General features: G+C 50.3%; 55 protein-coding genes, 1 tRNA gene and 1 pseudogene (1 of these 57 only partly in view). 33 read left to right on the top strand and 24 right to left on the bottom strand.

What is annotated here, in order from left to right; all coding sequences use genetic code 11:
- Nucleotides 1-92: 92 nt before the first annotated feature.
- The 3 genes from rraB (at nt 93) to OGV93_RS15780 (ending at nt 2,324) form a co-directional block, all read left to right on the top strand.
- Nucleotides 93-518 carry a ribonuclease E inhibitor RraB gene (gene rraB / locus OGV93_RS15790; protein WP_016151501.1) on the top strand — a complete coding sequence of 142 codons (426 nt, stop codon included), beginning with the start codon at nt 93-95 and terminating at the stop codon, nt 516-518.
- A gap of 51 nt (nt 519-569) precedes the next feature.
- The gene (miaE, locus tag OGV93_RS15785) at nt 570-1,328 is read left to right on the top strand and encodes a tRNA isopentenyl-2-thiomethyl-A-37 hydroxylase MiaE (RefSeq protein WP_019078254.1); all 759 of its coding nucleotides are present in this window, start codon (nt 570-572) and stop codon (nt 1,326-1,328) included.
- Nucleotides 1,329-1,493: 165 nt separating this feature from the next.
- Nucleotides 1,494-2,324, top strand: a complete 831-nt coding sequence (locus OGV93_RS15780) for a hypothetical protein (RefSeq protein WP_049268898.1) — start codon at nt 1,494-1,496, stop codon at nt 2,322-2,324.
- A 26-nt stretch (nt 2,325-2,350) separates the two neighbouring features.
- Here OGV93_RS15780 and OGV93_RS15775 read toward each other — a convergent pair whose 3' ends face one another.
- Nucleotides 2,351-2,854, bottom strand: coding sequence for a GNAT family N-acetyltransferase (locus OGV93_RS15775; protein ID WP_287109745.1), 504 nt, complete (start codon nt 2,852-2,854; stop codon nt 2,351-2,353).
- A 195-nt stretch (nt 2,855-3,049) separates the two neighbouring features.
- Between OGV93_RS15775 and OGV93_RS15770 the strand changes: the two genes are divergently transcribed.
- Entirely contained in the window at nt 3,050-4,240 is a 1,191-nt protein-coding gene (locus OGV93_RS15770) for a YjgN family protein (RefSeq protein ID WP_065554565.1), read from the top strand.
- A gap of 56 nt (nt 4,241-4,296) precedes the next feature.
- Here OGV93_RS15770 and OGV93_RS15765 read toward each other — a convergent pair whose 3' ends face one another.
- From OGV93_RS15765 to pepA, 3 genes are all read right to left on the bottom strand, one after another.
- Nucleotides 4,297-7,152 (bottom strand): valine--tRNA ligase, encoded by a 2,856-nt coding sequence (locus OGV93_RS15765; protein ID WP_016151504.1) that lies wholly within the window; start codon nt 7,150-7,152, stop codon nt 4,297-4,299.
- On the bottom strand, nt 7,152-7,595 hold the full coding sequence (holC, locus tag OGV93_RS15760) for a DNA polymerase III subunit chi (RefSeq protein WP_016151505.1): 444 nt from the start codon (nt 7,593-7,595) through the stop codon (nt 7,152-7,154). The genes OGV93_RS15765 and holC overlap by 1 nt, the downstream gene beginning before the upstream one ends.
- 110 nt (nt 7,596-7,705) lie before the next feature.
- A complete protein-coding gene (gene pepA, locus OGV93_RS15755; RefSeq protein ID WP_003025870.1) occupies nt 7,706-9,217 on the bottom strand; it encodes a leucyl aminopeptidase in 1,512 nt (503 codons plus the stop codon).
- A gap of 153 nt (nt 9,218-9,370) precedes the next feature.
- Here pepA and OGV93_RS15750 point away from each other — a divergent pair, with 153 nt between their 5' ends.
- The 3 genes from OGV93_RS15750 to lptG all read left to right on the top strand — a co-directional run bounded on the left by OGV93_RS15750 (nt 9,371) and on the right by lptG (nt 11,666).
- Entirely contained in the window at nt 9,371-9,421 is a 51-nt protein-coding gene (locus tag OGV93_RS15750; protein WP_212723231.1) for a hypothetical protein, read from the top strand.
- 62 nt (nt 9,422-9,483) lie between these two features.
- A complete protein-coding gene (gene lptF / locus OGV93_RS15745) occupies nt 9,484-10,584 on the top strand; it encodes an LPS export ABC transporter permease LptF (protein WP_016151506.1) in 1,101 nt (366 codons plus the stop codon).
- Complete coding sequence (lptG, locus tag OGV93_RS15740) at nt 10,584-11,666, top strand: LPS export ABC transporter permease LptG (RefSeq protein WP_008786067.1); 1,083 nt, start codon at nt 10,584-10,586, stop codon at nt 11,664-11,666. The genes lptF and lptG overlap by 1 nt, the downstream gene beginning before the upstream one ends.
- A 39-nt stretch (nt 11,667-11,705) precedes the next feature.
- On the opposite strand, the gene OGV93_RS15735 is transcribed toward lptG, so the two are convergent.
- The 5 genes from OGV93_RS15735 to idnD form a co-directional block, all read right to left on the bottom strand.
- Nucleotides 11,706-13,208, bottom strand: a complete 1,503-nt coding sequence (locus tag OGV93_RS15735; RefSeq protein WP_016151507.1) for a helicase HerA-like C-terminal domain-containing protein — start codon at nt 13,206-13,208, stop codon at nt 11,706-11,708.
- Nucleotides 13,209-13,287: 79 nt separating this feature from the next.
- Nucleotides 13,288-14,286 (bottom strand): DNA-binding transcriptional regulator IdnR, encoded by a 999-nt coding sequence (gene idnR, locus OGV93_RS15730; RefSeq protein ID WP_287109742.1) that lies wholly within the window; start codon nt 14,284-14,286, stop codon nt 13,288-13,290.
- A 52-nt stretch (nt 14,287-14,338) separates the two neighbouring features.
- The gene (gene idnT / locus OGV93_RS15725) at nt 14,339-15,658 is read right to left on the bottom strand and encodes a gnt-II system L-idonate transporter (protein ID WP_016155581.1); all 1,320 of its coding nucleotides are present in this window, start codon (nt 15,656-15,658) and stop codon (nt 14,339-14,341) included.
- 187 nt (nt 15,659-15,845) lie between these two features.
- A complete protein-coding gene (idnO, locus tag OGV93_RS15720; RefSeq protein WP_016151510.1) occupies nt 15,846-16,610 on the bottom strand; it encodes a gluconate 5-dehydrogenase in 765 nt (254 codons plus the stop codon).
- Between the two features lie 11 nt (nt 16,611-16,621).
- The gene (gene idnD, locus OGV93_RS15715; RefSeq protein WP_137380172.1) at nt 16,622-17,665 is read right to left on the bottom strand and encodes an L-idonate 5-dehydrogenase; all 1,044 of its coding nucleotides are present in this window, start codon (nt 17,663-17,665) and stop codon (nt 16,622-16,624) included.
- A 217-nt stretch (nt 17,666-17,882) separates the two neighbouring features.
- On the opposite strand from idnD, the gene idnK reads away from it, so the two are divergent.
- Complete coding sequence (idnK, locus tag OGV93_RS15710) at nt 17,883-18,404, top strand: gluconokinase (protein ID WP_047358547.1); 522 nt, start codon at nt 17,883-17,885, stop codon at nt 18,402-18,404.
- A 30-nt stretch (nt 18,405-18,434) separates the two neighbouring features.
- On the opposite strand, the gene ahr is transcribed toward idnK, so the two are convergent.
- Complete coding sequence (gene ahr, locus OGV93_RS15705) at nt 18,435-19,454, bottom strand: NADPH-dependent aldehyde reductase Ahr (protein WP_016155584.1); 1,020 nt, start codon at nt 19,452-19,454, stop codon at nt 18,435-18,437.
- A gap of 220 nt (nt 19,455-19,674) precedes the next feature.
- Between ahr and OGV93_RS15700 the strand changes: the two genes are divergently transcribed.
- Both OGV93_RS15700 and OGV93_RS15695 read left to right on the top strand, forming a co-directional pair.
- Nucleotides 19,675-19,759, top strand: a tRNA-Leu gene (locus OGV93_RS15700).
- Between the two features lie 198 nt (nt 19,760-19,957).
- Nucleotides 19,958-21,217 (top strand): tyrosine-type recombinase/integrase, encoded by a 1,260-nt coding sequence (locus OGV93_RS15695; protein WP_287109740.1) that lies wholly within the window; start codon nt 19,958-19,960, stop codon nt 21,215-21,217.
- A 318-nt stretch (nt 21,218-21,535) separates the two neighbouring features.
- On the opposite strand, the gene OGV93_RS15690 is transcribed toward OGV93_RS15695, so the two are convergent.
- The 4 genes from OGV93_RS15690 to OGV93_RS15675 all read right to left on the bottom strand — a co-directional run bounded on the left by OGV93_RS15690 (nt 21,536) and on the right by OGV93_RS15675 (nt 29,086).
- Nucleotides 21,536-22,783, bottom strand: coding sequence for a restriction endonuclease subunit S (locus tag OGV93_RS15690; RefSeq protein ID WP_287109738.1), 1,248 nt, complete (start codon nt 22,781-22,783; stop codon nt 21,536-21,538).
- Complete coding sequence (locus OGV93_RS15685) at nt 22,776-24,410, bottom strand: HsdM family class I SAM-dependent methyltransferase (protein ID WP_045259593.1); 1,635 nt, start codon at nt 24,408-24,410, stop codon at nt 22,776-22,778. Before OGV93_RS15685 ends, OGV93_RS15690 begins: the two co-directional genes overlap by 8 nt.
- Nucleotides 24,404-27,502, bottom strand: coding sequence for a type I restriction endonuclease subunit R (locus OGV93_RS15680; protein ID WP_287109736.1), 3,099 nt, complete (start codon nt 27,500-27,502; stop codon nt 24,404-24,406). The genes OGV93_RS15685 and OGV93_RS15680 overlap by 7 nt, the downstream gene beginning before the upstream one ends.
- Before the next feature lie 666 nt (nt 27,503-28,168).
- Nucleotides 28,169-29,086: a WYL domain-containing protein gene (locus tag OGV93_RS15675; protein WP_045259591.1), complete on the bottom strand. Its 918-nt coding sequence runs from the start codon at nt 29,084-29,086 to the stop codon at nt 28,169-28,171.
- Between the two features lie 341 nt (nt 29,087-29,427).
- On the opposite strand from OGV93_RS15675, the gene OGV93_RS15670 reads away from it, so the two are divergent.
- The 3 genes from OGV93_RS15670 (at nt 29,428) to OGV93_RS15660 (ending at nt 31,335) form a co-directional block, all read left to right on the top strand.
- Nucleotides 29,428-29,943 (top strand): hypothetical protein, encoded by a 516-nt coding sequence (locus OGV93_RS15670; RefSeq protein ID WP_045259590.1) that lies wholly within the window; start codon nt 29,428-29,430, stop codon nt 29,941-29,943.
- A gap of 80 nt (nt 29,944-30,023) precedes the next feature.
- On the top strand, nt 30,024-30,995 hold the full coding sequence (locus tag OGV93_RS15665) for a toll/interleukin-1 receptor domain-containing protein (protein WP_287109731.1): 972 nt from the start codon (nt 30,024-30,026) through the stop codon (nt 30,993-30,995).
- A gap of 16 nt (nt 30,996-31,011) precedes the next feature.
- A complete protein-coding gene (locus OGV93_RS15660) occupies nt 31,012-31,335 on the top strand; it encodes a hypothetical protein (protein WP_287109730.1) in 324 nt (107 codons plus the stop codon).
- 244 nt (nt 31,336-31,579) lie between these two features.
- Here OGV93_RS15660 and OGV93_RS15655 read toward each other — a convergent pair whose 3' ends face one another.
- The 4 genes from OGV93_RS15655 to OGV93_RS15640 all read right to left on the bottom strand — a co-directional run bounded on the left by OGV93_RS15655 (nt 31,580) and on the right by OGV93_RS15640 (nt 33,503).
- The gene (locus OGV93_RS15655; protein ID WP_249418067.1) at nt 31,580-31,954 is read right to left on the bottom strand and encodes a putative zinc ribbon protein; all 375 of its coding nucleotides are present in this window, start codon (nt 31,952-31,954) and stop codon (nt 31,580-31,582) included.
- Between the two features lie 35 nt (nt 31,955-31,989).
- A complete protein-coding gene (locus tag OGV93_RS15650; protein WP_287109728.1) occupies nt 31,990-32,415 on the bottom strand; it encodes a putative zinc ribbon protein in 426 nt (141 codons plus the stop codon).
- 192 nt (nt 32,416-32,607) lie between these two features.
- Entirely contained in the window at nt 32,608-32,817 is a 210-nt protein-coding gene (locus tag OGV93_RS15645; protein WP_080958348.1) for a helix-turn-helix transcriptional regulator, read from the bottom strand.
- A 107-nt stretch (nt 32,818-32,924) separates the two neighbouring features.
- Entirely contained in the window at nt 32,925-33,503 is a 579-nt protein-coding gene (locus tag OGV93_RS15640) for a YagK/YfjJ domain-containing protein (RefSeq protein ID WP_287109726.1), read from the bottom strand.
- A 387-nt stretch (nt 33,504-33,890) separates the two neighbouring features.
- On the opposite strand from OGV93_RS15640, the gene OGV93_RS15635 reads away from it, so the two are divergent.
- Nucleotides 33,891-34,688 (top strand): YagM family protein, encoded by a 798-nt coding sequence (locus OGV93_RS15635; RefSeq protein ID WP_287109725.1) that lies wholly within the window; start codon nt 33,891-33,893, stop codon nt 34,686-34,688.
- A 341-nt stretch (nt 34,689-35,029) separates the two neighbouring features.
- Here OGV93_RS15635 and OGV93_RS23855 read toward each other — a convergent pair.
- From OGV93_RS23855 to OGV93_RS15620, 4 genes and pseudogenes are all read right to left on the bottom strand, one after another.
- A pseudogene (locus tag OGV93_RS23855) lies at nt 35,030-35,257 on the bottom strand (TRL domain-containing protein); the annotation flags it as partial.
- A 177-nt stretch (nt 35,258-35,434) separates the two neighbouring features.
- Entirely contained in the window at nt 35,435-35,851 is a 417-nt protein-coding gene (locus OGV93_RS15630; RefSeq protein WP_207389020.1) for an ester cyclase, read from the bottom strand.
- 15 nt (nt 35,852-35,866) lie between these two features.
- Nucleotides 35,867-36,586: an SDR family oxidoreductase gene (locus OGV93_RS15625; RefSeq protein WP_287109722.1), complete on the bottom strand. Its 720-nt coding sequence runs from the start codon at nt 36,584-36,586 to the stop codon at nt 35,867-35,869.
- Nucleotides 36,587-36,589: 3 nt separating this feature from the next.
- Nucleotides 36,590-37,696: an alkene reductase gene (locus OGV93_RS15620; RefSeq protein ID WP_287109721.1), complete on the bottom strand. Its 1,107-nt coding sequence runs from the start codon at nt 37,694-37,696 to the stop codon at nt 36,590-36,592.
- 102 nt (nt 37,697-37,798) lie between these two features.
- Between OGV93_RS15620 and OGV93_RS15615 the strand changes: the two genes are divergently transcribed.
- The 4 genes from OGV93_RS15615 (at nt 37,799) to OGV93_RS15600 (ending at nt 41,702) form a co-directional block, all read left to right on the top strand.
- A complete protein-coding gene (locus tag OGV93_RS15615) occupies nt 37,799-38,710 on the top strand; it encodes a LysR family transcriptional regulator (RefSeq protein WP_287109720.1) in 912 nt (303 codons plus the stop codon).
- A 117-nt stretch (nt 38,711-38,827) separates the two neighbouring features.
- Nucleotides 38,828-40,003, top strand: coding sequence for an MFS transporter (locus OGV93_RS15610; protein WP_287109719.1), 1,176 nt, complete (start codon nt 38,828-38,830; stop codon nt 40,001-40,003).
- Nucleotides 40,004-40,041: 38 nt separating this feature from the next.
- Entirely contained in the window at nt 40,042-40,404 is a 363-nt protein-coding gene (locus OGV93_RS15605; protein ID WP_287109717.1) for a VOC family protein, read from the top strand.
- A 518-nt stretch (nt 40,405-40,922) separates the two neighbouring features.
- Complete coding sequence (locus OGV93_RS15600) at nt 40,923-41,702, top strand: glycine betaine ABC transporter substrate-binding protein (protein WP_287109716.1); 780 nt, start codon at nt 40,923-40,925, stop codon at nt 41,700-41,702.
- Nucleotides 41,703-41,762: 60 nt separating this feature from the next.
- Here OGV93_RS15600 and OGV93_RS15595 read toward each other — a convergent pair whose 3' ends face one another.
- A complete protein-coding gene (locus OGV93_RS15595; protein WP_131346773.1) occupies nt 41,763-42,575 on the bottom strand; it encodes a DoxX family protein in 813 nt (270 codons plus the stop codon).
- Nucleotides 42,576-42,606: 31 nt separating this feature from the next.
- Nucleotides 42,607-43,155 (bottom strand): YbhB/YbcL family Raf kinase inhibitor-like protein, encoded by a 549-nt coding sequence (locus OGV93_RS15590; RefSeq protein ID WP_287109715.1) that lies wholly within the window; start codon nt 43,153-43,155, stop codon nt 42,607-42,609.
- 557 nt (nt 43,156-43,712) lie between these two features.
- On the opposite strand from OGV93_RS15590, the gene OGV93_RS15585 reads away from it, so the two are divergent.
- From OGV93_RS15585 to OGV93_RS15515, 15 genes are all read left to right on the top strand, one after another.
- Nucleotides 43,713-44,576, top strand: coding sequence for a GTPase family protein (locus OGV93_RS15585; protein ID WP_287109713.1), 864 nt, complete (start codon nt 43,713-43,715; stop codon nt 44,574-44,576).
- A 94-nt stretch (nt 44,577-44,670) separates the two neighbouring features.
- Nucleotides 44,671-45,492, top strand: coding sequence for a DUF932 domain-containing protein (locus OGV93_RS15580; protein ID WP_287109711.1), 822 nt, complete (start codon nt 44,671-44,673; stop codon nt 45,490-45,492).
- A gap of 218 nt (nt 45,493-45,710) precedes the next feature.
- Nucleotides 45,711-46,412, top strand: a complete 702-nt coding sequence (locus tag OGV93_RS15575) for a DeoR family transcriptional regulator (RefSeq protein WP_287109709.1) — start codon at nt 45,711-45,713, stop codon at nt 46,410-46,412.
- 40 nt (nt 46,413-46,452) lie between these two features.
- Nucleotides 46,453-46,692 (top strand): protein YpjK, encoded by a 240-nt coding sequence (gene ypjK, locus OGV93_RS15570; RefSeq protein WP_287109707.1) that lies wholly within the window; start codon nt 46,453-46,455, stop codon nt 46,690-46,692.
- Nucleotides 46,689-47,132: a YfjS/YafY family lipoprotein gene (locus tag OGV93_RS15565; protein WP_287109706.1), complete on the top strand. Its 444-nt coding sequence runs from the start codon at nt 46,689-46,691 to the stop codon at nt 47,130-47,132. The genes ypjK and OGV93_RS15565 overlap by 4 nt, the downstream gene beginning before the upstream one ends.
- A 23-nt stretch (nt 47,133-47,155) precedes the next feature.
- Nucleotides 47,156-47,623 carry a YfjT/YkfB family phage-associated protein gene (locus OGV93_RS15560; RefSeq protein WP_287109705.1) on the top strand — a complete coding sequence of 156 codons (468 nt, stop codon included), beginning with the start codon at nt 47,156-47,158 and terminating at the stop codon, nt 47,621-47,623.
- A 76-nt stretch (nt 47,624-47,699) separates the two neighbouring features.
- Nucleotides 47,700-47,939, top strand: coding sequence for a DUF905 domain-containing protein (locus OGV93_RS15555; RefSeq protein ID WP_287109704.1), 240 nt, complete (start codon nt 47,700-47,702; stop codon nt 47,937-47,939).
- Nucleotides 47,940-48,485: 546 nt separating this feature from the next.
- Nucleotides 48,486-51,089: a sigma 54-interacting transcriptional regulator gene (locus OGV93_RS15550; protein WP_287109703.1), complete on the top strand. Its 2,604-nt coding sequence runs from the start codon at nt 48,486-48,488 to the stop codon at nt 51,087-51,089.
- Between the two features lie 180 nt (nt 51,090-51,269).
- Complete coding sequence (locus tag OGV93_RS15545) at nt 51,270-51,752, top strand: PTS sugar transporter subunit IIA (RefSeq protein WP_287109702.1); 483 nt, start codon at nt 51,270-51,272, stop codon at nt 51,750-51,752.
- Nucleotides 51,749-52,927: a glycoside hydrolase family 88 protein gene (locus OGV93_RS15540; protein ID WP_287109701.1), complete on the top strand. Its 1,179-nt coding sequence runs from the start codon at nt 51,749-51,751 to the stop codon at nt 52,925-52,927. Before OGV93_RS15545 ends, OGV93_RS15540 begins: the two co-directional genes overlap by 4 nt.
- 12 nt (nt 52,928-52,939) lie before the next feature.
- Nucleotides 52,940-53,437, top strand: a complete 498-nt coding sequence (locus OGV93_RS15535; RefSeq protein WP_287109699.1) for a PTS sugar transporter subunit IIB — start codon at nt 52,940-52,942, stop codon at nt 53,435-53,437.
- A 10-nt stretch (nt 53,438-53,447) separates the two neighbouring features.
- Nucleotides 53,448-54,254: a PTS mannose/fructose/sorbose/N-acetylgalactosamine transporter subunit IIC gene (locus OGV93_RS15530; RefSeq protein ID WP_287109697.1), complete on the top strand. Its 807-nt coding sequence runs from the start codon at nt 53,448-53,450 to the stop codon at nt 54,252-54,254.
- A complete protein-coding gene (locus tag OGV93_RS15525; RefSeq protein ID WP_287109695.1) occupies nt 54,247-55,089 on the top strand; it encodes a PTS system mannose/fructose/sorbose family transporter subunit IID in 843 nt (280 codons plus the stop codon). The genes OGV93_RS15530 and OGV93_RS15525 overlap by 8 nt, the downstream gene beginning before the upstream one ends.
- A 40-nt stretch (nt 55,090-55,129) precedes the next feature.
- Nucleotides 55,130-56,203, top strand: coding sequence for a serine hydrolase domain-containing protein (locus OGV93_RS15520; protein ID WP_287109693.1), 1,074 nt, complete (start codon nt 55,130-55,132; stop codon nt 56,201-56,203).
- Between the two features lie 71 nt (nt 56,204-56,274).
- Nucleotides 56,275-56,780, top strand: partial view of a hydroxyacid dehydrogenase gene (locus OGV93_RS15515; RefSeq protein ID WP_287109692.1) — the 5' portion only. It continues 460 nt past the right edge of the window; the window shows 506 of its 966 coding nt (coding positions 1-506); its start codon is at nt 56,275-56,277; its stop codon lies off the right edge, out of view.

The raw sequence follows: 56,780 nt of genomic DNA, 5'->3' as shown, positions 1-56,780 counted from the left end.
CCTTGTTTAACAAATCTTTCCTGGAAAGGTGGAGGCAATGACAGCGGTATGTGACAATAAGAGTATCGGCAGGACATTATGAGGAATGAGCCATGGCAAACCCGGAACTACTGGAAGAACAGCGTGAAGAAACGCGCTTGATTATTGAAGAGTTACTCGAAGATGGCAGCGATCCAGACGCGCTGTACACCATCGAGCATCACCTTTCCGCGGACGACTTTGAGACCCTGGAAAAAGCGGCAGTAGAAGCCTTCAAGCTGGGTTATGAAGTGACCGAGCCGGAAGAGCTGGAGGTGGAAGAGGGCGACACGGTTATTTGCTGTGACATCCTGAGCGAATGTGCTCTGAATGCCGAGTTGATCGACGCTCAGGTTGAGCAACTGATGAACCTGGCTGAAAAATTTGATGTGGAATACGACGGTTGGGGCACCTATTTTGAAGACCCGAACGGCGAAGAAGGTGAAGACGGCGATGATGAAGACCTCGTCGACGAAGATGATGACGGCGTGCGTCACTAAGTCATCTGCTGACCTACGGTAGCGTCTGCTGCCGTAGGCCAAGGATAACGTATGGATTACCTGCAAATACTCTCCCCGATCCACAACTTCCTGCACTGTAAAACGCCCCAGGCCTGGCTTGATAAAGCGCGAGCCCCGGCGAATCTCCCTCTGTTACTGACGGATCATCTCGTCTGCGAGCTGAAAGCGGCGCAAACGGCCATGCTGCTGGTGCGTAAGTATGTTGCAGATAAACAGGGATCGCAGGCGCTACTGGACTGGCTGAAACCCTATGAAGCGTATGCTTTCAGAGAAGGGGATGAACCGGATTTTATCGCGCTGAATAAACAGATAAGCAAAAGCGTAATGCCGCAAACTGACGACCCGTGGGGGCGCAAGCTGATCGACAGCATGGTTTTGCTGATCAAAGAAGAGCTGCACCACTTCTGGCAGGTGCGTGAGGCGATGATGAGCCGCAACATTCCCTACGTCAAAATTACCGCCAGCCGTTATGCCAAAGGCATGCTCAAAGAGGTGCGAACCCACGAGCCATTAACGCTAATCGACAAACTGATTTGCGGGGCTTACATTGAGGCGCGTTCTTGTGAACGGTTCGCCGCGCTGGCGCCGTATTTGGATGACGATTTACAGGCATTTTATCTTTCGCTGCTGCGATCCGAGGCGCGGCACTATCAGGACTATCTGGCGCTGGCACAGCAGGTTTCTGCCGACGATATCAGTAGTCGGGTGCGGTTCTTTGGCGAAGTAGAAGCCGCATTGATTACTTCTCCCGACGATGAATTCCGCTTCCACAGCGGCGTGCCAGCCTGACTCTCTTCTCTGACGCGCGGCGCTAATCGTCGCGCGGTTTTACCTTTCCTGTTTCCATTAGCAAAATCTGGTGGCTGGAAATCGCTCGCTGCTGCCGTAATAATCAAAACACACGAAGGGGAAATATATCCCCGCAACAGAGACTGTTTTGCATAAGGATGGTTAATGAACTGGGCACACGTATTGTTGGCGGGTTATATCGGGGCGGTGATTGCTATCGTCGTTGGCATGTTTCGCAAAAAAGGCTGGCTGGGCAAGATCTCCGGCGCGGTGGTTTTTGTGGTGGCGATTGTCGCGTGGAATCTGTTTGATGTGCACTACCTGATCCCGCGCGAAAGCCCTGATTATGGGCTGACGGACGCGCAGAAATTTGAAAATGCGATGCTGGCAATGCCTGTTTATCAGGTACTTAAAGAGCAGGAACCCGCGTTATGGCAGAACATCCTCAACCAGGCAACGCAACTGAAAGAAGCTGGGAAAAGCGAACAACAGATTATCGACGCTATTCAGCCGCAAATCCTGCAGGTACAGATGGCGCGTTTGCAGCAGGCACCCGATGCCAATGTGATTGAGTATATGAAAATTAACCTCGAGCAGATTGCTGCGGTGGCAAAAGTGGGCGATGAGGAGTGTTTTCGCTTTCTGTTCCCGGCGGTGAAAGGCGGGATTAACCCGGTGCGTATTATTCCGCGGGAGCTGATGAATCGTCGTATGGCCAGCGACATGAGTATGATGCACGCGGCTTATGGCCCGAACAAACATACGGTTACGGCGCAAGAGAAACAGCTGGCGCTTCAGGATCTGCAATCCATCAGCCCGGGATTGGTACAGCGCTTTGGACCGGATATCCAGATTATGGCTGATCCGAGTAAAGGTGTGGGCAAAGAGAAAGTCGCCTGTGAAATGGTGCAGGATTTATGGTCACAGGTGCTGACGCTGCCAACCGCTCGCGCGGCTGGCGTCATTCGGCTGATGCTCTCCGCCGAAATGCAGTAACGCAACCATTGCCCCTCCGGCTGAAGTCAGAGGGGCTTTAACATCCGCACTTCGCAATCCACGTGCCCGGTACAGCCCAGCGCTTCGTTGATATGCTTAAACCCTAAATGTTCATACAGGCGGATTGCCTCGGTCAGAAACGCCGTGGTCTCCAGATAGCACTGTTTGAAACCCTGCTCACGGGCATGTTCGAGGGCCATCAGCGCCAGCTTTTTCGCCAGTCCCTGACCGCGTGCGCTCGACAGGAAGTACATCTTTTGCAGTTCGCAAATGTCCGGTTCGCTACATCCTAACGGCGCAACGCCGCCGCCGCCCACGACTTCACCGTTTTGCTCAACCACCCAGTAGGCCGCGCCCGGCTGGCTGTAAACCTGGAATAGTTCATCCAGATTAGGGTCGGCAACGGTATAGCCTTTATCGGCAGTAAGCCCGTATTCAGCGGAAACTTTGCGGATCACCGCAGCGATAGCGGCATTATCTGCTGCGGTGATTCGGCGCAGCGTAAGCGTGGTGGGTAGCACAACATTCATAATATGGCTCAATTCTAAAAATACACTTATATATTTATTTAATACCACTCTCTTCTGTCGGGTGCAAGACGTTCCTGAATCAGAAAAAAATTAAAATACATTGGCTAATTAAAAATAGTATTGTAAACGAACCAGTAAATAAACACTGGTTTTTTATTTTTTATCTTAATGGAATTTATATTAGGGATATTGTTCATGAATGATTTTGTTGGTGGTCGGGAAAATCAACGACACACATTTATTTTTATCGGTAAAGGATGGCAGTACTTTATTATTTGCATTGTCAATTTTTTGCTGTGTTGTATTACTCTGGGTATTTATACACCGTGGGCGATAGTGAAATGTCGGCGTTATATTTACGAAAATATGACTCTCAATGGCCAACCCTTTACCTATAAGGCGACTGGTGGCGCGATATTCGTAAGCTTCTTGTCGATTATGGTGGTTTATGGTGCCAGCATGAGTTCTATTGCTAACGGCAGTCCTCTCGTTGGTTTTACTTTGATTGGTTTACTGGTAGCTGTCCTTCCATTAATGACCATAAAAAGCCTGCAGTATCAGGCGATGATGACGTCGCTTAACGGTGTGCGTTTTGGTTTTGACTGCTCACAATTACATGCATGGCTTTTTTTACTGGTTGTGCCAGTGGTGCTTGCTGTGGTGAACTGGGGAGTGATTTATCTTCTGATACTTGCCACCGACTGGATTGAGGGCAGTACTGGAATGCTTATCAGAATAGCATTTATCGCGTTGGTGGGAATTGTGGGCATGGGTATCACCTACGGTATTACCTATGCAAAATGGATGCAGTTAGTGGGTAATGGCGGTAATTTTGGTATTCACCGCTTTACTATTAACGTCAATATGAAAGCAAGCATAGTGGGGTGTATTAAAGCCGTGCTGGTACTGCTGCCATTTGTTGTTGTGATTGTCTGGCTAATTGCCCCTATTTTTCTGCAAATGGTGATGTTGGCTGTGTTAGGCGTGGCCGACGACGAATTTATCCGGGAGAATCAGAGCAGAATAATGGCGAGCTATTTTCTCTATTTCGCCGGAATTATTGTGGTTGGAAGCTATTTATACACCACGCTACGTAATCTGTTCATGAATAACCTGGCGCTGGCCGAGGGCAAAATCCGCTTTCATTCTTCCGTCACTGCACATGGCCTGATCTGGCGTTTTGTACTGGTGTTGTTTATTTCAGGCATCACGTTTGGGCTAGCTTATCCGTGGATGAAAATGTGGCTGGTCAGTTGGCTGGCCAGTAACTCCCATGTACAAGGGGATTTGGATGCGCTGGAACTGACTGACCATACAGAGGCGTTGGAAACAGGTCCGGCGATGTGGGTATCACGTGGTGTGATGACCTACTTCCCGTTCATCTGATACAACAAGGCCGGAGCATGCTCCGGCCTTTAATACGTGTATAACGTCAACGGCAATTACAGCGCGGCGATGACCGCCTGCTGCTCAATCAGCTTCGCTTTCGCTTCCGCATAACCGTCCAGCTTCTCACGCTCTTTGGCGATAACTGCTTCCGGTGCGCGAGCAACGAAACCTTCGTTGGAAAGTTTGCCTTCGATACGGGCAATCTCACCTTCGATTTTCGCCACTTCTTTCGCCAGACGCGCCAGCTCATCTTCTTTATTGATGAGGCCAGCCATCGGGATCAGCAGCTCGGCGCCGTCGATGATTTTGGTCACGGAGACTGGACCTTTGTCATCGGCTGGCAGTACGGTGATGCTTTCCAGACGCGCCAGGTTCAGCAGGAAGCTGCGGTTATCGTTCACACGGCGCATCGCATCAGCGCTGCAACCGCGCAGCAGCAGTTCGAGCGGTTTACCTGGGGCGATGTTCATTTCCGCACGGATGTTACGTACGGCAACGATCGCCTGCTTCAGCCATTCGGTATCAGCCAGTGCGGCTTCATCAACCTGTGCGGCGTTATATTCCGGGAACGGCTGCAGCATGATGGTGTCGGCGGTAATACCGGAAATCACCTTCACGCGCTGCCAGATGGTCTCGGTGATGAACGGGATGATCGGATGCGCCAGGCGCAGCAGACCTTCCAGAACGGTGACCAGCGTATTGCGGGTGCCGCGCAGTTCAGACTCGGAACCGCCGTTCATTACCGGCTTGGTCAGCTCCAGATACCAGTCGCAGAACTGGTTCCAGGTGAATTCGTACAGAATGCCCGCGGCGATGTCGAAGCGGAAGTTGTCCAGCGCTTCGCGGTACGCTTTGATGGTCTGGTTGAATTCAGCAAGGATCCAGCGATCCGCCAGCGACAGGGTCATTTCGCCGCCGTTGAAGCCGCAATCCTGGTCTTCGGTGTTCATCAGCACAAAGCGGCTGGCGTTCCACAGCTTGTTACAGAAGTTACGGTAACCTTCCAGACGCTTCATATCCCAGTTGATGTCGCGACCGGTAGAGGCCAGCGCCGCCAGGGTGAAGCGCAGTGCGTCGGTGCCGTGCGGCTCGATGCCGTCCGGGAACTGCTTCTCGGTACGCTTGGCTATCTTCTCGGCCAGCTGCGGCTGCATCATGTTGCCGGTACGTTTCTCCAGCAGTTCTGCCAGGGAGATACCGTCGACCATATCCAGCGGGTCAATGACGTTGCCCTTGGATTTGGACATCTTCTGGCCTTCGTCGTCGCGGATCAGACCGGTCATGTAGACGGTCTTAAACGGCACCTGCGGCTTGCCGTTTTCATCTTTGATGAAGTGCATGGTCATCATGATCATGCGGGCAATCCAGAAGAAGATGATGTCGAAACCGGAAACCATCACGCTGGTTGGGTGGAACTGACGCAGCGCGTCGGTGTTTTCCGGCCAGCCCAGGGTAGAGAAGGTCCACAGTGCGGAGGAGAACCAGGTATCGAGTACGTCTTCGTCCTGGCGAAGCTGAACGTCGGCACCGAGGTTGTTTTCCTGACGCACTTCGTCTTCTGTACGGCCAACGTAGACGTTGCCGTCGTTGTCATACCATGCCGGGATACGGTGACCCCACCACAGCTGACGGGAAATACACCAGTCCTGAATATCGCGCATCCAGGAGAAGTACATGTTTTCGTATTGCTTCGGTACGAACTGAATGTCGCCGTTTTCAACCGCTTCAACCGCCGGTTTCGCCAGCACGTCGGCACGGACGTACCACTGGTCGGTCAGCATCGGTTCAATAACCACGCCGCCACGGTCGCCGTAAGGTACGGTCAGGTCGTGCGGTTTAATTTCTTCCAGCAGGCCCAGCGCATCAACGGCGGCAACCACCGCTTTACGCGCGGCAAAGCGCTCCAGCTTCTGGAACTCAGCCGGGATTTCATTGGAATAAACGTCGGACTCTTCGCCTTTGGTGTCGTACACTTCCGCGGTTTCACGGATGTCGCCGTCAAAGGTCAGAATATTGATCATCGGCAGGCCGTGACGTTTCCCGACTTCGTAGTCGTTAAAGTCGTGCGCCGGGGTGATCTTCACGCAGCCGGTGCCTTTTTCCATATCAGCGTGTTCATCGCCGACGATGGGAATGCGGCGGTTAACCAGCGGCAGAACAACAAACTTGCCAATCAGATCTTTATAACGCGGATCTTCCGGGTTGACGGCCACGCCGGTATCGCCCAGTACGGTTTCCGGACGGGTGGTGGCGACGACCAGGTAATCTTTACCATCAGCGGTTTTCGCGCCGTCGGCCAGCGGATAGCGGATGTGCCACATTGAGCCTTTCGACTCGCGGTTTTCCACTTCCAGGTCGGAAATCGCGGTGCGCAGTTTCGGGTCCCAGTTCACCAGGCGCTTGCCACGATAAATCAGGTCTTCTTTGTACAGGCGAACGAAGACTTCTTTCACGGCATTGGAAAGACCTTCGTCCATGGTGAAGCGCTCGCGCTCCCAGTCAACGGAGTTGCCGAGACGGCGCATCTGGCGGGTGATGGTGCCGCCGGATTCCGCTTTCCACTGCCAGATTTTGTCGATAAACGCTTCGCGACCGTAGTCGTGGCGGGTTTTACCTTCTTCAGCGGCAATCTTACGTTCAACCACCATCTGGGTTGCGATACCCGCGTGATCGGTACCGGCCTGCCACAGGGTGTTTTTACCCTGCATGCGCTGGTAGCGGATCATGGTATCCATGATGGTTTGCTGGAAAGCATGACCCATATGCAAACTGCCGGTGACGTTCGGCGGCGGGATCATGATGCAGAAGGACTCTTTGCTTTCATCGCCGTTAGGTTTGAAATAGCCCTGCTTTTCCCAGTGCTCGTAAAGCGGCTGTTCGATATCTTGTGGGTTGTATGTCTTTTCCATTATTTCCAGGTTGCCGTATTCAGGTTAAAACCAGCCACGCGGTAAGCTTTGTAGCGATCGCGTGCCGATTGTTTCAAAGAATCTTCGTAAGGAACGAAGTCTATCACTTCTGTGAAAGCGGTGGCAAAATCTGCAAAGCCAACGCGCAAACTGATAAGCAGGTCGCGCGGGCTGCTGTTGCGTTTCTCCGGCCAGGCAATCTCTACCGGTGCGCCGCCTCTGGGGCCTTCACCTGCCAGATTATGCGGAACAAAGCTTTCTGCCGGTCTTGCCCACAGGGCTTCATCCAGTCGAAGAGCCTGCTTTTCGTTTTCGCAGGCGATCAGCACGCGCTTGCCAGCACGCCAACGTTCTGCGGCAATTTCACACACCAACTGCTCGACGGCGCTCAAGCCATCGTGTTGCGTGTCATTGTCCAGAAGATAGAAAGTTGCGTTTCTCATATATGGGGCTTCTTCTGGTGAATTTAAATGCGTTGCCATGATGCACAACCGTAGGCCGGATGGCGTTGCGCTTATCCGGCCTACGGGTCTTATTGCTTGTGCTTACCGCCTTACTCTTCGCCGTTAAAACCGGCACGATTGAGCAGGAACTGCGACAGCAGCGCCACCGGACGACCGGTTGCGCCTTTGGCTTTCCCTGAACGCCATGCGGTACCGGCGATATCGAGGTGAGCCCAGTTGTACTTACGGGTAAAGCGTGACAGGAAGCAGCCCGCGGTAATGGCGCCGCCAGGACGTCCGCCGATGTTCGCCATATCCGCAAAGTTGGACTCTAGCTGCTCCTGGTATTCATCGCCCAGCGGCAAACGCCACGCGCGGTCGCCAGCCTGTTCGGATGCACCGATCAGCTCATGCGCCAGCGGGTTGTGGTTCGACATCAGGCCAGTGATGTGATGGCCCAGCGCAATCACGCACGCGCCTGTCAGGGTTGCGACGTCAATCACCGCTTCTGGCTCAAAGCGCTCGACGTAGGTTAATACGTCGCACAGGACCAGACGGCCTTCGGCATCGGTATTGAGAACTTCAACGGTCTGACCAGACATGGTGGTCAGCACGTCGCCTGGGCGATACGCGCGGCCACCCGGCATATTTTCGCAGCCTGCCAGCACGCCGACGACGTTGATTGGCAGTTGAAGCTCGGCCACCATGCGCATCACGCCATATACCGCTGCCGCGCCGCACATGTCGTATTTCATCTCATCCATGCCTTCGGCAGGTTTGATGGAGATACCGCCGGAGTCAAAGGTTAACCCTTTACCGACCAGCACGATCGGACGCGCGTCTTCGGATGGATTGCCTTTGTACTCGATGACCGACATCAGCGACTCATTCTGCGAGCCGTGACCGACGGCCAGATAAGAGTGCATGCCCAGCTCTTTCATCTGCTGCTCGCCGATCACGCGGGTTACAACATTTTTGCTGTAGCTGTCTGCCAGTTGGCGCGCCTGAGAGGCGAGGTAGGCGGCGTTACAGATGTTCGGCGGCATGTTGCCGAGATCTTTTGCTGCTTTAATGCCGGCGGCGATCGCCAGGCCGTGCTGGATCGCACGCTCACCGCTGGTCAGTTCCCGGCGGGTCGGTACGTTGAAGACCATTTTACGCAGCGGACGACGCGGCTCGCTTTTGTTGGTCTTCAGTTGATCAAAGCTGTACAGCGTTTCCTGTGCTGTCTCAACGGCCTGACGCACTTTCCAGTAGTTATTGCGCCCTTTGACGTGCAGCTCAGTCAGGAAGCAGACGGCTTCCATTGAGCCAGTATCATTCAGCGTATTGATGGTTTTCTGAATGACCTGCTTGTACTGGCGCTCATCAAGCTCGCGCTCTTTGCCACAACCAATGAGGAGAATTCGCTCAGACAGAACGTTAGGAACATGGTGCAGCAACAGGGTTTGACCTGGTTTGCCTTCCAGTTCGCCACGACGCAGCAGTGCGCTGATGTACCCGTCGCTGATCTTGTCGAGCTGCTCTGCAATCGGAGAGAGACGGCGTGGTTCAAAGACACCCACGACGATGCACGCACTCCGCTGTTTCTCCGGGCTACCGCTTTTTACACTGAACTCCATGCACTACGCTCCTGAATCTTAAAGACAACGGCGGTGGCTACGGATAGAATTGCAAGCTTTCGTAACTCATACCCGCTGTTGCGGTGACTTCGTGTTAATCTTAACGTTATTACGGCATTGGCACGTCAGAACAATTTCTGAGAGGTGGATCCGTTGAGTATAATGATCTTAGCGACGATTTCGACGACTCAAGAGAATAAATGACGTTTAAGCCATGAAACAAGCTAAATTCCGGCAAAAGACGGGTTTTTACGGGCGTATTTAAAGTGATAATCATAAGATATCTGGTTCGGGAAACGCTCAAAAGCCAACTTGCGATCCTATTCATCCTGCTTTTGATCTTCTTTTGTCAAAAGTTAGTCAGGATCCTTGGTGCGGCGGTTGACGGTGATATCCCGGCGAATCTGGTGCTCTCGCTGCTGGGGCTGGGCGTGCCAGAAATGGCGCAACTTATCTTGCCATTAAGCCTGTTCCTCGGGCTGCTGATGACGCTGGGCAAACTGTATACCGAAAGTGAAATTACGGTCATGCACGCCTGCGGGCTGAGCAAGGCTGTCTTAGTAAAAGCGGCGATGGTGCTGGCGCTGTTTACCAGTATTATTGCGGCGGTCAACGTGATGTGGGCCGGACCGTGGTCCTCCAGACATCAGGACGAAGTCCTGGCGGAGGCGAAAGCGAACCCCGGTATGGCGGCGCTTGCTCAGGGGCAATTCCAGCAGGCCACTAACGGCGGTTCGGTGCTGTTTATTGAAAGCGTTGACGGCAGTAACTTCAACGATGTGTTCCTCGCGCAAATCCGCCCGAAAGGTAACGCCCGTCCTTCGGTGGTGGTAGCGGACTCCGGTCATCTTACTCAATTGCGCGATGGCTCTCAGGTCGTGACGCTGAACCAGGGGACGCGTTTTGAAGGGACCGCGCTGCTGCGCGATTTCCGCATTACCGACTTCCAGAATTATCAGGCGATTATCGGTCATCAGGCCGTGGCGCTGGATCCAAACGATACCGACCAGATGACCATGCGTACGCTATGGACGACCGACACCGATCGCGCCCGTGCGGAGCTGACCTGGCGTATCACGTTAGTATTCACCGTATTTATGATGGCGCTGATGGTTGTACCGCTGAGCGTGGTGAACCCGCGTCAGGGTCGCGTACTGTCCATGCTGCCAGCAATGCTGCTTTATTTGCTGTTCTTCCTGGTTCAGACATCGCTGAAGTCGAATGGCGGCAAAGGCAAGCTGGATCCGGTGTTCTGGATGTGGACGGTTAACCTGGCGTATCTGGCGCTGGCGATTGTGCTTAACCTCTGGGATACGGTGCCGATGCGCCGCTTACGTGCCCGTTTTATGCGTAAAGGAGCGGTATAATGCAGCCTTTTGGTGTACTTGACCGCTATATCGGTAAAACCATTTTCACCACCATCATGATGACGTTGTTCATGCTGGTGTCGCTCTCCGGGATCATCAAGTTTGTCGACCAGCTGAAAAAAGCCGGGCAGGGGAGCTACGATGCGATGGGCGCCGGGCTGTATACCCTGCTCAGCGCGCCGAAAGATATCCAGATCTTCTTCCCGATGGCGGCGCTGCTGGGTGCTTTGCTGGGGCTGGGCATGCTGGCGCAGCGCAGTGAACTGGTGGTCATGCAGGCTTCTGGCTTTACCCGTATGCAGGTGGCGTTGTCGGTGATGAAAACCGCGATTCCGCTGGTGTTGCTGACGATGGCCATCGGCGAATGGGTGGCGCCGCAGGGCGAACAGATGGCGCGTAACTACCGTGCGCAGCAGATGTACGGCGGTTCGCTGCTCTCGACCCAGCAAGGTTTGTGGGCGAAAGATGGCGACAGCTTTGTCTACATTGAGCGGGTGAAAGGTGACGCCGAGTTAGGCGGAATTAGCATCTACTCCTTTAACGACAAGCGCCGTTTGCAGTCCGTCCGTTATGCCGCAAGCGCGACGTTTGACCCGGAGCAGAAGGTCTGGCGTTTGTCGCAGGTGGATGAATCCAACCTGACCGATCCGAAGCAAATCACCGGCTCGCAGACGGTGAGCGGCACCTGGAAAACCAACCTTACACCCGACAAGCTCGGCGTCGTGGCGTTGGATCCTGATGCGCTCTCGATTAGTGGTCTGCATAACTACGTGAAGTACCTGAAGTCGAGCGGCCAGGACGCTGGACGCTACCAGCTCAATATGTGGAGCAAAGTCTTCCAGCCGCTGTCTGTAGCGGTAATGATGCTGATGGCGCTGTCGTTTATCTTTGGTCCGCTGCGTAGCGTCCCGATGGGCGTGCGCGTGGTGACAGGGATTAGCTTCGGCTTTGTGTTCTATGTGCTGGACCAAATCTTTGGCCCGCTGACGCTGGTGTACGGCATTCCGCCGATTATCGGCGCGTTGCTGCCAAGCGCCAGCTTCTTCCTGATAAGCCTGTGGCTGATGCTGCGTAAGTCCTGATATTCGCCCCTCCCGCTGTGCGGGAGGGGCGCCTTCCTGCTAGCGTTTTCTCCCGCCCATCAAACTCCCCAACATGCCGCGGATTATCTGATTGGTGACCTGTCGCGCCGCGCTTTTCGCCACGCTTTGTACCACGCCATCGCGCTTGCCGCCGCGAGGTCCGGTGCTGCCAAACAGAATATCCTTCAATCCACCGAGAATACCGCCGTCCACATCGATCGCTTTACCGTTGGCGGGAGGTGTATTTTGCTGCTCGGTGCTGGCCTGCACGCCTTGCTGTAAACGCTCATAGGCGGACTCGCGGTCGATCTGTTCTTCATATTTACCGTACAGCGAGGAGTGATTAATCAGCCCGTTACGCTCGTCATCCGTCACTGGTCCCATCCGCGAGCACGGCGCAATCACCATCGCCCGTTCAACCACCGAAGGGCTGCCTTTGGCGTCCAGAAACGACACCAGCGCCTCGCCGGTTCCCAGTTCCTGAATGGCTTTTTCGGTATCAAATGCCGGGTTGGCGCGCATGGTTTGCGCGGCGGTTTTCACCGCTTTCTGATCCTTCGGTGTGAACGCGCGCAGGGCGTGCTGCACGCGGTTCCCCAACTGACCGAGCACGTTGTCTGGAATATCTGACGGGTTTTGCGAGACGAACCACACGCCGACCCCTTTCGAGCGGATCAGGCGGATCACCTGTTCGATTTTATCCAGCAGCACCTGCGGAGCGTCGTTGAACAGCAGGTGAGCTTCATCGAAGAAGAACACCAGTTTTGGCTTCTCCAGATCGCCTGCTTCCGGCAGCTGTTCGTACAGTTCGGAGAGCATCCACAGCAGGCTGGCGGCGTACAGTTTGGGCATCTGGTAGAGCTTCTCTGCGCTGAGGATGTTGATCATCCCTTTGCCGCTGGCGTCAGTTCGCATCCAGTCTTTGATGTCCAGCATCGGTTCGCCAAAGAAGTGCGCCGCCCCCTGTTGCTCCAGCGACAGCAGTCCACGCTGGATTGCCCCGACCGAGGCGCTGCTGATATTGCCATATTGATTCTGGAAGGATTTGGCGTTATCGCCGATGTACTGGGTAATGGCTCGCAGGTCTTTGAAATCGAGCAGCAGCAGACCCTGGTCATCGGCAATGCGGAAGATAATATCCAGCACGCCGGACTGTACGTCGTTGAGGTTCAGCAAACGGGCCAGCAGCAGCGGGCCGAGGTCAGATACCGTGGCCCGCACGGGGTGACCTTTTTCGCCGAAGATATCCCACACCGTGACCGGATTAGCATGCGGTTGCCAGTCGGTAATGCCGATATTTTTCAGGCGGGCGAGCAGCTTTTCAGAGGCCTGCCCTTCCTCGGCCACGCCGGTTAAGTCGCCTTTCACATCGGCCATAAATACCGGTACGCCAATTTCAGACAGCGATTCGGCCAGCTTCTGTAGCGTGACGGTTTTACCGGTCCCGGTAGCGCCGGTAATCAGTCCGTGACGGTTGGCCATGCCTGGCAGTAAAAACAGTTCGGTGTCCGGCGTGCGGGCAATTAGCAGGGGTGCGCTCATTGAGATTTCCTCCATTTATCTTGCCTGGAGTATAGGCAATGTCCATCAAAGAGAGTATGCGATGGCCAGAGAAAATGACTTAAAGCGTATTGCCGTGATAAATCTGGTACCCCAAATCCACGGTGTTGTGGTTATGGTCGTTGTTCTTGATTTTGCTCAGCAACATCTGCGCTGCCATGCGGCCAATGTCAAAACGCGGGGTGATCACGCTGGCGAGGCTTGGGATCATCTGCCTGCCCATTTCCAGCCCGTGAAAACCGGCAATCGAGATCTGTTCCGGAACGGCCAGATCGCGCTCGCGGCACAGCAGCAGCGCGCCCATCGCAATATCGTCGTTGGTGCAAAAAACGCCGTCTAAATTCGGATGCGCGGCGAGCGCGTCCCGCATCATCTGGGTGCCGAGATGGATGGACGAAATAGAACGCGGATTGACGCGCAGCGGCACCAGATCCCGGCGCGTCATGGCATCGCAATAGCCGCGATAGCGCTGTTCATCGCGGACGTCGTCTTTCGAACCGAGATAGAGGATTTTGCGCCGCTGGCGTTTATCCAGCATGGTGCTGACCATATCAAACGCCGCCTGACGGTTATCGAAGCCTACTTCCATGTCCAGACGATCGCCCTGAATATCCATCAGCTCCACCACCGGAATGTTGGCTGAACGCAGAAACTTCACCGTGCGCAGGGTGTGATATTTCTCGGACAGGATAATGCCGTCGATATTATACGACAGCAGGTTGATCACCGACTCTTCCTCGGATTCCCGGTCGTAATTGTAGTTGGCGATCAGCGTCTGATAGTTATGGTCCGAGGTGACCGACTCAATGCCGGCCAGAATGTCAGCGAACAGCTGGTTTTGAAACGAGGGGATCAGCACACCAAGCGTATAGCTTTGCGCATTCAGCAGCATCGCGGGCGCGCGGTTGGGGATGTAATTAATCTCCTCCATAATCTGCGCGATGCGTTCGCCGGTTTCTTTTGCGACCTTTTTTGGCGAGCGAATGTAGCGGCTCACCGTCATTTTGGTCACGCCCGCCAGCGTGGCGATGTCTTGCAAAGAAATTCTGTGGTTCCTCATTTTCTCTCCAGTGCCGGGGAGCGCGGATCTGTGCTCCCCGGTGATGACCGTCTTAATGCAGAATGGCGTTCAGCGCCAGAACCCCCAGCAGCCCCATAATGGAAATCAGCGTCTCCATTACCGTCCAGGTACGCAACGTTTCCCCGACGCTGAGATTAAAATAGCCTTTAAACAGCCAGAATCCCGGATCGTTAACGTGGGAGGCAATCACGCTGCCCGCGCCGGTAGCCAGCACCATCAGCGCCGGGTCGGCGTGGGTGACGTTAATAATCGGCAGTACCACGCCTGCGGTGGTGATCGCCGCCACGGTGGCTGAACCGAGCGCGATACGCAGCAAGGCGGCGACCGTCCAGCACATCAGCAACGGAGAAAGCGACGTGCCGGTCATCAGGTGCGAGATATATTGCCCGACGCCGCTGTCGACCAGAACCTGCTTAAACGCGCCGCCCCCGGCGATGATAAACACAATCATCGCAATCGCACCGATAGAGTCGCCAATGATATCCATAATTTGCTCGATCGTACGTCCGTTACGTCGACCAAGGGTAAAAATGGCGAGCACGATAGCGATAAACAACGCGACGGCAGGGTTACCGATAAACTCAAAGAACACCCGTACGCTGTTGGTTTTCGGCAGCGTGATTTCGCACACTGCGGCGACCGCCATCAGTATCACCGGGATTACTGCGGCAAAGATACTATTCCAGAATGACGGCATCTCTTCTTCGGTGAACAGATGCGGGTTGAATAACCCTTCCGGCGGCGCTTTCTCAAAGCGGGTCAGCAACTTAGAAAACAGCGGCCCGGCAACAATCACCGTCGGGATAGTAATAATAAAGCCGTACAGCAGGGTGGTGCCGAGATTAGCCTCGAAAATGGTGGCAATCGCGGTCGGCCCCGGATGCGGCGGCAGAAAACAGTGGGTCACGGACAGCGCAGCTACCATCGGGACGCCAACATATAGCAGCGGCAGGCCGGAAGAGGCCACCACCGTAAACACCAGCGGCAGCAGCAGAACAAAGCCGACTTCGAAAAACATCGCCAGACCCACCACCAGACCGGTGATCACCAGCGCCCACTGCACGCGTTTCTTACCAAACGTGCCAATCAGCGTGGTGGCGATGCGCTGAGCCGCGCCGGTATCGGAAATCAGCTTACCGAGCATTGCGCCGAAGCCAAGGATCATCGCCAGACCGCCGAGCGTCCCGCCGATCCCATTTTGTATTGAGTGCAAAACGGCCTGGGCATCCATCCCTTCGGCAAAACCGACGACCGCCGCCACCAGGACCAGAGCAATAAAGCCGTTAACTTTAAAACCAATCATCAGGACCAGGAGCAGCGCGACGCCTGCCGCAATTATTATTAATGGCATAATCGTTTCTCTTATATCCCCGTCATACTTCAAGTTGCAGGTGTGTTGGCTGCGCTCACTCACCCGAATCACTTACTCAAGTAAGCTCATCGGGTTCATTCACTTGCCGCCATCCTGCAACTCGAATTATTTAGGGGTGGCCAAAAATGCAGCGCCTGGGCGCTGCGTGATGTTGCGTTGTGTTGTATCAGACGGCGACCAGCATGCCGCCATCGACAAACAACAGGTGCCCGTTAACAAAATCGGATGCTTTGGAAGAGAGGAAGACCGCCGCGCCAATCAGCTCCTGCGGATCGCCCCAGCGCGCGGCTGGCGTACGTTTGCACAGCCAGGCGGTGAAGGCTTCATCCTCGACCAGCGCTTTGGTCATCTCGGTTTTGAAGTAGCCCGGTGCGATACCGTTGACTTGGATATTGTGGCGCGCCAGCTCAACGCACATACCGCGGGTGAGCATTTTCACCGCGCCTTTCGAGGCGGCGTACGGCGTGATGGTGTCGCGGCCCAGCTCGCTTTGCATGGAGCAGATGTTGATGACCTTCCCGGCCTGACGTTCCACCATGCGACGCGTTACTGCCTGCGAGACCAGGAACACCGCCGTCTGGTTAACGGCAATCACATCGTTCCAGTCCTGCTCCGGGAACTCGGTAAACGGATGGCGGCGCTGAATACCGGCGTTGTTCACCAGTACATCGATTGGGCCAATGTCTTTTTCGATATGGTCGATGGCGGCATCAATGTCCTGTTTCTGCGTAACATTGAACGGTGCGGCAACGGCGCGGATCCCTTCCTGTTGCAGTTTGGCGACGGCGGCCTCCGCGCGCTCCGGCGTAATATCATTGACGATAATCTGCGCGCCATATTTACCCAGCCCGGTCGCCAGTAAATAACCAATACCCTGGGCCGAACCGGTGATCAGAATATTTTTTCCATCCAGTGAAAAAAGATCGTTCATTATGTTCTTCCTTATTTTGTTTCAGCAAAAACGAGCTGGACTTTCGCTGCCTGGGTTTTATCCCCGGCAAAGATCAGCGCCTGTTCAAGCTCGGTAAACGGATATTCGGCGCTGAGTAATGGCAGCGGATCGATAACGTTATTCGCCAGCCACGACACCGCGGTGTTGAACTCGGTGGTAAAGCGGAACGAGCCTTTGAGCGCGATCTCTTTGCCGATCAGCATCATCATCGGGAAGTCCGGCACCGCGCCGCCCATGCCGACCTGCACCATCACGCCTTTCGCGCGGGTGACCTCCAGGCAGGTGGTGATTGAGGACGGATGACCAGAGACTTCGAAGCTGACGTCGAAGTAGCCTTTTTCTTTTTTCCACTCATCGAGCGAGTCCTGCTGCGGGTTAATCAGCGTGTCAGCACCCATCTGCTGGGCAAGCGACAGCGAGCGCGGGCTGATATCAGCACAGACAATTTCTGCTGCGCCGAGCGTTTTCACCGCGCTGACGATCAGGCAGCCGATAGGCCCCACGCCGGAGATAAACACGCGCTTGCCCTGCAGGTCTCCTGCTTCATGCGCGGCGTGGATCGCGACTGCCAGCGGTTCGGCAAAGGCCATGACTTTTTCATCGGCGTGCTGGGGGTAGGGGATGCACTGCGCGGTATCGACGGTTTTAAATCGGGTAAAGCCGCCGTCAACGTGGGGAAAATACATGGCGCTGCCAAAAAAGCGCATTTCCGTGCACTGGTTTTCTTCGTGCTGCAGACAGTATTTACAGTGGCCACAGGGCTTCGACGGATTAATAGCCACCGACTGACCTTCATGTAATTCTTTTGAGTCGCTGTGCACCACTTTACCAATAACTTCATGGCCTAAAATCATCGGTGCTTTAACGGTAAAATTACCGACTTTTCCTTCCTGATAATAATGTAAGTCGGAACCACAAATTCCGCCGCGGGTAATTTGTACCAGCGTTCCTTTATTATTCCATTCAATATTTTGGTCGGTAACGGCAACAGTTTTCTTACCCGCGACAACGCAGGATTGGGTTTTGACTTGCATAAATGCCTCACTGGTCAGGTAGTAACCTCGGCAGCATTTAAACGGTTTTGATTGTTATTATTTGTGATAAAGATCACGCTGGAAAATTGTTACACTACAATGTTACGCATAACGTGATGCGCCTTATAAATCTGCTCAGCCACGCCGAAAAAAGGTGAATTCTGCAATGTGGAAGGCGTAGTATCGCGCCATGGAATATGAATCTGGAGTTTTTTCAATGGCCGGGGAAAGTTATATTTTGATGGGCGTTTCGGGTAGCGGTAAATCTTTAATTGGCAGCAAAATTGCTGCGGTATTATCGGCTAAATTCATTGATGGTGACGATCTCCATCCTGCCAAAAATATTGATAAAATGTCTGAAGGTATTCCATTAACCGATGAAGACCGACTACCGTGGTTAGCGCGATTAAATGACGCTTCATACAGTTTATATAAAAAGAATGAGACCGGGTTTATTGTCTGCTCGTCATTAAAAAAACAGTATCGCGATATATTGCGGCAGGGCAGTCCGAATGTGCATTTTTTGTGGCTGGACGGCGATTACGAGACCATTCTGGCGCGCATGCAGCGTCGGGCAGGCCACTTTATGCCGGTGGGATTACTCAAAAGCCAGTTCGATGCGCTGGAGTGCCCGCAGGAGGACGAACGTGATATTGCCCGCATCGACGTGAACCATGACATTGAGCATGTGACGGAACAGTGCCGCCAAGCGGTGCTCGCGTTTCGTAACGGGCAATAAGCCCAGCCCCTTGCGGGACTGAGCCTTGCATCAGAAGTCGGCTTTCAGCACCACGCGGTAGCGGGCTTTGCCGTCACGCACGTGCTGGATAGCATCGTTAATTTGCGACATCGGGTACAGTTCGGTGGTGGGCGACACCTTGCTGCGCCCGGCAAACTTCATCAGCTTGCGCAGTTCGAACGGCGTACCGGTTGCCGAACCGGAGATGCTGCGATCGCCAGCAATTAAGGTGAACGCTGGCACCGGCAGCGGCTTCAGCACCGCGCCGACAGTATGGAAGTTACCGCCGTAAGCCAGCGCTTCAAAATAAGGCTGCCAGTCGAGATCGACGTTAACCGTGTTAATAATGAGATCGAACTGGCCCGCCAGCGCTTTTAGCGCATCCGGATCGCGGCTGTTAACCACCTTATCCGCCCCCATAGCCAGCACTTCCTGCTCTTTCGCCGGATTGGAGCTGAACGCGGTCACTTCGCACCCCATCGCGTGTAACAGCTTAATGGCGATATGCCCCAGGCCGCCGATGCCGATCACCCCAACGCGGCTGGTGGCGGTGATATGGTGCATCAGCAGCGGTTTGAACACCGTGATACCGCCGCACAACAAGGGACCCGCCGCCGCCAGATCGATGCTTTCCGGCAGCGGGATCACCCACTGCCAGTCGGCCCGCAGCTTCTCGGCAAAGCCACCGCGATTGAGAATAGTGGGAACGGAACCTTCCAGACAGTTAATCTGATTGCCGCTGATACAGGCGTCACAGTGCCCGCAGCTGCGCGCCGTCCAGCCAATGCCGACACGCTGACCAACCTTCAGACCTTTATCTTGCGCCGCGCTGCCGAGCGCCGCCACGCGACCAATCACCTCATGCCCGGCCACCAGCGGATACTGAGAGAACCCCCATTCGTTGTCGATCATCGACAAATCGGAATGGCAGATACCGCAGTAATCGACCTGGACTTCGACATCTTCCGGCTTAAGCTCGCCCGCATCATATTCATAGAGTTCGAGTTCGCTGCCCGCCGCTTTTGCGGCGTAGCTTTTTATCATCGACATCGTATTTCCCTCTGTGTGGTGTTGAACTGGAAGTGTAGAGCATGGGGAAACGGGACGCTTCGCAGAAGGGGGGATTAATAAGGAGGCAAACTGTGACGATGGTTGCAGGTGAGAAAGGGAATGCTGAAATTTTCAACACTTAGCGAGTCAGGCACACGCTGGTGCTTGCATGGTGGCGCATGACAGGTATAATCCACAACGTTTTCCGCATCCCTTCCGTGCCGGAGTGGCGAAATCGGTAGACGCAGTTGATTCAAAATCAACCGTAGAAATACGTGCCGGTTCGAGTCCGGCCTTCGGCACCATCGGAACATCAATAGACGTCAACGGACGTCTTTTTTTGTGCCTGAAATCCAGTATCCGCAAGGCTTTTCTCGCTTTTTCACTCAACCTAAGTCAACCTGATTCAATCTACATCAACTTACTGAAGTGGGTACATCTGCGGGTATATCCCGGTTCGATAATGTTTGTACCCACACAGAACCCTTGAAAGGATACTCATCATGGCTCTGAGTGATGTGAAGGTTCGTTCGGCTAAGCCTGAAGCAAAAGCCTATAAGCTGACTGACGGCGACGGCATGGTTTTGCTGGTTCACCCTAACGGCTCCAAATATTGGCGGCTTCGTTATCGTTTTGGCGGTAAGGAGAAGATGCTGGCGCTGGGGAAATACCCTGAAGTATCGCTGGCGGATGCCAGGGCACGCCGGGATGAGGCCCGTAAGCTATTAGCTAATGGTGTTGATCCCAGTGAGAACAAGAAAGCCGTTAAGGTAGAGCAGGAGCAAGAGGCGATAACGTTTGAAGTGGTTGCCAGAGACTGGCATGCCAGCAATCAGAAATGGTCTGCATCGCATAGTACTCGTGTATTGAAAAGTCTGGAAGATAATCTCTTTGCTGCCATCGGTAAGCGGAACATTGCGGAGCTTAAGACTCGGGATCTTCTTGTACCCATTAAAGCTGTGGAGTCATCCGGACGCCTTGAAGTTGCCGCCCGTTTACAGCAGCGTACTACCGCGATTATGCGCTTTGCTGTGCAGAGTGGGTTAATCGACTACAACCCCGCGCAAGAAATTGCTGGTGCGGTTGCTACGGCGAAAAGGCAGCATCGTGCTGCGCTCGAACTCAATCGCATTCCTGAACTACTTCATCGTATTGATCATTACTCCGGCAGACCGTTAACCCGACTGGCGGTTGAACTCACGTTGTTGGTTTTCATCCGTTCAAGCGAGCTGCGTTTTGCACGCTGGTCTGAAGTAGATTTTGAAACGGCCATGTGGACGATCCCCGGTGAGCGTGAACCGTTGGACGGTGTTAAGCATTCTCAGCGTGGTTCAAAGATGCGGACTCCTCATCTTGTTCCTTTGTCGCGGCAAGCCTTAACTATTCTGGAAAACATTAAAAGCATGAATGGAAATCGAGAGCTGATCTTTGTTGGTGATCATGATCCGCGTAAACCCATGAGTGAGAACACGGTGAACAAGGCGCTGAGAGTAATGGGTTATGACACGAAAACGGAAGTCTGTGGGCATGGTTTCAGAACGATGGCCTGTAGTTCTCTGATTGAGTCAGGTTTGTGGTCGAGAGATGCAGTGGAGAGGCAGATGAGTCACCAGGAGCGTAACTCTGTGCGGGCGGCATACATCCATAAGGCGGAGCATTTAGGAGAGAGGAGACTAATGTTGCAATGGTGGGCTGATTATCTGGATGCGAATAGGCAAGAAGTCATCTCTCCCTTTGACTATGCCAAAACTAACAATCATTGAGATAAGTTGGAACGAACCACTTCATCAACATTCCGTTTAAATAAGTCAATTCCACCAAGGGAAAAAATATATCCTAAATCGCCGGGGTATTCATAATAATGTATATCCGGCGATTTACTGAACTGGATTGATTGTCTAATTATAGTGAAAAGTCGGCTCTTTGATGACGATTATAGGTCGTTTGGGTGTAGTAGTAATAATAATTAATACATGGAAAATGTGAGAGAAATCACTACCAGTAATGGATGGCATGTTTTTTGTTGGGGGATGTGAAGCGCAGTCCAGATTTGGATTGCGCTTCGAAAAATACGTTGGGGGTTATTTAATCTTGACCTGTCCGTTCATAAGAATAGGGAGGAGCCAGTCACGCAGTTTGATCAGACTTCTATTCTCTTTCTCAAGCAAAAGATGTTGTTGAAATATATTTTCAACTTTGCTATGAAACTCTTCTAATAAAAATAAAGGTGGCAAGCAGATGTAAGCCTGCTTTAAATGATCAAGAGTAATATGACCCATTGTTGTTTTTCTAAGATCTGCGATCATTTTAAAATGCTTTAGATAATTTAAAAGTTCAAAGTAATAGAAGCTTTTGGGATAACTATCAGAACTAACTTTGAAGATATGTTGATTTAATGCACCTTTACCTTGTGACCAAATTTTCACATCAAGGGTCGCAGACCATGAGAACAATACGTCACCATCATTAATTATTGCTGCCTCAGGAATATCAACTCGGGCTCTCTCTGTGTCGGCACTAATACCGTTATTCATCTCGCGAATTTTTATAACCGGCAAGTAAGTATCACTATCTTCACGATATTTTTGCATCGGAAGGCCATTTGTGTACTTAGCTATATTCCAAAGTGTAGATGTATTCCACCCCACTGGGATTTCTCGTTTAAGCATGGCGTTATACGCCACCTTCCCGCCGGAGGTTTTATACGGTTTTCCGTTGGCATCTGGGAAATCAAATTGTACAAACCAGTAGTCGTACAGCATTTTCGCCATCGCCTTCAATTTAGAGTTGATGCGGTTGTTAAGTTCGAGCTTATCCTCGATTCCATCGAGAATATCTACGATCTTCTGTTGTGTTTTTACATCAGGGAGCGGTACCTTAACATCATAGATTCTTTCTGGTGAGGTATGTTTAACTTTTGAACCCGACGATGTAAGCCTGATTTGTTCTCTAACAGTATTTGTTCTAAACAGATAATAAACATAGTCTTTCAACAAATATTGCGGATTTGTTTTTATTAACCCTAATCGTTGATTATGTAAGTACAGTCCAGACTCTGGCACTCGGGCACAGCTACCAAGCAAACCAGCAGCTTGTTCCGTCATAGCAACAATTACATCACCTTTGCTATGTATGTATTCCTCGGGAAACTCTCCAGTGTAAAATTTTTCTTTGCCTGGTTGTCTTTTAAAGCCCCCAGTTTCATAAAAATTACCCGGAGTGAGCACAATAAATTCTGTTTTTTGCTCAGAAAAGAATTCTCCCTTAAAAGGAAAACCATGTTTTATATTTATTTTTCCTTTCAATTTCTCAATAGGCCAATTACTCATACTTCAGCCCCGCCATCTGCTTCTTAATCTCCGCTTCTAGCTCTCGCGACTGGCTAAACAAACTTTCCAGATTCTCCGTAAACCCTTTCATCTTTGCGGCAAATTGTTCAGGCGTTATATCGGTGTATTCAATGTTTACATCAAAATACTGCCCGGCGCTGAACGAGTAATTTTTTCCAGCGATTTCGTCATAGCTGACCACCGCGGAGAAATTATCTTCGCTCCATTTGTTGTTAAACGCTTCGCAGATCCGTTTTTCTTCACACTCAGTCAGCACGGTTTTCTGGTTTTTGCCGTCTTTGACCTTTTCACCTAAATTCGAGGCGTCGATCAGCACGACTTTCCCTTTATTGCTAGCATCAATAAACAGGATCGACACGTTGGTGCCGGTAGTGGCAAAGATATTCGACGGCATGGAGACCACGCCCGCCAGCATTTTGTTTTTCACCAGATGTTCGCGAATGCCTTTATCAATGCTGAACTGGGCGGTAATAAACCCGGTTGGCACTACTACCGCAGCCTTACCCCCCGGCTTTAACGAGAAAATGATGTGTTGCAGGAACAACTGATAAATCTCCATTTTGTCCCTGGATTTGTCTTTGATTTTCGGTATCCCGGCAAAGAAGCGTTGCTGGTTTTCCTTGCTGTCCAGCGCGTTGCGAAAGTCGCTGAAATCCATCTTAAACGGCGGGTTGGAGACGATGTAGTCAAAGCGTTTCAGCATGCTGCCATCTTTATGGAACGGATGCAAAATGGTGTTACCCTGGATAACGTTAGGGATCGAATGTACCAAATTGTTGAGGATCAGGTTTAGGCGCAGCAGGCTGGAGGATTTCTGTGAGATGTCCTGGGCAAAGATGCTGCAACGATCTTCCCCAATGGCGTGCGCCACGTTCATCAGCAGCGTGCCAGAACCGGCGGACGGGTCGTAACAGCTTACGTTGCGCACAACGCCCTGCTGCGCTTTTGGCACCAGTATTTCCGCCATGATGCGCGCCACGGCGTGGGGCGTATAGTATTCAGCGTATTTGCCGCCGGAGTTGCTGTTGTAGTCTTTGATCAGGTACTCAAAGATGGTGGCGTAGAAGTCGAATTTCTGCGTGAATATACGTTCGAAACTGAAATCGGCCAGTTTGTTGATGATGGCGCGGCAGAAGTCATCTCGCTTTGATTCGTCGGCGATATACTGGCTGAGGCGTTCAAATAGTACCACTTTCGCGCCGCCGTCGGTTTTTACTGCGAAGACGTCGTTGTTGGTAGCTGCGATATCCATCAGGGTATCGTCAAAGGTGGTGGAAAAATTCGCCTCATTTTGACGGTTGTATAAATACTGAATGAAGTGATGCGGCTTCAGACGTGCGGTGTCGGCGCTCATCTTCAGTTGCAGTTTATCCCGCTGTTCTTCACTCATCTGATTGAGCACGATTTCCCATTTTTCGGCACTGGCGATGCTTTTATCCACCTTTTTGGCTTCAAAGGCGAATTTGTCATTCAGGAATTTGTACAGGAATGCCTGAGTGATGATTTTGAACTCATTACCGTCGTTACCCAGACCGTAGTTCGCACAAATTTGTTTCAAGCTATCGATCAGGGTTTTGGTTTTGTCTCTAAATTCCAGTTCTACCACGTACGTGCTCCGGTATTAAATTCGTTCAGGTATTCCGCCACAATCAGGCGGTTGATGTCGCCAGCCGCTTTTGCACTGAGAGTGATGTGCTGCTGATTTTCAAAGTGTTCCAGCACGCATGACACGATCTGGCGTTCAAAGTAGCTTTCATTGTTCAGTATCTGGCTGTTATTCAGCACTTTTTCATCCGCATCCAGCTTAACGCCAAGCAGTGCTTCGAAGATTTTACGCTCCGGCTCGCTAAGGCCGCTGCGTTCGCGCAGGCGTTTGTGGGTACGAGCGTATTTCACGTCGCCCCGGTATTTCTGGCGCAGCAGGTTGTTCTGGCGGTTCAGCTCTTTGATGCGGTCATGAATTTTATTGAGTGTGCCGATATTCGCAACCATTTCTTCCTGCGTGACTTCGCTGAGCTTCTTTTTCTTGAACAGGCGCTCCAGTTCGTCTTTCAGGCTGACAAACTGCGGATCCTGTTGGTCGAAATTTGCGGCCAGCGCCTCGCGGGTACGGCGCAGCGTTTCTTTCAGTTCGTCGGCCAGTACCAGCTCTTCTTCACCCACTTTATGGAATTCAAAGATCACCTCTTCCAGCGCCCGGTTCAGCAGGCCGGAGAGGTCAGCGCCCTGTTCCAGATCCGCTTTCAGGTTGAGTAAGTCGAGGCGGCGGCTGGCTTCGCGGTAAAGGATGTTGAGTTTGTTGAAGTCCAGCGCCTGAAGAAATTCAGTGTTGCCCTGGAGGCGGATGAGGTTGTACAGGCTGCGGGCGTCGGCGAGCGCGTTTTTCAGCGCCAGCGCGGTTTCCCGGTCCTGGATCTGGTTTATCTGGTCAGTAAAGATTTCCGCGTTTTCCGTGTCGAAGGTAAACAGAACGTCTTTGATGTGTTCGATTTCTTCGCGGATTTCTTCCGCCGATTTGAACAGGCGGGAGTAGTGCTCCATTTCGTCGCCCAGTTCGGCCTGTAGCTCTTCAAAGTAGGCTTTGTTGGTGGCGTCAAATTCCTGGCGGATGTCGGCGAAGTCCACCACGTAGCCGTAGCGGAAGTGGTTGTACGTACGGTTGACGCGGGTCAGCGCCTGGAGCAGGTTGTGTTTTCTGATCACCCGTCCGAGGTAGAGTTTTTTCAGCCGTTTGGCATCAAAGCCGGTGAGCAGCATGTTGTAGACGAACAGCAGGTCAATCTCGCCCGCCTTGAATTGCTCCACCCACTCTTTGCGTTCCTGCTTGCTGCCGATGTCGTGCAGGATCAGGGCGGCGCGTTTTATTTTCCGCGTTTCTTTGGCGTGGATCTGGTAAACGGCGGCGGGTTCTGCGGCCTGTAATACCGGCATTTCGTCGGTGACGTCATCGGCGACGGTGGGTGATTCGGCGTAGTCAGTGTTGAATAACTCAAACATCTGTTTGGCCTGTTGAGAGCTGTCGCAAATCACCATGCCGCCGATGGTGTCATCATTCAGCGCGCCCCGGCTTTTGGCAAAGTCGGTGACGATGTAGTTCAGCATCGGTTTGACGAAGCTGGGATGGGCATAGATGAATTTGCGATCCACATCGCCCATTCTGACTTCCACCTCTTTTAGCGCCTGTTGCAGGATCATCCGGTAGTTGGTGGCGATCTCTTCGCGGATCAGGCGCAGCGTGTAGCCATCGGCAATGGAGGCGTTGTAGTAGTATTTGTGGATGTAGTCGCCGAAGATATCACGGGAGTTGTAGTCCGTTCCCAGCAGCGGCGTGCCGGTCAGGCCAATTTTGATGGCGTTGGTATCCGACTGGCTTAAGTTCGCCAGGAAGCTCCCTTTAGGGTTGTAGCTGCGGTGGACTTCATCGAGGAAGTACACGCGCTGGATGCTGATGTCGTAGTCTTTGGTGGTGACGACGTCCGGGTCATCGCGGAATTTCTGGATATTGACGACGGTGATTTCCGCTTTGCCGTGGTGGTTGTGCAGCGCCTGCGTCGCTTTGATATCGCGGGTGAAGGCTTCGCGGGAGTCGATAAGGTGAACGATTAAGCCACGGGCGGAAAATTCACGCTGCGCCTGCTGGAGCAGATCCAGACGATCAACAATAAAGTAGAACTTTGGGATCACCTGCTGATTTTGGAAGTAATCGGTCAGGAAGCGCACGTTGTAATAAGCCAGCGCGGTTTTTCCGCTGCCCTGGGTGTGCCAGATGATGCCTTTTTTTACGCCAGCGTTAAGTTTACGTTCGATCGCTTTGGTAGCGAATAGCTGTGGGTAGCGCATGATGTGTTTCTGGATGCCGCCCGACTCGGCGACGTATACCAGTGCATAGCGCAGGATAAATGCCAGCCGATCTCGGCTTAACAGCGCGGTACAGAGGCGGTTGGTCGGGCGGTTGTGATCTTTGTTGGTCTGAAATTCCGGGTTGGTACGAATGACTTCTAGGTTGTTGTCTTTCAGGACGGCGATTTCGGTTTCTTCTGGCAGTGGTTTCAGTAACGCCGTCAGGTTGAAAAGTTCTTCTTCGCGAAAGTAGTTGAATACCGGGTTGCTGTAAGAGCTGCTGGCATAGAAAGCCCCCTGAATCGGCTCCGGGTCGCTGTCGTCATACTCCATGTTGTTGGAGAAGATCATGAACTGGGTGATATTGGCGAAGCGTTTGAATTTGGGGTTCTTAAAGCGTTCGTTGATGCGGTTGCGTTCTGCGACTATACCTTCGCGGTTGTTGGGTTTTTTTACTTCGATAAAGATCAGTGGCATGCCATTGATCAGTAGCGTGATGTCCGGGCGGAACTCTTCATCGCCGTTTTCGCAGGTTAGTTCGGTGACGACATGGAAGCTGTTGTTGTTGAAGTTATCGAAGTCTATCAATTTGATGCCGGAACGGTCGCTGAGTTTTTCGAAGAAGGCGCGGCCCAGGTCGTCGTTGTCGAGAAGCAGCCTGAGGTCTTTTAACAGGCGCCCGATGTCGTCGGGCGCAATTCCGGGGTTAATTCTGCCAACTGCTGCGGTGAAAAGGTCAGGAAAGATGTTGGTTTCTTTGTCCCAGTGTTGTTCTTTCAGAGACAGGTAGCGGTAGCCCAGCCGTATCAGGTGGAGGATGACGGGGATTTTTACCCGGGTGTCTTCGGTGAATTTCATCGTGTTCCCTGTTTTGATTTTTATCACGTCTCAGGCCATGCAGCGCCCCATAATCCTAGAACGGCTGGCAGTATAATGTATGCTCAATTGATATCTATGTTACACGTTCTCTGTTAACTGCCCGAGTACATTTGTCGCGTTTTACTCGAAATGATAATCGCTATGACGGACTCTGAAATTTATCGCGAAAATCAAGAATGGTTGCAAAGTTGCGTATCCAGCTCTGGTCGATCATGTTTTCGCTTGGAACGTCGATCGGCGGTTCGCTGGGAATCAACGCTCATGTCAGGCTAGGATACGCCGCTAAGGCAGAAGAACAGTAGCCGGTTCTGGTTCTGCACAATTCACTCAGATAACTGGTGAAGTCACAGATGGCGCAGACTAAAGCTCTGCATGGCACGAACCTCTAGTTCGGTGAAACCATCCACAAAGGTCGCTCAGCCTGCGAATACGGGTTGTAGTGGATCAGTAATTTAGAACGCTCAGGCAGTACATCCACCCACTGGCGGGTGAGCTGAACCGTTATCAGTCTCAGCCACTATGCATCATCAACATGTGACATCACCCGAACCACACCTAGCGTAAGGCAGTAGGTAGCGAATGTTGACGCAATAACTTGCCCATCCGCAATCAAACTCCAGTTTGGAAGAGCAGTGACTGAAAATATTACTCTTCAAACAACTTCTCCAGGCATTTAACTTCTTGTAAAGCTTCTTTATTCAGTACATCAAAATACAACCAACCATTATTGTTATTTCCTGTCAGATCTATTTTCCAGTTGGTCTTTACGTACCAGGCCAAAGCAGCGCGGCATGTAACAGAATGCACACTTCCGCTGATCGAAAACTCGCGAGAGATTTTATCGACAATCTCAGGTCGAAGATCTTTTTTGAATGCAATGATGAAGGTAACCTCCTCATTCCATTCTCTGTCCGTCAACTCTGCAACCGTCGGCAGTATCGATTCCTCTTGCTCAACATCAAAAATTCTCGATAACTTAAAGTTTTTAAACCCACTCAGGTTTGGATCCGAATCGTTTCGATCATAAGCTCTGAAGTACCAGTTTTTCCGATCTACAAATAATGCTGATGGAAATAGTATCCGTTTGCCATGCTCGCCACTTTCTGAGCCATATGAGCATTTGATCGCATAGCGGCCTTTTATTGCCCTGGTGACAACATAGACCTGTTCTTCTTTCAAACGCTCGGGTAGATAAAGTGGGTCTATCTCATCAATCGGCAGCATCGGACGTTTTTGCATCAACTCCGAACGAGAAAAACCATACTGGATCAGATTCAGCGCTGTATGAACACTAATCTGCACCAATGGTGTATAGCTACCATGAGAAATAATCGTCCTTTTGGTTGCCGTATCAATACTACAGTTACCTGGCTTGAGTTCCCGATATAAAGCAAGATCTTTTGAGGCTGCAGCCTGTGCAACTTTGAACTCAGCCATAATTTCGGCCCTGGATATGCTGCCGAGGTAGCGTATACACAAATCGATGTACGCCAGTCGCTCTGCCTGAGGAAGCGAATAAGCTTCAACAAGCAGTTCCAAATGAACGTCATGAAATTCTGCCATCGTAACACTCCAATAGATGATACATTAAGTATACTGTTCATTATCACATGTTGATCTACTTCTTGCAATGAGTTAGCATTGACATCTGTTGATAAATTGATCATCAGCAGTATCGTTCTGGAGGAATATTTGGATAGAACAATTGTTCTGTATGAGTATTTCTTCTGGAAGGGATGGTGAAGGTTGTCTGCAAACAACCTTCACCAGAAAAACAAAACCTCTGCGGAGGAATAATCCGCCACTTGAGCCCTGCTAATCGCATTTCGAGTATACGTTATTCACAACGTAATCGACAAGCCTGGCTCCAGTAACGGTACCAATAAACCGATTTGGAGTAACTGATGGAAAAAGTAACCGACCAGTATTCACCCGAAATTGCGCGGCATAAGCTCAATGCTTATTTTTCAGGTAATTTCATCATGCTTGACGTGATAAAACGTTTGCAAAAATCAAGCCTGTGCGTATTTGCAGCCTTATGTGATGGAAAAACGATCACTACTGCAGGGTATGAAATTAATGCCGATTTTAGCGTTAAACGAGCCTCTGCGGTCATTCACTCCTTGAAGCAGAAGAATCTCCCTGTCTCAACAAATTCCGTTTCAACGGGCTCTGATGTTGGTGGAATCACCAATCAGGCGGTTTTTTTCATCAGTAAAGAAGATCTTCATTCTCTGAAGTCCGATCCGGAGAAGATTATGAGGAAATGCGCAAGGCTACACGCGCAACATAAACGCTCACATGCACAAAGGGACATTGCTCGTCTATGCAAGGAGTTTGGCAAGGAAGCGATCCTTAAATTGGTAAACCAAGCTGCAACCAACCCTAAGATGCCTCCTGATGGGATGAGTGCATGTTAATCGCATAGGGGCTGTTTGCCCCTTATTACACTAACTACAATAGCTGTATATCAAGGATATTTCAGGAGAGATTAACGTTTATGGCTACCCTCGTTTTTTCCTATTCTCATGCAGATGAAGCTTTGCGTAACGAGCTCGAAACGCATCTCTCACCGTTAAAACGTATGGGAACAATCAGCGCGTGGCATGACCGACGTATTGCTCCTGGGCAGGAATTTGAGCATGAAATAGATCGCTATTTCGCCGAAGCCAATATTATTCTGCTGTTAGTCAGTAGCGACTTCATTGCATCGGATTATTGCTGGAATATTGAAATTAAGAATGCAATGGCGCGGCATGAAAGAGGGGAAGCGATAGTCATCCCGGTGATTTTGCGCAATTGTGCATGGCACAATCTTCCTTTTGGTAAGCTACTGGCCGCAACCAAAGATGGGAAACCGATTACTCAGTTTCCCAGTCATGATGACGGGTTTGTGCAGGTTGTTGATGCAGTATCAAAGGCTGCTGCCCGTATTGATACCAACAATTCAACCCAAGTGCCCCACGCTTCAACTTCATCAAAGGCTCAACTATCACCGTCGGTAAATACAGTTTTACAGCCCCGATCCGGCAATCTCTCGCTTCCAAAAGCATTCAGCGATCTCGATAAAGATCGGGCTAGCCGTGAAGGTTTTGAGTATGTTGCACGCTATTTCGAAAACTCTCTCTTCGAGCTAAAACAACGCAACCCAGGTATAGAAGTGGAATTTCAACCGGTTGACTCCAGCGCGTTCACCTGCGCGATTTATTTACACGGTACCCGGACGGGGCAGTGTGGGGTCTGGCGTGGTGACAGACTCCATGGGGTAGGCTCAGTCTGTTTCAGTCATGACGGCATGGTTCGAAACAGCTACAACGAAAGTTTAAGTTTGGCGGATAACGGTCAGTCTCTGGGTTTTCGCACGATGATGGGGTTCTCCGGAAACAGTCATAACACATTACTGACTAATGAAGGTATGGCAGAACATTTGTGGGATATGTTCTTCAAATCCGTAAAACAACGTATGTCCTGAGGACCGGGAGGCAACAATGGTACAACTCAATCTGGCAAAAGTACTGCTGTTGAGCAATGAACGCACCGGCGATGTCCGCTATGAGATTTTCTCGAAGGAAGGTGAAAATCCTGACTACCCGGAGAAAATCATCGTTTATCGTGAGGGAAATATCGATGAGCATGGCGAGCGTGGCTGGATCAAGACTGACGATGTTATAAGTCTTGAACACTTGGGATTTCAAACCGGTAAGGGATTCCAGACAGCAATAACCAATCACATGCGCCCTGCACGAGATATATGTTCAGCAATAGCTGAATGCCGACAGCACTTTCAGGAAAAGTTTTGTTCTGATAGATAATAAGGGTCTTGTAAAGCACACTTGTGTTCAGTTCTTTCGCGGAAAAGTCGGGAGTTATTGATTTCTGCTCTTGTAATCAGCTCAGCATCACAGTGAGCACCAACATCAAAGAAGACGTTAAGAAGAGGTAGCTACAACGCTGATATTCAACGGAATGAGCATCAATCCGATAAGGATCTGAAACGTATAAAGACAGCGGCAGGAATACAATACAGATCACGCGGGTCTTCCAAGCTGACAGCCATTATTCAAGACCGATGTCGCAGCAGTAATTGAGTTGCCAACTGGATTCTTCAATACTGTAAATGCCCGTCCCACATGAAGCACAGTATTTATCCCCACTGTAATGAGCACTGCACCAGACACAGTACCAGGAGCTTGTTATCACCGGTACATCCAATCCGTCGATAATGCTGCGTAACTTTCTGTGGCGAGTTTCCGCGTTGACTTCCGGATCCAGATGGGCACAGCTCATCAGTACATGTTGCGCCACTGAGCGCTGGTCGTGTTCAAACCAGGCTGCATCACAGGAAGAGCCTGCATGCAGCGCCAGACGACAGCCACATGAGGCGCAGCTCCATATCTGCCCCGGTGCGCTCATGGCTTCGTCAGCCGTCACAAAGTGACCTCCACGGTTATTTGCTAGATAACATTTCAGCATGCGCATATCACCACCTCCGCAGGCCGGGTTTCAGTATCAGAGAACATATGGTTATGCTCACTGGTTCGGCAGGTCAGGCAGTGGCGTTCACAGTGGTAATCGCTGTCGCAGTCGTAACAGTGCCAAACAGCCAAGAAAACCAACGGTCGTGCATCCTGTACATAATGTTGCATTTGCCGGATATGGCAGGTCTCCGTCACACCGGGCTTTACATATGAGCAGTACTGCTCGCCGTAGCTCTTCGTGAGATCTTCTGCACCGTATTCAAACCACGGCCGTTTTGTGTCGTATTGAGGATTGAATTGCAGCGCACTGCCACACAGGGGGCCGCTGTTATGGTCATACGGATACTGTTTTGTCGTTCTTGCACCGGTCAGGCGACAATTACCGTCGAGTACGATAAAAGATTTGGTAAACATATTTGGGCTCCTTACCACCAGACGATACGCAGACGCCAGCCGTCCCAGTACGTGTAGTCTGGCAGGTTTATCAAGTTAGGGCGTTTGAAGGGGAGCTACTGGTAATATCTGGTGACTTCAGATGAGCTGTGTCAGAGAAAACTGGTAAGAGAAAGGGCTCACTACAATATAATTCAGAGGGAGTTGATCGTATCAACCGCCTCGTGAGTCCGCAATACGTTGCATTAGCCAGTCTTCGACTTCACTCTGTAACCAGCGGGAGCAACGACCCAGTTTTATTGGCTTCGGAAATAATCCATCTTTTATCAGCTTATAGAACCATTTATCCGTCAGCCCCGTTAGCTTCGTGATGAATCGCATATCCACCAGTTGGTCATCAAGCAAAGAAATTTGTTCTGTCATAATGCTATCTTCCATTGTGGGATTATCCTGAGCTGGTGGTTGATTGCCTGTTACCTCCAGCCCTTCCACATCAATGGGGTGATATGTAAAAAAGTGCAGAACCGATGTTAAAGACCTCTGGGCCTGCCTAATCCACTTGATGGCGGTACCTCGCTGGCACCGTAGTATATTTGTCCGTGTTTTGACTTCTCCTTAGCCAGATAGCTGATGATGTAGCGCAGTCCATTGATAGCTTCGGCATCATCGTAATTAACAGGACGGGTGATATCGGCTTCGTAACAGTCCTTGTGATCACAACGATTGTGGTAACCCTGCCCTTCCGTTATCTCCAGCCAAATCCCTCCCGCTTGTTCTGCTACCGGGTATGTGGATTGATTATTGTGACCATCGAGATACATCACGATGTGAGAATGGCATTTATGCTTTGGGGGAAACTCCAGCACCCAGAAATAACCCACGATTCTGCTCTCGCGCATCATACGTTCGACTAACTGACGTACTTCCAACTCCGTTTCGTGCCATCCGTGGTGGTCATAACGCCATGTGTCTTTCTGATAGAACAGATCAATTCTGAGAGGCTGAAGACGGGAGTAGCGTTCCAATAGTTGATTAAGATGGTGGTTCAGTAGCGACAGCAGGAACCAGTTCATCGTGTAGCGGTTGTTATAAGTGTATGGGAAATCCATGGTTGAGTCCTTTGTGATGGGTATACAAAGGAATGTGGTGATATGTATTTTTTAAGATGATGTAAGCGATCACGATATTCTTCGTGATACACCACTATCGTGATAATGGTGAGGATGATTGGTGAGAAGCGATATGGAGGACATGATGACTATGGCAAGAAAGGAGGGATTAGAAAAGAGGAGGATATAATTATACTAAAAACCCAAATATCTTTTCTGGTTATCCAGACTGCCAGAGTAGTGCCAAGAAGGGGCTCTGGCAGTAGGATAAAATGATATTAATAAGGTAGCGTGTTGTGAGTAGTAATAAAAATTACCACAATGATAATTAAGAAATTAAGATAAAAAGTTATGCAAAAATGCAAATATGATTAACAAGGGATGGGCATGATGGAACGTATCACCTTCAGCATCACTAATTCTGAGACATTACGAGTCCTGGATGAATACAGCAGGACACAGAAGATTTCCCGATCGCAGGTCATTACTACATTACTGGATGCCACTGTTCCTGTTCTTAATGACGTTAATCGCTATTATCAACTTGCTGATGAACTGAAGTCACGGTTGCTGGCAGGTGTTTACCAACAAGACCTGCCACGCAGACGTAATGTTGTCATGGCTGAGAAGTATTGTCTGGAAATTTGGGAAAGTAAGCTTCAGGTTAGAAAAGTGTATGACTTTGACAGCGTTAATGGCGTGATGCATGTTCGTGAGCGGAAGCGACATTATCGTCAGGATAAGGCTGTTGGAAGGGTAGAAAACCGATATATCAATGATCTCTGCCAGTCGTTCCTGGACATGACCGATTTGGCCGCTCAATATGCGTGTTTCATCTACACGGATAGAATCATTTTTACAGATGAGGGATCGAAAGAGGAAGACTCATCCCCTTTAAAACTGGCAGCGGGTGATGCGGTAATTTTAATGGCCAAAGATGTGATCTATAACGAATTCTTTTTTGACCTGAAGAATGCCCTTTTTATCAACGTGATTGACCTCATGTCTTTTGGTTCAAATGGCATTCCGGAGACGACGAAAGACCCGCGCATTCACTGCTGGGTACCCATCCTGTTCAGCGGAAAAAATGCCGTCATTGTTCCTGTATATCGGATTGATCCACACACTGCGCCAACGCTGAGGAAACCAGACAAAATTACGGTAATTTACAGTGGTAAAAAATAATTAATCTGTCACCTTGTGTCGTCGTTCTTGGTTCAGAATTTTGTGATGCGATACAAGGCTACCCCTGTGATTGTTTCGACCAGTTCAAAGATATCTGCTCTTAACCAGGCGTTCTCTACCCAGAAACACGTCACGAGTAATTTTGGAGTGCGAAACGTTGAAGGCAGCCTGGCCATGGGAATCGTAAGCGCAGATCTTGTGACCAAATCCAAATCCAAATCCAAATCCAAATCCAAAGCACTTAGCCGAAAACAGTCAAAAATCAGGAAACAGGAACTGATGATGCATGTGGACTCAAGGGGGAATTATTATTACGCTCCTGAGGAGGAGGTTGCAAATCTTTAATTTAGAGCTTTAGCCACCAGTAACCGGCAGACAAGTTTTTCCACAGAAAGTATTAGGACCTGTGTTTTATAATGTACGGAAGCTAGTGTTTCAATTGTTCCATTCTGCGTGACAGTTGTGAAAGATGCATCTCCTGTATTGACTAACTCTAATTTAGATTCAGAGCATGCGATCCCATTCTTAGAGCCTGTTTCTCCGTCGGTAGTTACCGATCCTTTTATATCAGTAAAAAGACCAGGCCCTGTAGGGCTTGGGCCAGATTAATCGTTTTGTTATTCAGGACGGATGCTTGTGCATGTGTGTATTCAATAAGAAAAATGTACATATCTGCAGTAGCAAAAAAAGAGCTGCTTTACCATTTCACATAAAACAGCCCCTGTATTTCTCTTATAGCTTACCGATTAAAAATCAACGAGTTCTAACTGACGCGCCATATTTAATTCATTGCGCTCCACTATTTCCTCAACAATTTTGCCGGACGTATTGAACCTGAAATAGGTCAGGCTGGTCCAGGTGACATCCCTGCCACTGACGTCAAAACCGTTCCACGTATTAGATCCTGTCGCCACATGAGTCAGGGCGACAACAACCTGGTCGTCAGCAACAACCTCTTTTTGAAATGTCGTCACAATGGCTTCATAGCGGTCGGTCACATTCTCGCGCAGCCCTTTTTTAAAAACTTCAAGACCGACTAGTGGCCCGGGGCAGTCAGGACGATGAATCACCACGTTTTCATCAAAAAATTCATTCACGCGTTCGACATCTTTTCCGTCTACACAGTATTTAAAATAGGCTTTAACCACATCCAGGTGAGTCATCTTCATTTCTCCGGGTTAATTAATCAGGGCCCCACCCTCAATATCCACTACCGAGCCGGTGACAAAGGGGTTATCCATGACAAACAGATACCCTGTTGCCAGGTCTTCTGCACGACCATACCTTCTGGCCGGTAGATTTTCTGCCGCCCGCGCCAGCATCTGTTCACGTGCTTCCGGTGCCATGCCTGCGTAGGCTTCAGTATCTGTCAGCCCCGGACTGATGGCGTTAACGCGCAGGGGAGATAACTCTTTTGCCAGCATTTTCACTGCAGCTTCCAGAGCCGCATTCATCGTGGTTTTCACCAGGGTACCGGGAACGGTACGACGGGCAAGAAAACCGCTGGTCAGGGTCAGTGTTCCTCCGGGTTTAATTTTCCCGCTCAGATGACGGGCAACTGCCAGACTGCCCCAGAATTTGGTATCAAACGCCTGTTTTGCGGTCTTCAAATCCAGGGTGGTGAATGCGCCACCCGGCGCCTGGGAGCCCGCCGTCACCACAATGTTGTCCACCGGTTCAAGCGTCCGGGCCAGGCGCTCAAGTTGCGCTTCATCGGCGATATCCAGTACCAGGCTTTCCGCTGACGCACCGGTTGTCTGAAGTTGCTGACAGGCATGTTGAAGTTTGTCGTGATGGCGACCGGCAAGAATAATATGCTCCCCACGGGTTGCCAGAAGCTGTGCCACGGCGAAACCAATACCGGTAGCACCACCAATAATGAGTGTGCGTTGTGTCATGATTCAGACCTCAGTCGTCAGGAACGGATAATCGGTATAACCGACTTCAGTACCGCCAAACAGTGTCGCCGGATTGCCCATCTCTGCCAGCGGCAGGTTTTGTTTCAGACGGCTCGGGAAGTCGGGGTTGGCAATAAACGGGCGACCGAAGGCCACCAGGTCCACCACACCCGCCGCCAGCAGTTTGTCGGCTTTTTCACGCGTGTAATTCCCCGCCACAATAATGGCGCCGCTGAAGGTTGCCCGCAGGGTTTCACGGAACTCATAAGGCACCTGCGGTGCATCATCCCAGTCAGCTTCAGCCAGATGAATAAAGGCGATGCCCTTTGTTTCACACCAGGCCGCCAGCGCCAGAATCGCTTCGATGGCCTGTGGGTCGTCCATGCCACGTTGGGTGATAAATGGCGCCAGGCGAATACCGGTGCGCTCTGCACCAATGGCGTCGCTGATGGCTTCCAGCACTTCCTGAGCGAAACGCACGCGGTTTGCCAGGCTGCCGCCATATTCATCGGTCCGTTTATTCGAGGAGCGACGCAGGAACTGGTCAATCAGGTACCCGTTGCCACCGTGGATTTCCACACCGTCAAATCCGGCTTCCATAGCATTGATGGCCGCCTGGCGGTAATCCGCAATCACCTGCTGAATATCGCCATGGGTCAGCTCACGCGGGACCGGGCAGTCAACCATTTCACCCACACCCTCGCTGTTGACTACCCACACCTGTGCCTCCGGCGACAACGCTGAAGGAGCAACAGGCTTGCCATCCGGGTGAAAACTTTCATGAGACATACGCCCCACATGCCACAACTGAGAGAAGATTTTGCCGTTCACTTTATGAACCGCATCGGTCACCAGACGCCAGCCTGCGATTTGTTCAGCGGAATGAATACCCGGCGTCCAGGAGTAACCCTGACCCTGCGGAGAAATCTGCGTCGCTTCGGTGATGATGAGACCTGCACTGGCGCGTTGCTGGTAATACTCCGCCATCAATGCAGTGGGGATATTGCCCGGCTGCGCGGTACGTGCACGGGTCATCGGCGCCATCACAATACGGTTTTTTAGCTCAAGATGGCCAATCTGTGTGGTTTCAAAAAGAGGGTGTTGTTGCATGTTCTGTTCTCCAGGGCAGTCAGTTATGGCTTGACTTTACGTCCTGCGCGTCGCTTTGATAATGGCAGGAATAACAGATTCTATTTTCAGGAAAACGGAATAATGGGCAAGTTTGAAGATATGACGTTACTGGTGGAAGTCGTGGAGGCGGGTGGACTGGCCGCAGCGGGACGGCGGATGAATCTTTCTCCTGCCACCATGACGGCCCGGTTAAAGGCACTGGAAGAACGCTATCAGACCCGGCTGTTTAATCGTTCCACCCGGGCAATTGCACTGACACGCGCCGGTGAGGATTTTTACCACGCCGCACTTCGCGTGATGGAGGAAATGGCGCAGGCCGAGTCGAAACTGACACAGAAAGAGGGGATGCTCAGTGGCAGTCTGCGTATTTCAGCGCCATCAGATTTTGGCCGGCAGTATCTTTCGGCCGCACTGCTCGATTTTTCCCGCCTGCATCCTGAAGTCAGAAGCTCGGTTTATCTGAGTGAAAGTGTGGTGGATTTAATCGCCAACCGTTTGGATATGAGCGTGCGTTTTGGCAACCTCCCGGACAGCAATCTGGTGACCAAATTTATCCGCCCCAATCACCGGGTGCTGGTCGCGTCCAGGCAATACCTTGAAACACACGGGAAACCCATACATCCAGAAGAACTGCATAAGCATCGCTGCCTGGTAATGGAACAACGCGGAATGCTGATGAACGAATGGCGTTTTGAAGAGCAAGATGAGCCGGTTGTCGTACAGATCATACCTGCCATGACATGTGATGATGGCGCTCTGCTGCGTCAGTGGGTACTGGCAGGTGCCGGTATCGCCAGCAAATCATGGTGGGATGTGAAGCGGGATGTGGAACAGGGCCGGCTCACAGTGTTATTTGCCGATACCTTTATTGGTTTCAGTCGCCATGACAAAAAACAGGTTGGTCTCCAGTTTGTCTACCCGCAACGGCGTTTTCAACCTTTACAGGTGACAGCATTCAGCGAGTTTTTTATCAACTGGCTGGATAATGAATGACGAAATAAACAACGAATTATTCACAAAAACAAAATAATCAATTCTATTTTACTGTAATTATCAAAAGTGATTCTTTAATCCAGAATGACACACATCATTCATCTGTCAGAGTCACTTATGAAATCGCAGCGTATTCCATTACAGGTCTGGATACTGACCTTATCCGCTTTTGCTATTGGCACCGCCGAGTTTGTTGTCGCCGGATTACTCACCACCATGGCGCACACCCTCAATATCACCGACGGTCAGGCGGGAAATGTGATCACCGCTTACGCCATGGCGATTGTAATCGGTGGGCCGGTGCTGACGCTGTGGCTCGCCCGTTTTGAAAAACGTAATGTCCTGGCCGGATTGATGGTGATGTTTATTGCCGCCAACCTAGTCAGCGCCTTATCCACCAGTTATTCGGTGCTGCTGGTCAGCCGGGTGCTGGCGGGCCTGGTACAGGGGCCGTTTTACGGTATCGGTGCGGTGGTCGCAACGCGACTGGTGGCAGAGAATCTTGCGGGTCGCGCTGTGGGGCAAATGTTTGCCGGGCTGACGCTGGCAAACGTGTTGGGTGTGCCGTTCGGTGCCTGGATTGGCAATATCTTCGGCTGGAACGTGACGTTTTATGTTGTCTCCGCCCTGGGGGCGGTGGCGCTGGTTGCTATTATGCTGACCATTCAGCGCCAGCCTCCTGAGCCGGGTAAGAGTGTGCGTCAGCAGCTGGCGGTATTCCGTCATGGCCCGTTACTGGCAAGCCTTGCGATTACCGTTCTGTGCTGGACGGGCTTTATGACGCTGTATGGTTACATTGCACCCTTGGCAGAGCAGGTGGCAGGTTACAGCGTACAGGCGTTAACCGTACTGCTGTTTGTGGTGGGTATTGGTCTGGTGGTGGGTAACCATATCGGAGGGATGACGGCGGACCGCAACCTGCGCCAGGCGCAGCTTTTATGGCCGGTCCTGATGGTCGTGTCACTGATTGTTGTTGGCCTGGTCAGCAGCCATTACTGGTTGTTTATGGTGGCGACGTTCCTGTTCGGCATTGCCTCATTCGGTAATGTCCCGCCATTACAGATGAGCGTACTGAAACATGGCAGCACTGCACCGGAACTGGCGGGTACCGCTAATATCTCAGCCTTTAACCTGGCGAATGCACTGGGTGGGATTATCGGTGGTCTGACCGTCGACAGTGCCCTCGGCGCGGCAGGTATTCCGTGGGTGGCGATACTGATCCCTGTGGCCGGCATTGCGTTTGTGCTGTTTAACCGTCGTAACACTGGCCTGAAAGTCCAGGCCGCGAGGTAACTATGTACATCGACCATGCGACATTCCGAAGCAGTGACATGGACGCCACGCGAGACTTTTTTATCGCAGTCTTTGATTTACAGCCCGGGGTGCGCCCCGGTCTTATCAGCAACCGCATTCCCGGTTACTGGTTATATGCGCAGGAAAAACCGCTGGTGCATATTATTCCTGCGGGCGATGAAGGGTACCCGTTACCCGCTGCGGCGTTAAAAGAGAGTATTGACCATGTGGCATTTCATCTCGAAGGTTACGGTGCCTTTCGGGAAAAACTCCAGGGTCTTGGGATACATTATTCCCTGATGGACCTGGCTGATATTCAGGAGCGGCGAGTTTTTATACGAGCCCCCGGAGGGCAGTTAGTAGAAGCGGTGTTCAGTGAACCTGTACCGGAATCAACCTGAAGGACAATGCCATTTTCTGAAGCAGTTCGGATCTGTACGCATGTCACTCTACTGTCAGCGCCCGGTTTATGGTGGTATCCGTTGGCAGGCAGTACGGCAGGATAGCGAACCAAAATACAACTGTGCAGGGATAACGGGCAAATTGGGGGCCAGTTATCCCGCTTATTTTCACTTTTGAAAGATAAGTCTTATCGTTCAGTCATTATTTTTAAGCGGTTCGATTTACGCTATTTTATAACCTGAGATTTTAATGGCATTAATAAGATATTCTGTCTCTTACTATAAATTAACAGGCATCACTGCTGTGATAGTTATATTGGGTTCTACACAGTGATAAAGACCAGAGCGGATTTGCTCTGTTGGTGATGGTTCCCGTGAGTCCGCATACTGAATCAAAAATATCATTCAGCCGCGCCCCGGTATTAAAGTTCGACGTAGTAACAGAAATGTTACTTTTACGCTATGGCTAATACAGCATAGCGTTTTTTTTATCCCACTCTATTCCTTTGAGGACGAGCATGAAAAAAACACTTCGTATCGGTCATATTGATTTAAGTTTCCACGCGGCCAGTGCAGCGCTGGTTTGTACTGTATTTGAAAAATATGGCTGGCAGGTTGAAATGACAGCCAGCCCTCATGAAGAGATGTTTAAGCGCTATGGGAAAGGAGAAGTGGACATGCTCGTTTCAGCCTGGCTTCCTGCCAGCCACGATGTCTATCTGGCCCCTTATCAGGATAATACGGTTAAATTAACAGTCCTGTATCATCCTTACTGTATATGGGGAGTCCCTGATTATGTCCCCGTCAGCGATGTGACCTCTGTTGAAGACTTACTCAGACCCGATGTCCTGTTAAAAATGGAAAAACGGATCTTGGGTATTAACCCGGGGGCCGGGATCAGCCGTTTTTCTCGTACAATGATCGAGGAATATCAACTTTCCGATTCCGGCTATTATTTTGAAAATGGCAGTGAATCGGCGTGCTACAGCACTTTTGAGCAGGCTGTCAGCGAACAGCGCTGGCTCGTTATTCCCTTGTGGCATCCGCAGTTCCTGCATCACAGATATACCATCCGGGCATTAGAAGAGCCAAAAGGGTTACTTGGCGGACAAGATGAAGCTACGCTGATAGCGTCCAAATCGATAACAGAGACATTCGAACCCCAGTTACTTGCTGAGCTTCAGGCTTTATCACCCGGTAATACCGTCATCAGCGAGCTGGATTATCTCATCTGCCGGCAAAATAAAACACCCAGTCAGGCCGCTGAAATCTGGCATCAACACCACTATCAGGAATAGCCTGTTGTGGGAGAGCACAAAAAAACGGCGAGCAGGCTCGCCGTTGCAAACTGTCTTTAATTAGCGGTCTTTTAAACTGGCATCCACGCCCGAGAAGAGATTAATGATGGGCTGGAAAGCCGTTTTCCATTCGAAATCCAGTGACAATTTACCTGCGGAATTAGGCAGTAAAAAAGGAATAGTGACCATAAAATAAAAGAAGGGAAATTCCCAGCCGCCACCTGGCATCATCCATGTGTAACCGATACCAAAATGTCCACTCATTAACTCGGCCGCAATAAGATAAATTGCTGCAATAAACGCGCCAGCACGGGTCAGAAAACCGAAACCAATCGATACTGCTGCTGTGAATTCGGCGAGCCCACCGAGAATAATCATTGTAACGGCAACGTTTTCACTGAGCACGGTACCGAAAGTATGCATACCCACGACATTCTGAAAGAAACCAACCAGACCGGCATCATGATGCGACAAAAACAGTTTTTCAGTACAATGCGTCAGGAAATTAAATCCAACAAACATTCTTAAAAAGGAGAGTGCGACCTCCTGGTGACCATATTGACGTATCCCCTCCCTGAAGATAATGATGGCCTGGAGCAGCAGAGGAATGAATGTGATGGCGGTTAACCAACCCACCCGTGACCAGTCATGCTGATCTGCATTTCGCACAACAATCAACGTAAAGAACAACGTTAACATAAAACTTATCAGGCGGTTTTTACGCCATAAGAGTGCTGTCAGTGGGATCAGGAATGAAAACAAAACCATCACGATTGCAGACCATGTCCCATCGAAATGATTCAGGTATGTCACCGATGCAATAAAAGAAATCAGCCCGGTAATAAAGGTTAAATAATAAATTTTAGCTTTCATTTATTTGCCGCCTGTTAAGAAATACTAATGGTCACTGATTTCTGACAACTTTGAGCGTAAGTGTGGATGTGGCAAGTGTATGTTGATTAATAAAATATCCGGTCAGTGGTGCGGTTGAATTATCCGGTACATCGAGTTTTTCAACATCAAGAGCGTGTAGTGTATAAATATAAGAATGGACTTTTCCCACGGGAGGACAAGGACCGAGATAATTGCGCTTGCCGGTATCATTTGCTTTTATTGTTGCGCTATCCGGTATTTCATTTCGTGAGAGATGATTGCGTGCTGCGGGAATATCAATTAACATCCAGTGCCAGAAACCACTGCCTGTATCAGCATCTTTATCGTATAAAGTGATGGCATAACTGCGTGTCCCTTCAGGGGACGATTGCCATGATAATTCAGGCTGGATATTCTTCCCTTTGCATCCGAAATCATTTGCCATTAAATCAACAGAGATATTTTCACCATTATGCAAAACCGAACTTCTCAACGTCAGTCTGGCAGCATATCCCGTTGCTGATGATACCCCGGACCACAGAATAAACGTTGCTATCATTACTTTTTTACTTAATCTCATACGTCCCCCATAAATATTCAACTAAAATACAAGTGAGGAATATATTTATAACGCTGGATGGCTTTGTTCTGCTATCTATTAATACTGAATAAATAATTCACTTGAAACGAACAATATATTTTGAATTATGAGATGTAGATCTTGTTTTTTTCAGGTTCGTTATAATCCCAAAAAGTAAAAACTGCCGACAGGTGATAGTGTTGTAACCTATTTACCCAAATAGTTCTGTAAAGGGATATGAACTGCTTAATTAAAAAATGTCATGTAAGAATATCTTCTGCCGTAGGCTCCTTTGTCACGCACTGATTTTCTCTGGGCATTGGTTGTGCCTGCAACTGACGCATTTGCTTTTTCCATTCCGAAAATTTAAATCCGTCTTCTGCCGCGGCTGCGTTTTAGACCGAATTATCTAAAATAACAACTGAAATTTTTAAAAATTGAATTGATAGCTGATTACAGATTTAAAATATTTTCAGATAGATATTACATCCATGAACGTACCCAACTATTGGCCAGATCCTTGCGATCCGGCTTTTTTATTTATCTGAGGAGATGTTATGGAACATAAAGATCCATCTCAGCCTTTGCGACAAGTGCTTTCCGGATTACCTGCATGGGTCAGTGCACAGGTGCTGCTGAAGATACAAAAACTGATAAGTTATGAGCCGGTGATAGGCATTATGGGTAAAACCGGAGCTGGAAAATCTTCATTGTGTAATGCCATGTTTGCTGGAGAAGTATCACCGATCAGTGATGTGGTTGCCTGTACCCGCGAACCATTATGTTTTAGCCTGCAGGTAGGAGAGAGAAATATGACGCTAGTGGATTTACCTGGTGTCGGGGAGTCTGAGTACCGGGATACGGAGTATGCTGCACTGTACCGCAAACAGCTTCCCCGCCTCGACCTGGTGCTGTGGCTGATTAAGGCTGATGACCGGGCACTGGGGGTGGATGAGCACTTTTATAATCAGGTGATTGGGGAGGCTTACCGGCATAAGGTGCTGTTTGTTATCAGTCAGGCAGATAAAGCAGAGCCTACTAGCAGTGGAGAGCTATTATCCACAGAGCAAAAGCAGAACATCAGCCGTAAAATCTGCATGCTGCATGAATTGTTCAGGCCCGTGCATCCGGTGTGTGCCGTGTCGGTGCGGGCTAAGTGGGGACTGCGGGTGATGGCCGAGCGGATGATTCGTTGTCTGCCGCGTGAGGCCAGCAGTCCTGTAGCGGTACAGCTCAGTGCGCCGCTTCGTACTGACACTGTTAATAAAAAAGCCCGTGACGATTTTGGTGAAACGGTCGGCTCGGTACTGGATACAGTAAGCTCCATGCCCCTGATTCCGGCCCCGGTTCGGACAGTCATCCAGTCTGTGCGTGACATCGTGGTATCAGTCGCCCGTGCAGTCTGGAATTTCTTCTTCTGAACATTAACCCTTCTAACCCGTAGTTTCCTGAGCCCTGCCGCGATTTTGCGGCGGGGCTTTTTGTATTTAATTTTCCATCATGAGGAGTCTGCTTATGACCCGTCTGGCTTCGCGCTTTGGCGCAGCAAATCTTATCCGTCGTGACCGTCCGTTAACCCACGAAGAGCTGTTTCGTGTAGTGCCCAGTGTCTTCAGCGAGGAGAAGCATGCGTCACGCAGCGCACGATATACCTGGATACCAACCATTACCGTTCTTGAAAACCTGCAGCGCGAAGGCTTTCAGCCCTTCTTTGCCTGCCAGACCCAGGTTCGTGATCCTGAGCGTCGCAAGCACACCAAACATATGTTGCGCCTGCGTCGTACCGGGCAAATCACTGGTAAGCAGGTACCGGAAATCATTCTGCTTAACTCCCACGATGGCTCCAGTTCGTATCAGATGCTGCCGGGATTATTCCGCGCGGTATGCCAGAACGGGCTCGTCTGCGGTGAGTCGTTTGGCGAGGTGCGGGTGCCGCACAAAGGAGATGTCGTAAGTCAGGTGATTGAGGGTGCGTATGAAGTGCTGGGGATTTTTGACCGTGTGGAAGAGAAGCGGGATGCCATGCAGTCGCTGATGCTGCCGCCACCTGCACAACAGGCTCTGGCACAGGCTGCACTGATGTACCGGTTCGGGGAGGACCATCAACCGGTTGCGCCGTCACAGGTGCTCTCCCCGCGCCGCTGGCAGGATGAGAGTAACGACCTGTGGACCACGTACCAGCGTATTCAGGAGAATCTGATTAAGGGCGGACTCAGTGGCCGTAATGTTAAAGGCGGGCGGACGCACACCCGTGCCGTACGTGGCATTGACGGGGATGTGAAGCTTAACCGGGCACTGTGGGTGATGGCGGAAACATTGCTTACACAACTGCAGTAGTCATTACCTTTGTTGCCATGTTGTTAATATCGGACACCACCTGTCCGCATTGCAACGTACTGACAGATCTCACTCCCTCGAAGATGACCTGTAACCCCCACCACATCTGACTTTTGCAGAAATGAAAAATAGTTTCTGCAGTGTCCATACCCTGTCCGCCCCCCTCTTTAAAGTATTCACATCATTTTCAGTCAGTTAACTTTCACGGAGAACCATTCATGACACAGGCAGAACGCCGCCATGACCGGCTGGCTGTCAGGCTGTCACTGATAATCAGCCGTCTGGTGGCGGGGGAGACGCTGAGCGTACGCAAACTGGCCGCTGAGTTTGGCGTGTCAGTGCGCACACTGCGGCGGGATTTTCGTGAGCGGCTGATGTATCTGGACCTGGAATATCAGTCCGGCTACTGCCGCTTACGTACTGCTGGCAGTGAGATGCAGATGGTGCCAGATGTGCTTATCTTTGCCCACCGGAGCGGGCTGGCTGGGCTTTTTCCTGGCCTTGACCGCCACCTGGTGAACGCACTGCTGATGTGTGACGAGTCTCCCTGCGTGATATCGCCCGCCAGTCCGCTCTCTTCACCGTCTGGCTCATTGTCTTTCTGGCGATTGATTCAGGCTATTACCGGGCGCAGGAGGGTGATGCTGATTGCGGATGGACAGCGCTGTGAGCGACTGGCTCCCTGTCGGTTGCTCATCCACCAGCAGGCCTGGTACCTGGTGGGTGAGCACGGCGGACATATCGCCGTATTCACCCTGGATGAAATCCATCTGGTTCAGCCCCTGCAGGAGACGTTCCGCCGTAATGACAGTCTGTGCCGCCTGGCTGAAGACCCTGTGTTCATTCAGGCCTTGCCCCATTTTCGCTTTATCCAGCAGTCACTGCTTGCGTTTATTCCGGCTGACAACTCACCGGAATAGCACAGGCTTTGTTATCAACCCGGCAACAGGGAGGAGCCCTATGCCCGTTATTGTCATTATCGCCATTGTTGTCATCGTCATCATTCTGAACAAAACCGGGGTGTCTGACAGCCTCACGGCCCTGACACTTGGCACCGTTGCTGCACTGCTGACGGGCGGTGGCGCAGCCGGTGCCGCAAGTGTTGCGCTGACGCCGTTCGTCGGTGTTCCGGTAGGCATTTTCGTGGGGATTTATGTCTTTGCCAAAGTCGTTCGTCTGATTTCAGGAAAAAAATCATGAAACGTAAAACACTCCCTCTGCTGGCACTGGTTGCCACCACCCTGTTGCTGAGCGCCTGCGATGACAGGAGTGATGACCTGAAAGCCATCAGCAAATTTAAGGACCTCACGCCTCCGCGCTTCAGTGACATAGTCAGCCACCAGGATGATGTCAGTGAGGAATGGACACAGATTGGCTTCTCCACCGGTATCACCCTGCAGGTCTTACGTACCCGCCAGTCGCCGGAAGGTTGCGAGGGTGGCAGTTACTACTATCTGGTGGATATGGAGGAAAAAACCGTGCAGCCGCTGATGAATGCGCTGTGTATTGCCGACAACATCAAACTGGAATACCACGAGGTCACGGACCCGCATACGAAGGAAAAATACTTCGAATACTCCCATGACGGCAAACTGATGGGGCGGCTGCTGATACCGTCAAATCCTGATAATCAGGAATAAAAACAAAGATAAAGGAGACAGGAATGAACACACATTCACTCAGCCGGTTTGCGCTGGCAGGCGTACTGTTCGCGAGCTTTAATGCTTCTGCGGTTCCCGGACTCTGGCAGCAGGGTTACGGCCAGGGCAATGCGGAATACAGCGTGACGGACGCCAGTGGGAAGATGTTTACCATCAACTGTACGGGCAATCCGGACCAGAACGGTATCTACCAGCACTCGGTTTTTCTTACCCTCGCGGGAGATAAAACGGTCAGTTCGCATGATGACGGTACCGATATCACGGTGGTGATGAACCATCAGCAATACCCCATTCCGTTCAGCCTGGGCTGGCGTAACGGGGATAACGCCTGGTACAGCTTCATCATGGATATTCGCAAGGCCTCGCAGTTCGAGGTCTACGTCAATGACCGCAAAGTTGGAACGTTTAAACCTGATGTGCAGAATGCACAAAAGGTCCTGCCAACGTTAGCGGACTGCACTAACGACTGATACATTCATTTTCGACATGCAATCCAACCCCGACAGCCACCAGGCTGCCGGAGTTTTCTTTTATCAGGAGCCTGAAATGTTCCAGTCAATGTTACTGCCACCGGGTCCTTTCACCCGGGCACAGGCGGAAGCTGTCACGGCAACGTACCGCAATATCACCATTGAAGATGATCAGCACAGCCATTTTCGCCTGGTCGTTCGTGACCGCGAAGGCCGGATGGCCTGGCGGGCATGGAACTTTGAACCGGACGCCGGAGCCGGGCTTAACCCGTATATCCGACAGTACGGCCTTCTGAAGGAGACATCAGCACATTAATTTCTCACGCAAAAGCCGTGAGCACGCAGCACGCACATTAATTATTTCCCATCACGCCAGCCAGACACGCTGGCGTTTTTATTCCCGGAGAACACCAAGAATATGCGCACCTTTACCTCAGCTAACGAGCCACAGCTAATTCTCACCGCCACGCCGGTAGCACCATCACCATACCGGAGATCGTCATTGTAAACGGCAATGGTTGGTACATTGGGATAACTTAATGGGGAAGTACGCAGCTTTTAATAGGAAATCGGTTTTTAGCCAGGGAATATATGTTCCCTGGCTAAAAACCACAGTGTCTAATTAATAACATGCTTATTACATAGTCACGGCAGTACACAATTCATCATTCTTTTCTGCATGTCCCTTGCTTTACACTCTGGAAGCCGCATCAATAACGAGAACAAGATCACATAAATATCAAAATGGCATTTCATTTTTTTATTGAGGCGTACAATGCTCAGTGTCTAATGGTTTTTTCAGTGTCTGGTATTTATTTTTTTTAGACACTAGTTTCTACTCTACACGCAGGTCTTTGAAAATATGGCACTGTCGGCTAAAGAAAAGTTGTTTAACAAAATTATCACTCATTATTCTTCCAGTTCATCAGGATTTACAGCTCACGACTGCGCAGATTTTATGCAGGTTAATCGTAGTGTCGTAAGCCATTATCTGAATAGGTTATGTGATGATGGACGGTTGAAGAAAGAAAATACCCGCCCGGTACGTTTTTTTGTGCTCAGTGATATTCAAAGAACCGGGCCGTCACAAGCGGTCGCCGCAAAGAAACTGGATGCGTTTCAGCAACTGATTGGTGTAAACGGCAGCCTTGCTGAAGCTGTAGCACTATGTCGTTCAGCAGTGGACTATCCTGGGGGAGGGTTGCCCGTACTTCTGGCAGGGGAAAGCGGTGTGGGGAAAAGCTACTTAGCCACGCTGGTTCACCAGTATGCGCGCGAAAGAAAAGTTATCGCTATGGATAAACCTTTCATGGAACTCAACTGTGCTGATTACGCAAACAACCCTGAGTTACTTTCAGCTACGTTATTTGGGTATACACGTGGCGCATTTACCGGGGCTGACCGCGAAAAACAGGGTGTATTTGATGATGCAAATGGCGGCATTCTATTTCTTGATGAAGTCCACCGTTTATCGGCGGAGAATCAGGAAAAATTATTTCTATTTATGGATAAGGGATATTTCTATCGTCTTGGTGATAGTCGAACTCAACATCCAGCCTCTATACGGTTTATATTCGCCACCACTGAAAATATCGACACGGTTTTACTGAATACATTTCGCAGACGTATTCCGGTCCGTTTGACTATTCCCAATTATATCTCCCGCCCTTTGACCGAGCGCATCGCACAGATAACCTGTTTCTTACATAAAGAAGCGCTCAGTTTGCAGCGCGATATTTATTTCGATACACAACTAATGCACCAGCTAGCCACTTCCCCCGTACGCGGAAATGTGGGTGAGTTAAAAAATCAAATCAAAGTAATGTGCGCCACTGCCTGGAGTGATACGCCTCATGGCGAGATTATTACGCTGCAAGGGATGAATTCGGGAGGAGAATTGCTGGTGGTTTCATCCTCGCCAGGCGCGGAAGCGCTGGATATCGGCTCCCTTTTACCTAAAGCCATGCGCGATGATGTCATTTTCCGGGATTTCTGTCACAGCGGAAACGTAATGCTACTGAACCGTAAGATGGAGCAACTGCTGACTACGATAAATGGCACGCTTTTACCTGACGCATTGTACAGCGGCTATACCTGGCAAAAAACAATGCAGGCAATCAATGAACTGGAAAGCCTGAGCGGCATTGAATTTAATTCTGAAATCAGGAAAACGGTTTGGTTGTGCCTGAGCTATGCATTGAATGCTCATCAGGAAGAAGAATCGCTGAATGAACTGAAAAGCATTTCCGAATATGTTTCAGGTAAAGCAATCTTACTTGCGGAAGCGTGTATCAGCCAGTTGGTCAAACACGTATCTCAGCAGCCACTTGCGTTATTACAGCCATTGCTAAGTTGTGCATTCCACACACTGGCCGGTGAGGACGATCCTATTCAGGGAATTATCGTATCGCATGGCCGTTCCACTGCTTCCAGCATAGCGGGCATTGCGAACCAACTAACTGGTGGTTATTATTTTAAAGCATTCGACATGCCAAATTCGACCTCCACGCGTCAGATTATCGATTTGCTGATAGCGCATGTTTCCCGCCTGAAACAAGGTGCGGGGCTGATTATTTTGGTCGACATGGGCTCACTCAAAGAAATATACGAAGAGATTAAGCTTCATCTGCATGGCGAATTGCTGGTCATTAACAATGTATCCACCATGATGGCACTGGATATCGCATCTAAAATTCAGGGGCGCCTGTCAATAGAGGAAATTATTGAGAGTGCGCGCGGCGCATACGAAGTAGAAACTCGCTACTATGCTGGGGTATTACCCGGTAATAAAATAATTATCTCCTGTATTTCTGGCGAAGGGATTTCCCGCAAATTAAAAGATATTGTTCAGCGCTATCAGGGGCAGATGGATATCGATGTCATCACCATGGAATATGACGATTTAAAATGGAAAATCACGCATGCCGACCCCGCGCTTAACGGCACACGGCTTATCATCACCACAACTGAACTTGAGGCCGGCTACATTCCTCTGCTCAGTGTCGAACAGCTGATTAAAGAAAAAACACAGGTACTGAAACGTGATTATTTTAATGGTCTGCTTCCGGAAGACGCACTTGAACCGATGGTGGAAGAGATAGTAAAACTGTTTACAGTTGAAGGGATCGCCAGCCGGTTAACTTTCCTGAATCCTGTCGTCATCATTAATGAAGTTGAAGCCGTCATTAAACAGTATGAAGGTTTTTATAAGATTCATTTTGAGAGCTATCTGCGAATTAATCTGTTTATGCATATTGCCCTGATGATTGAACGGGTGATGGTGAACAATGGTGTACGTCACCGGGAAGAAGTGGAATTAACACTTCAGCAGCAGGCATTTGTCGCTGTACATGATACTTTTTTCCAGGCTTTGAACCGCAAATACCGTATTACCCTGCCCCTTACCGAAATCCTCATGATATTTGAAATTATGGAACCGTGGATTTCGACTGAAGAATTCATCTGACTATTCCGGCCTGTCAGGCTCACTAACAGGCCACGTCGACACTACTCAACTCCGCTGTTTTCAACACTATCCGCTGTGTCTGATATTGCCTTTTATTCATTTAAAATCAGATAGATAAAATTATGGCACAAAGAATGCATAAACAGAGAAAGCTAAATTAATTTTTTAAAGGAACGCGTAATGCGAGAGATGTATATCGCTACTCATGGCCAGTATGCCGAAGGCATTGTTTCAGGTCTGAATTTGTTGATTGGCGAGGCTCATGGCGTCACTCCAATCTGTGCTTATTGCGGTGAGATTGGTTCTACATCGGAACTGGCAGTTTACTTTGAAGACATTGCTCAACAGGCAGCAGACAGGGGTAATGAACTGGTGTTGTTTACCGATATGGCCGGTGGCAGCGTCAACAATACGGCCGTACAGATGATGGTCAAATATCCCCATGCTCATGTGATAAGCGGTGCAAATCTAATTATGTTGATGGAGTTTTGCATGTCTGAACACACGGATACAGCACAGCGACTGACAGATGCGATTGATGCAGCCACTAACGCGATGCAGTACATGAATACTCTGCCAGAAATTATCTCGGCTCGTCAGGCGATGCCATCAAGTGTCCGCAATGATAGTGATGATTTCTTTTCTGGGGAGAACAGTCTGTGACGATAACCCTCGAGAAACTTGATACCCGCTATTCGATACAACAGGTAGAAATGAGCAAAGCCTGGCTGAATGAAGCCATTTCTGAAGTACTGGTAAAAATCGATGCCATGCTGCCACGCTTCATGTCGACGTTCCCTGCGGCCAGTGCGAAAGGCGACATATACCCGGCGGTGGAAAAAGTCGACTGGACTGAAGGTTTCTGGACCGGAATGTTGTGGCTGGCCTGGGAAGTGACAGGTGAAAACAAATACCGGGATGTGGCGGAATCACTGCTCGACAGTTTTGAAGAGCGACTGGATAAAAACATTAAAGTCGACACGCACGATCTTGGTTTTCTCTATCTGCTTTCCTGTGTGAATGCCTGGCAATTGACAGGGAATGTTCGCGCTCGCGGTTTGGCACTGCGAGCCGCTGAACTGCTCTATCAACGTTTTAATACCACTGCCGGTGTGATTCAGGCGTGGGGGGATTTAAAGGACCCCGTCCGACAGGGTCGCATGATCATTGATTGCAATCTTAACGTTCCGCTACTGTTCTGGGCGGCGGATGAGACGGGTAACACCCACTATCGTGAAGCGGCCACACGTCATTTGACACAGGCTGCTCGCTATCTGGTTAGGGAAGATGCCTCCACATTTCACACCTACTATATGGACATTCATACCGGTCAGCCGCTTCGTGGAGATACTCACCAGGGATTCAGTAATTCATCATGCTGGGCGCGTGGCCAGGCATGGGGAATTTACGGATTCGCTTTAAGTTTTAATCATACCGGCGATGCCTCTCAACCTGAGCTATCACGCAGATTATCCCATTACTTCCTCAACCGTTTACCGGACGATTACGTCTGTTACTGGGATTTGATTTTCACAAAACAGGACAACGCCTACCGCGATACTTCAGCAGCAGCTATCGCTGCCTGCGGGTTGGCTGAACTGTTAAAAGTCTTGCCCCTGACCGACCCAATGCGTCCAGCCTATAACAATGCAATTGCACTCATGATGCATAACCTGCGCGCACATTACTTTGCATATCAGCAAGACGGCCTGCTGCGAGAAGGTGTTTATAACTTTGGCCGCAATATGGGGATCAACGAACCCAATTTATGGGGCGATTATTTTTATTTCGAAGCCCTTGTTCGTCTTTCCCGCATCTGGACCCCTTATTTCTGTTAACCGGAGCTACACATGATTTCTTTAGTTCGAATTGATGATCGTCTTATCCATGGCCAGGTGGCTGTTGTCTGGACAAAACACCTGGGTGTCAACCGCATTCTGGTCGCGAACGATCAAATAGTGAATAACGAGGTGCAGAAGATGTCTTTGCGTATGGCGGCACCGGACACAGCCAAATGCGCCATTATGGCCGTAAAAGATGCAGGTGAGGTGCTCAATGACCCGCGTTCTGAAAGCATGAAGATCATGGTCATCGTCAACAATGCCGCTGATGCCCGCCGTCTTGTTGAGCAGGTTCCCGCAATAAAAACGCTCAATGTGGCTAACTTCGGGCGTATCACCGATAACCTGGCCGCCAAAAAACGCATCAGTGACACCGTCTATGTGACTCCTGAAGATGTCTCTGATTTCAAGGCGATAGCGGAGCGTGGCGTCGGTGTTGAATATCAGGTTCTCCCTTCTCATCCAGTTAAAAACCTGATTGAGATGCTGGAAAACTCAGCTCGTTAAGGAGAATGCCATGTTAACGTCAGCTTTACTTGTTGCGCTGGTGATGTTCCTGGTGAAAACCGCAGATCATACGCTGGGACAGCCTCTGATTGAACGTCCATTAATCTGTGGAGCCCTCGTTGGGCTTGTGCTCGGTGATTTACAGCAGGGGATCATTATCGGCGCCTCACTGGAATTGATTTTTCTCGGCACCATTACCATCGGCGGATCTGTTCCAGCGGACCTGGCTGTTGGGTCAGTGTTGGCAACAGCATTCACCATTCTGACTCACGCAGAACCTGCCGTCGCAGTCGCTCTGGCATTACCTATAAGTTTGCTGGCCGTCTTTGTCTACCAGGTACTGAAGCTGGTTTATACCGCGCTGGTTGAGAAATACGATGCGCTCCTTGAGGAAGGACGTGACCGGGCAGCACTAGGTTTGACTCTCGGAATGACCCTTTTCTATGGGGTTCCGTTCGCGTTAATTGCTTTCTTCGGCATCCTGTTTGGTACGGATGTGATCCGCAGCCTGGTGGAAAGTATACCTGCGACTGTAATGCGAGGCATGACGGCCGTCGGCGGTATTTTACCCGCGTTAGGTTTTGCTATCCTATTGAAAGCACTATGGAATCGTAACATCGCCGCGTTCTTCTTCATTGGCTTTGCGATGGCTGCATATCTGCAGTTGCCAATAATGGGTATCGCAATAATTGCAGGCTCAGTAGCAGTCTACCTCTGCTTCAATGAATTCAATCAACTTAAAACTAACAGACAAGCCGCGACCACAGCAGCAACGCCTGCGTCGGCTGATGATAAGGATGGGTTCTTCAATGACTGATATCCATATGAAACATGTCAGTACATACAGCGATGATAAAAGTGAAAAGAAACTGTTTCGTCAGCTGTTTATTCGCCAGTTTCCTTTGCTGGGTTCCATGAACTTCACCCGCATGGAAGGGCTAAGCTACGGCTGGGCGTTAGCGCCAATGTTAAAAAAAATCTATGCTGGTGACCCGCATCGTTATCTGGAAGCGTTGAAACGAAATAGTCAGTTTTTTAACACTAACCAGCATATTGCCCCGTTCATCATGGGTCTGACGCTTTCTATGGAAAAAGAGAATGCGGCCAACCCTAATTTTGATACCTCAAGTATCAACGGGATTAAAGTAGCGTTAATGGGGCCATTTGCCGGCGTGGGCGACTCCTTCTTCTATGGCGTACTGCGTATCATCGCGACAGGCATTGCAATTGGTCTGGCCTCGCAGGGTAACCCCCTTGGCCCGTTGCTGTTCCTGCTGATTTATAACATCCCGAGCTACCTGCTTCGCTATTACGGTGGTGTGATGGGGTACCGACTCGGCTCGAAGTACATCGCAGAAGCCACCCAGTCAGGGTTACTCAGCTGCATAACTAAGGCCTCGTCAATTATGGGGCTTATGATGGTCGGCGCGATGAGCGCAAGTATGGTGAAATTCACCACCACCTTCAAAACAACCATTGCCGGGCAGCCGTTTGTTTTGCAGGAAATTCTCGACAAAATATGTGTTGGTCTAATTCCTCTGGCGTTGGTCCTGCTGTGTCTGAAACTGCTCAACAAAAAAGTCAGCCCTAATAGGGTGTTGATTATGCTGATTGCGATTGGTTTTGGTGCTGCCGGGATCGGTATTATTTAATCCACATCCCCTCGCAAGAGGGGATTATTTTAGGATAGCTATGAAGAATATCTTAATCGGCTGCGCGCTTTGTTTGGCATTCAGCGGACAAAATGCTCTGGCAAAAGAGTCCTCTTTGGCGGGAGTAGATCAACAGATTACAAGCTGGGTCGAAAAAGGATATTACCCGGGAGCTGCCGTCATTATCGTCAAGGATGATAAAACAGTATTTGAAAAATATTATGGCGGCTATACCGCACAAACAGAGGTGCATATCGCCTCCACCGGAAAATGGCTTGCTGCCGCCACTATTGCCTCAATGGTAGATGACGGAGTGCTTTCATGGGATGATCCTGTTAGCAAATGGCTACCGGAATTTACTGATGAAAAAGGGCGCGCTACTCTGCGCCAGCTATTGTCACACACATCAGGCTACCCTGATTACCAACCCGCAGACAAACCTGAAGATCACTATCAGTCCTTAGCGGAATCCGTCGCACACATCCATCCGCTCAAAAGTGTCAGCAAAGCTGGCGAGACCTTCAATTACGGTGGCCTGGCAATGCAGGTGGCCGGGCGAATGGCTGAAGTGGCTAGCGGTAAATCATGGAATACGCTGTTCTATCAACGTATCGCCAAACCACTGGGAATGACGCATACGGCCTTCACGCCCGTCAGTTCGGAACAGGGGTTCAGCCCCATGTTGGCTGGCGGAGCGCGTACTACACTTGCCGACTATCAACGTTTCCTGAAGATGATCGCCCAAGATGGTCAGTATCAGAATAAACAAATATTAAGCGCTTCAGCGATTGCCTTTATGCAAAGCGATCAGATTCGTCAGGCCCAGATCGCACCCGGCGAGGTTAATCGCTATGTCCAGACGGTTCGGGGAAGCAACCGCCATGATATCTATGGCCTTGGCGAATGGCGGGAAGAGGTTGATCTGTACGAGGCCCCGACATTGATCAGCAGTCCAGGCTGGGCCGGAACCTATGCCTGGATAGATAAAACGAATCAGAGCTATGGGTTGATACTTGCCAAAGTGAATCTGTCAGTGGCTCAGCCAGCCGGTTTTAATAGTTTCTACGCAGGCCCTTCCCTCATTTCTGTTATTCGCGCTGATCTGAACAAATAAATCTCTCCTGGGGATTCCATATCCCCAGGTTATTCAGCATATAAGAACCCAGTAATATTTAAGGTAACGCTATGGCCTGGTATGCCGCTGCTTTCTCAAAACAACCTGAAAAGTTTTCTCAGGTATATTCGCCCGCTGTACTTAAGAGTATTTCGGAATTATGCGCATTTTTTCCTGATTTAATCACACCGGATAATATTTCCCGGTATCGAAATGAACTACAGAACGTCGAGGCTATTTTTTCCACATGGGGAATGATAAACTTTACTGAGGCGCAATTAGATGCGATGCCAAAATTAAAAATCGTATTTTATGCTGCTGGAAAAACAGATTATTTTTCAGGACCGCTGTTAGCCAGAGGTATAAAAATAGTCAGCGCCTGGATGGCAAATGCTATCCCGGTCGCTGAATTTTGTCTCGCGCAAATTTTACTGGGGTGCAAAGGTTATTTCAGAAATCAGCGAGAATATACTGGCTCTGACAAATTTGAATCACTGGCAAATCATCACCCGGCCCCAGGTGTTTATAATGAACGAGTGGCATTAATCGGTGCCGGAGCTATCTCTCAAACATTACA

The sequence above is a fragment of the Citrobacter sp. Cb031 genome (assembly GCF_030336725.1).
GTDB lineage: Bacteria > Pseudomonadota > Gammaproteobacteria > Enterobacterales > Enterobacteriaceae > Citrobacter > Citrobacter braakii.
This window is presented reverse-complemented; position numbering and strand designations above follow the sequence as displayed.

What these genes read in the sequence shown, in the direction of transcription:
- OGV93_RS15525 (WP_287109695.1), top strand. Translation starts at nt 54,247, where the DNA reads ATGACTGATATCCATATGAAACATGTCAGTACATACAGCGATGATAAA.
- OGV93_RS15640 (WP_287109726.1), bottom strand. Translation starts at nt 33,503, where the DNA reads ATGGATTTCCCATACACTTATAACAACCGCTACACGATGAACTGGTTC.
- OGV93_RS15630 (WP_207389020.1), bottom strand. Translation starts at nt 35,851, where the DNA reads ATGACTCACCTGGATGTGGTTAAAGCCTATTTTAAATACTGTGTAGAC.
- OGV93_RS15605 (WP_287109717.1), top strand. Translation starts at nt 40,042, where the DNA reads ATGGACGCCACGCGAGACTTTTTTATCGCAGTCTTTGATTTACAGCCC.
- idnD (WP_137380172.1), bottom strand. Translation starts at nt 17,665, where the DNA reads ATGCAAGTCAAAACCCAATCCTGCGTTGTCGCGGGTAAGAAAACTGTT.
- pepA (WP_003025870.1), bottom strand. Translation starts at nt 9,217, where the DNA reads ATGGAGTTCAGTGTAAAAAGCGGTAGCCCGGAGAAACAGCGGAGTGCG.
- OGV93_RS15600 (WP_287109716.1), top strand. Translation starts at nt 40,923, where the DNA reads ATGAAAAAAACACTTCGTATCGGTCATATTGATTTAAGTTTCCACGCG.
- OGV93_RS15690 (WP_287109738.1), bottom strand. Translation starts at nt 22,783, where the DNA reads ATGAGTAATTGGCCTATTGAGAAATTGAAAGGAAAAATAAATATAAAA.
- OGV93_RS15680 (WP_287109736.1), bottom strand. Translation starts at nt 27,502, where the DNA reads ATGAAATTCACCGAAGACACCCGGGTAAAAATCCCCGTCATCCTCCAC.
- OGV93_RS15770 (WP_065554565.1), top strand. Translation starts at nt 3,050, where the DNA reads ATGAATGATTTTGTTGGTGGTCGGGAAAATCAACGACACACATTTATT.
- OGV93_RS15535 (WP_287109699.1), top strand. Translation starts at nt 52,940, where the DNA reads ATGATTTCTTTAGTTCGAATTGATGATCGTCTTATCCATGGCCAGGTG.
- OGV93_RS15580 (WP_287109711.1), top strand. Translation starts at nt 44,671, where the DNA reads ATGACCCGTCTGGCTTCGCGCTTTGGCGCAGCAAATCTTATCCGTCGT.
- OGV93_RS15585 (WP_287109713.1), top strand. Translation starts at nt 43,713, where the DNA reads ATGGAACATAAAGATCCATCTCAGCCTTTGCGACAAGTGCTTTCCGGA.
- OGV93_RS15780 (WP_049268898.1), top strand. Translation starts at nt 1,494, where the DNA reads ATGAACTGGGCACACGTATTGTTGGCGGGTTATATCGGGGCGGTGATT.
- OGV93_RS15695 (WP_287109740.1), top strand. Translation starts at nt 19,958, where the DNA reads ATGGCTCTGAGTGATGTGAAGGTTCGTTCGGCTAAGCCTGAAGCAAAA.
- holC (WP_016151505.1), bottom strand. Translation starts at nt 7,595, where the DNA reads ATGAGAAACGCAACTTTCTATCTTCTGGACAATGACACGCAACACGAT.
- OGV93_RS15520 (WP_287109693.1), top strand. Translation starts at nt 55,130, where the DNA reads ATGAAGAATATCTTAATCGGCTGCGCGCTTTGTTTGGCATTCAGCGGA.
- OGV93_RS15615 (WP_287109720.1), top strand. Translation starts at nt 37,799, where the DNA reads ATGGGCAAGTTTGAAGATATGACGTTACTGGTGGAAGTCGTGGAGGCG.
- OGV93_RS15590 (WP_287109715.1), bottom strand. Translation starts at nt 43,155, where the DNA reads ATGAGATTAAGTAAAAAAGTAATGATAGCAACGTTTATTCTGTGGTCC.
- OGV93_RS15545 (WP_287109702.1), top strand. Translation starts at nt 51,270, where the DNA reads ATGCGAGAGATGTATATCGCTACTCATGGCCAGTATGCCGAAGGCATT.
- OGV93_RS15660 (WP_287109730.1), top strand. Translation starts at nt 31,012, where the DNA reads ATGGTACAACTCAATCTGGCAAAAGTACTGCTGTTGAGCAATGAACGC.
- OGV93_RS15550 (WP_287109703.1), top strand. Translation starts at nt 48,486, where the DNA reads ATGGCACTGTCGGCTAAAGAAAAGTTGTTTAACAAAATTATCACTCAT.
- OGV93_RS15665 (WP_287109731.1), top strand. Translation starts at nt 30,024, where the DNA reads ATGGCTACCCTCGTTTTTTCCTATTCTCATGCAGATGAAGCTTTGCGT.
- ypjK (WP_287109707.1), top strand. Translation starts at nt 46,453, where the DNA reads ATGCCCGTTATTGTCATTATCGCCATTGTTGTCATCGTCATCATTCTG.
- OGV93_RS15625 (WP_287109722.1), bottom strand. Translation starts at nt 36,586, where the DNA reads ATGACACAACGCACACTCATTATTGGTGGTGCTACCGGTATTGGTTTC.
- OGV93_RS15560 (WP_287109705.1), top strand. Translation starts at nt 47,156, where the DNA reads ATGAACACACATTCACTCAGCCGGTTTGCGCTGGCAGGCGTACTGTTC.
- OGV93_RS15565 (WP_287109706.1), top strand. Translation starts at nt 46,689, where the DNA reads ATGAAACGTAAAACACTCCCTCTGCTGGCACTGGTTGCCACCACCCTG.
- OGV93_RS15650 (WP_287109728.1), bottom strand. Translation starts at nt 32,415, where the DNA reads ATGTTTACCAAATCTTTTATCGTACTCGACGGTAATTGTCGCCTGACC.
- ahr (WP_016155584.1), bottom strand. Translation starts at nt 19,454, where the DNA reads ATGTCGATGATAAAAAGCTACGCCGCAAAAGCGGCGGGCAGCGAACTC.
- OGV93_RS15610 (WP_287109719.1), top strand. Translation starts at nt 38,828, where the DNA reads ATGAAATCGCAGCGTATTCCATTACAGGTCTGGATACTGACCTTATCC.
- idnO (WP_016151510.1), bottom strand. Translation starts at nt 16,610, where the DNA reads ATGAACGATCTTTTTTCACTGGATGGAAAAAATATTCTGATCACCGGT.
- OGV93_RS15670 (WP_045259590.1), top strand. Translation starts at nt 29,428, where the DNA reads ATGGAAAAAGTAACCGACCAGTATTCACCCGAAATTGCGCGGCATAAG.
- lptG (WP_008786067.1), top strand. Translation starts at nt 10,584, where the DNA reads ATGCAGCCTTTTGGTGTACTTGACCGCTATATCGGTAAAACCATTTTC.
- OGV93_RS15645 (WP_080958348.1), bottom strand. Translation starts at nt 32,817, where the DNA reads ATGACAGAACAAATTTCTTTGCTTGATGACCAACTGGTGGATATGCGA.
- OGV93_RS15735 (WP_016151507.1), bottom strand. Translation starts at nt 13,208, where the DNA reads ATGAGCGCACCCCTGCTAATTGCCCGCACGCCGGACACCGAACTGTTT.
- OGV93_RS15575 (WP_287109709.1), top strand. Translation starts at nt 45,711, where the DNA reads ATGACACAGGCAGAACGCCGCCATGACCGGCTGGCTGTCAGGCTGTCA.
- rraB (WP_016151501.1), top strand. Translation starts at nt 93, where the DNA reads ATGGCAAACCCGGAACTACTGGAAGAACAGCGTGAAGAAACGCGCTTG.
- OGV93_RS15765 (WP_016151504.1), bottom strand. Translation starts at nt 7,152, where the DNA reads ATGGAAAAGACATACAACCCACAAGATATCGAACAGCCGCTTTACGAG.
- idnR (WP_287109742.1), bottom strand. Translation starts at nt 14,286, where the DNA reads ATGAGGAACCACAGAATTTCTTTGCAAGACATCGCCACGCTGGCGGGC.
- OGV93_RS15775 (WP_287109745.1), bottom strand. Translation starts at nt 2,854, where the DNA reads ATGAATGTTGTGCTACCCACCACGCTTACGCTGCGCCGAATCACCGCA.
- OGV93_RS15530 (WP_287109697.1), top strand. Translation starts at nt 53,448, where the DNA reads ATGTTAACGTCAGCTTTACTTGTTGCGCTGGTGATGTTCCTGGTGAAA.
- OGV93_RS15595 (WP_131346773.1), bottom strand. Translation starts at nt 42,575, where the DNA reads ATGAAAGCTAAAATTTATTATTTAACCTTTATTACCGGGCTGATTTCT.
- OGV93_RS15635 (WP_287109725.1), top strand. Translation starts at nt 33,891, where the DNA reads ATGATGGAACGTATCACCTTCAGCATCACTAATTCTGAGACATTACGA.
- OGV93_RS15620 (WP_287109721.1), bottom strand. Translation starts at nt 37,696, where the DNA reads ATGCAACAACACCCTCTTTTTGAAACCACACAGATTGGCCATCTTGAG.
- miaE (WP_019078254.1), top strand. Translation starts at nt 570, where the DNA reads ATGGATTACCTGCAAATACTCTCCCCGATCCACAACTTCCTGCACTGT.
- idnT (WP_016155581.1), bottom strand. Translation starts at nt 15,658, where the DNA reads ATGCCATTAATAATAATTGCGGCAGGCGTCGCGCTGCTCCTGGTCCTG.
- OGV93_RS15675 (WP_045259591.1), bottom strand. Translation starts at nt 29,086, where the DNA reads ATGGCAGAATTTCATGACGTTCATTTGGAACTGCTTGTTGAAGCTTAT.
- idnK (WP_047358547.1), top strand. Translation starts at nt 17,883, where the DNA reads ATGGCCGGGGAAAGTTATATTTTGATGGGCGTTTCGGGTAGCGGTAAA.
- OGV93_RS15555 (WP_287109704.1), top strand. Translation starts at nt 47,700, where the DNA reads ATGTTCCAGTCAATGTTACTGCCACCGGGTCCTTTCACCCGGGCACAG.